The organism is Bradyrhizobium sp. USDA3010, from assembly GCF_056429065.1.
On sequence record NZ_JBWJZD010000021.1, the window covers coordinates 1 to 57,671 of the forward strand.

At 59.0% G+C, this 57,671-nt stretch carries 46 protein-coding genes (1 of these 46 running past the window's edge); 26 read left to right on the forward strand and 20 right to left on the reverse strand.

Annotation, left to right across the window (positions count from 1 at the left end; all coding sequences use genetic code 11):
• Nucleotides 1-132 precede the first annotated feature (132 nt).
• A complete protein-coding gene (locus AC066Y_RS27155; RefSeq protein WP_478276542.1) occupies nt 133-600 on the forward strand; it encodes an FkbM family methyltransferase in 468 nt (155 codons plus the stop codon).
• Nucleotides 601-684: 84 nt separating this feature from the next.
• Here AC066Y_RS27155 and AC066Y_RS27160 read toward each other — a convergent pair whose 3' ends face one another.
• The 4 genes from AC066Y_RS27160 to AC066Y_RS27175 form a co-directional block, all read right to left on the reverse strand.
• Nucleotides 685-1,479 carry a hypothetical protein gene (locus AC066Y_RS27160; RefSeq protein ID WP_478276543.1) on the reverse strand — a complete coding sequence of 265 codons (795 nt, stop codon included), beginning with the start codon at nt 1,477-1,479 and terminating at the stop codon, nt 685-687.
• A gap of 341 nt (nt 1,480-1,820) precedes the next feature.
• A complete protein-coding gene (locus AC066Y_RS27165) occupies nt 1,821-2,375 on the reverse strand; it encodes a hypothetical protein (protein WP_478276544.1) in 555 nt (184 codons plus the stop codon).
• On the reverse strand, nt 2,372-3,544 hold the full coding sequence (locus AC066Y_RS27170) for an ERF family protein (RefSeq protein ID WP_478276545.1): 1,173 nt from the start codon (nt 3,542-3,544) through the stop codon (nt 2,372-2,374). Before AC066Y_RS27170 ends, AC066Y_RS27165 begins: the two co-directional genes overlap by 4 nt.
• Nucleotides 3,528-4,382: a YqaJ viral recombinase family protein gene (locus AC066Y_RS27175; protein ID WP_478276649.1), complete on the reverse strand. Its 855-nt coding sequence runs from the start codon at nt 4,380-4,382 to the stop codon at nt 3,528-3,530. The genes AC066Y_RS27170 and AC066Y_RS27175 overlap by 17 nt, the downstream gene beginning before the upstream one ends.
• A gap of 367 nt (nt 4,383-4,749) precedes the next feature.
• Here AC066Y_RS27175 and AC066Y_RS27180 point away from each other — a divergent pair, with 367 nt between their 5' ends.
• Entirely contained in the window at nt 4,750-5,052 is a 303-nt protein-coding gene (locus tag AC066Y_RS27180; protein ID WP_478276546.1) for a hypothetical protein, read from the forward strand.
• 1,064 nt (nt 5,053-6,116) lie between these two features.
• Here AC066Y_RS27180 and AC066Y_RS27185 read toward each other — a convergent pair.
• The 8 genes from AC066Y_RS27185 to AC066Y_RS27220 form a co-directional block, all read right to left on the reverse strand.
• A complete protein-coding gene (locus AC066Y_RS27185) occupies nt 6,117-6,776 on the reverse strand; it encodes a GDSL-type esterase/lipase family protein (protein ID WP_478276547.1) in 660 nt (219 codons plus the stop codon).
• Nucleotides 6,777-8,578: 1,802 nt separating this feature from the next.
• Nucleotides 8,579-8,908, reverse strand: coding sequence for a DUF5681 domain-containing protein (locus AC066Y_RS27190; RefSeq protein ID WP_456669871.1), 330 nt, complete (start codon nt 8,906-8,908; stop codon nt 8,579-8,581).
• A complete protein-coding gene (locus tag AC066Y_RS27195) occupies nt 8,892-9,296 on the reverse strand; it encodes a DUF5681 domain-containing protein (RefSeq protein WP_478276548.1) in 405 nt (134 codons plus the stop codon). The genes AC066Y_RS27190 and AC066Y_RS27195 overlap by 17 nt, the downstream gene beginning before the upstream one ends.
• A 70-nt stretch (nt 9,297-9,366) precedes the next feature.
• Nucleotides 9,367-9,591 carry a DUF5681 domain-containing protein gene (locus AC066Y_RS27200; RefSeq protein WP_478276549.1) on the reverse strand — a complete coding sequence of 75 codons (225 nt, stop codon included), beginning with the start codon at nt 9,589-9,591 and terminating at the stop codon, nt 9,367-9,369.
• Nucleotides 9,515-10,918 (reverse strand): site-specific DNA-methyltransferase, encoded by a 1,404-nt coding sequence (locus AC066Y_RS27205; RefSeq protein ID WP_478276550.1) that lies wholly within the window; start codon nt 10,916-10,918, stop codon nt 9,515-9,517. Before AC066Y_RS27205 ends, AC066Y_RS27200 begins: the two co-directional genes overlap by 77 nt.
• An 80-nt stretch (nt 10,919-10,998) precedes the next feature.
• Nucleotides 10,999-11,433 carry a hypothetical protein gene (locus tag AC066Y_RS27210; RefSeq protein ID WP_478276551.1) on the reverse strand — a complete coding sequence of 145 codons (435 nt, stop codon included), beginning with the start codon at nt 11,431-11,433 and terminating at the stop codon, nt 10,999-11,001.
• 461 nt (nt 11,434-11,894) lie between these two features.
• Entirely contained in the window at nt 11,895-13,031 is a 1,137-nt protein-coding gene (locus AC066Y_RS27215; protein ID WP_478276552.1) for a hypothetical protein, read from the reverse strand.
• Nucleotides 13,032-13,271: 240 nt separating this feature from the next.
• Entirely contained in the window at nt 13,272-13,538 is a 267-nt protein-coding gene (locus tag AC066Y_RS27220; protein WP_478276553.1) for a hypothetical protein, read from the reverse strand.
• A 343-nt stretch (nt 13,539-13,881) separates the two neighbouring features.
• Between AC066Y_RS27220 and dinB the strand changes: the two genes are divergently transcribed.
• Both dinB and AC066Y_RS27230 read left to right on the forward strand, forming a co-directional pair.
• Nucleotides 13,882-15,129, forward strand: coding sequence for a DNA polymerase IV (dinB, locus tag AC066Y_RS27225; RefSeq protein ID WP_478276554.1), 1,248 nt, complete (start codon nt 13,882-13,884; stop codon nt 15,127-15,129).
• Nucleotides 15,130-15,343: 214 nt separating this feature from the next.
• Entirely contained in the window at nt 15,344-15,553 is a 210-nt protein-coding gene (locus AC066Y_RS27230) for a hypothetical protein (protein WP_092125470.1), read from the forward strand.
• A 184-nt stretch (nt 15,554-15,737) separates the two neighbouring features.
• On the opposite strand, the gene AC066Y_RS27235 is transcribed toward AC066Y_RS27230, so the two are convergent.
• Nucleotides 15,738-16,544 carry an SGNH/GDSL hydrolase family protein gene (locus AC066Y_RS27235; protein ID WP_478276555.1) on the reverse strand — a complete coding sequence of 269 codons (807 nt, stop codon included), beginning with the start codon at nt 16,542-16,544 and terminating at the stop codon, nt 15,738-15,740.
• On the opposite strand from AC066Y_RS27235, the gene AC066Y_RS27240 reads away from it, so the two are divergent.
• The 4 genes from AC066Y_RS27240 to AC066Y_RS27255 all read left to right on the forward strand — a co-directional run bounded on the left by AC066Y_RS27240 (nt 16,531) and on the right by AC066Y_RS27255 (nt 20,282).
• Nucleotides 16,531-17,595, forward strand: coding sequence for a hypothetical protein (locus AC066Y_RS27240; protein WP_478276556.1), 1,065 nt, complete (start codon nt 16,531-16,533; stop codon nt 17,593-17,595). The genes AC066Y_RS27235 and AC066Y_RS27240 overlap by 14 nt on opposite strands.
• A 351-nt stretch (nt 17,596-17,946) precedes the next feature.
• A complete protein-coding gene (locus AC066Y_RS27245; RefSeq protein ID WP_456723855.1) occupies nt 17,947-18,162 on the forward strand; it encodes a hypothetical protein in 216 nt (71 codons plus the stop codon).
• Between the two features lie 509 nt (nt 18,163-18,671).
• Nucleotides 18,672-19,457, forward strand: a complete 786-nt coding sequence (locus AC066Y_RS27250; RefSeq protein WP_478276557.1) for a hypothetical protein — start codon at nt 18,672-18,674, stop codon at nt 19,455-19,457.
• Between the two features lie 612 nt (nt 19,458-20,069).
• Nucleotides 20,070-20,282 (forward strand): hypothetical protein, encoded by a 213-nt coding sequence (locus tag AC066Y_RS27255; RefSeq protein ID WP_478276558.1) that lies wholly within the window; start codon nt 20,070-20,072, stop codon nt 20,280-20,282.
• Between the two features lie 312 nt (nt 20,283-20,594).
• On the opposite strand, the gene AC066Y_RS27260 is transcribed toward AC066Y_RS27255, so the two are convergent.
• Entirely contained in the window at nt 20,595-20,783 is a 189-nt protein-coding gene (locus AC066Y_RS27260; RefSeq protein ID WP_478276559.1) for a hypothetical protein, read from the reverse strand.
• Between the two features lie 1,108 nt (nt 20,784-21,891).
• On the opposite strand from AC066Y_RS27260, the gene AC066Y_RS27265 reads away from it, so the two are divergent.
• Nucleotides 21,892-24,612, forward strand: coding sequence for a coiled-coil domain-containing protein (locus tag AC066Y_RS27265; protein WP_478276560.1), 2,721 nt, complete (start codon nt 21,892-21,894; stop codon nt 24,610-24,612).
• A 65-nt stretch (nt 24,613-24,677) separates the two neighbouring features.
• Here AC066Y_RS27265 and AC066Y_RS27270 read toward each other — a convergent pair whose 3' ends face one another.
• A complete protein-coding gene (locus AC066Y_RS27270) occupies nt 24,678-26,060 on the reverse strand; it encodes a polysaccharide biosynthesis/export family protein (RefSeq protein WP_478276561.1) in 1,383 nt (460 codons plus the stop codon).
• A gap of 765 nt (nt 26,061-26,825) precedes the next feature.
• On the opposite strand from AC066Y_RS27270, the gene AC066Y_RS27275 reads away from it, so the two are divergent.
• The 5 genes from AC066Y_RS27275 (at nt 26,826) to AC066Y_RS27295 (ending at nt 33,950) form a co-directional block, all read left to right on the forward strand.
• Entirely contained in the window at nt 26,826-27,902 is a 1,077-nt protein-coding gene (locus AC066Y_RS27275; protein WP_478276562.1) for a GumC family protein, read from the forward strand.
• A 390-nt stretch (nt 27,903-28,292) separates the two neighbouring features.
• A complete protein-coding gene (locus AC066Y_RS27280) occupies nt 28,293-29,645 on the forward strand; it encodes an O-antigen ligase family protein (protein WP_478276563.1) in 1,353 nt (450 codons plus the stop codon).
• A gap of 288 nt (nt 29,646-29,933) precedes the next feature.
• Nucleotides 29,934-30,698, forward strand: coding sequence for an FkbM family methyltransferase (locus tag AC066Y_RS27285; RefSeq protein ID WP_478276564.1), 765 nt, complete (start codon nt 29,934-29,936; stop codon nt 30,696-30,698).
• Between the two features lie 296 nt (nt 30,699-30,994).
• Nucleotides 30,995-32,218: a glycosyltransferase family 4 protein gene (locus tag AC066Y_RS27290; RefSeq protein ID WP_478276565.1), complete on the forward strand. Its 1,224-nt coding sequence runs from the start codon at nt 30,995-30,997 to the stop codon at nt 32,216-32,218.
• 277 nt (nt 32,219-32,495) lie between these two features.
• Nucleotides 32,496-33,950, forward strand: a complete 1,455-nt coding sequence (locus AC066Y_RS27295) for an oligosaccharide flippase family protein (RefSeq protein ID WP_478276566.1) — start codon at nt 32,496-32,498, stop codon at nt 33,948-33,950.
• 166 nt (nt 33,951-34,116) lie between these two features.
• Here the strand turns inward: AC066Y_RS27295 and AC066Y_RS27300 are convergent, their stop codons facing one another.
• Complete coding sequence (locus AC066Y_RS27300) at nt 34,117-35,382, reverse strand: serine hydrolase domain-containing protein (RefSeq protein ID WP_478276567.1); 1,266 nt, start codon at nt 35,380-35,382, stop codon at nt 34,117-34,119.
• A 374-nt stretch (nt 35,383-35,756) separates the two neighbouring features.
• On the opposite strand from AC066Y_RS27300, the gene AC066Y_RS27305 reads away from it, so the two are divergent.
• The 3 genes from AC066Y_RS27305 to AC066Y_RS27315 all read left to right on the forward strand — a co-directional run bounded on the left by AC066Y_RS27305 (nt 35,757) and on the right by AC066Y_RS27315 (nt 39,209).
• Nucleotides 35,757-36,644 (forward strand): hypothetical protein, encoded by an 888-nt coding sequence (locus tag AC066Y_RS27305; RefSeq protein WP_478276568.1) that lies wholly within the window; start codon nt 35,757-35,759, stop codon nt 36,642-36,644.
• A 141-nt stretch (nt 36,645-36,785) separates the two neighbouring features.
• Nucleotides 36,786-37,943 (forward strand): glycosyltransferase family 4 protein, encoded by a 1,158-nt coding sequence (locus AC066Y_RS27310; RefSeq protein WP_478276569.1) that lies wholly within the window; start codon nt 36,786-36,788, stop codon nt 37,941-37,943.
• Between the two features lie 462 nt (nt 37,944-38,405).
• Nucleotides 38,406-39,209: a heparin lyase I family protein gene (locus AC066Y_RS27315; RefSeq protein WP_478276570.1), complete on the forward strand. Its 804-nt coding sequence runs from the start codon at nt 38,406-38,408 to the stop codon at nt 39,207-39,209.
• Between the two features lie 291 nt (nt 39,210-39,500).
• Here AC066Y_RS27315 and AC066Y_RS27320 read toward each other — a convergent pair whose 3' ends face one another.
• The 3 genes from AC066Y_RS27320 to AC066Y_RS27330 form a co-directional block, all read right to left on the reverse strand.
• Entirely contained in the window at nt 39,501-40,760 is a 1,260-nt protein-coding gene (locus AC066Y_RS27320; RefSeq protein ID WP_478276571.1) for a glycosyltransferase family 4 protein, read from the reverse strand.
• On the reverse strand, nt 40,741-42,003 hold the full coding sequence (locus AC066Y_RS27325; RefSeq protein ID WP_478276572.1) for a nucleotide sugar dehydrogenase: 1,263 nt from the start codon (nt 42,001-42,003) through the stop codon (nt 40,741-40,743). Before AC066Y_RS27325 ends, AC066Y_RS27320 begins: the two co-directional genes overlap by 20 nt.
• 419 nt (nt 42,004-42,422) lie before the next feature.
• Nucleotides 42,423-44,165 carry a hypothetical protein gene (locus AC066Y_RS27330; protein WP_478276573.1) on the reverse strand — a complete coding sequence of 581 codons (1,743 nt, stop codon included), beginning with the start codon at nt 44,163-44,165 and terminating at the stop codon, nt 42,423-42,425.
• A 703-nt stretch (nt 44,166-44,868) separates the two neighbouring features.
• On the opposite strand from AC066Y_RS27330, the gene AC066Y_RS27335 reads away from it, so the two are divergent.
• From AC066Y_RS27335 to AC066Y_RS27365, 7 genes are all read left to right on the forward strand, one after another.
• Complete coding sequence (locus tag AC066Y_RS27335) at nt 44,869-46,029, forward strand: Gfo/Idh/MocA family protein (RefSeq protein WP_478276574.1); 1,161 nt, start codon at nt 44,869-44,871, stop codon at nt 46,027-46,029.
• A 43-nt stretch (nt 46,030-46,072) separates the two neighbouring features.
• Nucleotides 46,073-46,675 carry a sugar transferase gene (locus AC066Y_RS27340; protein ID WP_478276575.1) on the forward strand — a complete coding sequence of 201 codons (603 nt, stop codon included), beginning with the start codon at nt 46,073-46,075 and terminating at the stop codon, nt 46,673-46,675.
• A 42-nt stretch (nt 46,676-46,717) separates the two neighbouring features.
• Nucleotides 46,718-47,881: a DegT/DnrJ/EryC1/StrS family aminotransferase gene (locus tag AC066Y_RS27345; RefSeq protein ID WP_478276576.1), complete on the forward strand. Its 1,164-nt coding sequence runs from the start codon at nt 46,718-46,720 to the stop codon at nt 47,879-47,881.
• Between the two features lie 2 nt (nt 47,882-47,883).
• Nucleotides 47,884-48,645 carry a hypothetical protein gene (locus AC066Y_RS27350; protein WP_478276577.1) on the forward strand — a complete coding sequence of 254 codons (762 nt, stop codon included), beginning with the start codon at nt 47,884-47,886 and terminating at the stop codon, nt 48,643-48,645.
• Nucleotides 48,646-48,647: 2 nt separating this feature from the next.
• Nucleotides 48,648-49,628, forward strand: coding sequence for a glycosyltransferase (locus AC066Y_RS27355; protein ID WP_478276578.1), 981 nt, complete (start codon nt 48,648-48,650; stop codon nt 49,626-49,628).
• An 88-nt stretch (nt 49,629-49,716) separates the two neighbouring features.
• Nucleotides 49,717-50,733, forward strand: a complete 1,017-nt coding sequence (locus AC066Y_RS27360; protein WP_478276579.1) for a polysaccharide deacetylase family protein — start codon at nt 49,717-49,719, stop codon at nt 50,731-50,733.
• Between the two features lie 62 nt (nt 50,734-50,795).
• On the forward strand, nt 50,796-51,947 hold the full coding sequence (locus AC066Y_RS27365) for a glycosyltransferase (protein ID WP_478276580.1): 1,152 nt from the start codon (nt 50,796-50,798) through the stop codon (nt 51,945-51,947).
• Between the two features lie 87 nt (nt 51,948-52,034).
• On the opposite strand, the gene asnB is transcribed toward AC066Y_RS27365, so the two are convergent.
• A complete protein-coding gene (gene asnB, locus AC066Y_RS27370) occupies nt 52,035-53,993 on the reverse strand; it encodes an asparagine synthase (glutamine-hydrolyzing) (RefSeq protein WP_478276581.1) in 1,959 nt (652 codons plus the stop codon).
• An 855-nt stretch (nt 53,994-54,848) separates the two neighbouring features.
• Here asnB and AC066Y_RS27375 point away from each other — a divergent pair.
• Together AC066Y_RS27375 and AC066Y_RS27380 are read left to right on the forward strand one after the other, a co-directional pair.
• Nucleotides 54,849-56,621, forward strand: a complete 1,773-nt coding sequence (locus AC066Y_RS27375; protein ID WP_478276582.1) for a heparin lyase I family protein — start codon at nt 54,849-54,851, stop codon at nt 56,619-56,621.
• A 497-nt stretch (nt 56,622-57,118) separates the two neighbouring features.
• On the forward strand, nt 57,119-57,671 hold the beginning of the coding sequence (locus tag AC066Y_RS27380; RefSeq protein WP_478276583.1) for a type I secretion system permease/ATPase. 2,192 nt of this gene lie beyond the right edge of the window; only the first 553 of its 2,745 coding nucleotides appear in the window; the start codon lies at nt 57,119-57,121; its stop codon lies beyond the right edge, outside the window.

Sequence of the window (57,671 nt, forward strand, 5' to 3'; positions counted from 1 at the left end):
CTCGACACCACCAGCTCAACGGCTTGCCGCTTGTACTCCTCGGTAAACGACCGACGTTGACGTTCCATTCGACACCTCCGCGCTCAATGAGCCTACTACAGGTGTCCACTCATTCGGAGGAGGTTCACAGTATTGGCAGTCGAGCCAGAATTGGAGAACTTCAGGCTTCTCGTACGCAACACGCAGATACTCGGTACCCGCGTTCATCGTTGTCAAGCCGCTGCATGGACACATGATGGACACATCTGTTTGCGGACCGAAGACGAAACAAACTCTCCACTCGATTCATGGGGTGTCCAGGTCACCACCACACCACGACCCAGCGACAAGCAAGTGCCGTGCTACCGCCTCTCCACGCTGATCGAAATTGCCGGTTTCTCGCATGTTGACATTCTCAAGATTGATATTGAGGGCGCTGAACTCGAATTGTTTGCGCAGGCAGCAGATGATTGTCTGGCAAGAATTCAAGCGATCATTATTGAGACGCATGATAGATTTCGGCCCGGCAGTGAAGCCACCGTTCGCCGCGCGTTGGCCCCCTTTTTTGATGAGCGCCAAGGCCGAGGTGAGAACCTTCTTTTTGTACGGAAGGCGGCGTGATGGCTTTCAAAGCGTTCGTGACGCGGTACGTATATAAGCCGCTAATCTCAATAGGCCGCTTTCCTTCACATCGGCAGGTCAAGGTCAGCTTAGAAGCTCTTGAAGCCGATCGGGCAAGGCTGGCGAAGCCTGCAGTTTTTTGCAGCTGTCCTTCCAAGCCTCCAGATATTGCTCGAGGGGGATAGCGCTGCGGCCGTCCCATCGGTTTAGCGCGCCGAGCGCTTCCATGGTGGCCGGGTTGCGCTCGTATTCTTCGAGGATGAATAGCGATGCCGCTTGTGCAAACGCGTTAAGGCAGGGGTCTGCCTCCAACGCGGCACGATGCTGCCTGAACCAGGCGTTGAGATTCTTTGAATTACCTTGTTCAGCCGCCAATTTTCCGTAGCGCTCGACAGCATTTTGTCGATAGACCGCAACGGCGGCGCCAAAACCACTATCATCCTTGAACGGAGGATCGCGAGACCAGTTGTCCGCCAACAGGGAGAGGCCTCGCAACGTAAACGCTTCTACCAGGGCCTCCTCCAGCCATTGGCTGGGTGCTGCAGGCTTTGCGTCCGGCCGCCATGAGTTGGATGTAACGTGTCCCAACTCGTGACCAAACTGATAGGCGAGCCTCGACCAATCCCGTTCCCCAATGTCGACGACAATCCAGGCAAGGTCGGTTGAGTCGTTGTGAAGCCAGACCGCGGGAGGGCCGCTGGTGCGTTCCTCAACGCGAAGGCGGTTGGGTTGGTCGTTTGAAACAAGGCGGAAACCATCAAGGCAAGCAGCACGCATCCGCTCAACGACCTGCAGAGCCGCATGCGGGATCATGCGACCCCAGTCGCCGGCGAGTTCGATTGGAGCGGTGCGGAGATCCGCTAGATAACCCGAAGACATGCAGCATTATCCTTCTGACGATCAAAAATTGAGCCTTGTGCTAATTACACAATGTTATTGTGATCAGAGCAATCCGCATGTCGTCCCATTTTTGCGCGGCGGCTAGCCAGCAGCTGTGCGTGCACATCCCGCCTTAACGAATACTTCGTTGGTTTATTTGCAACGGCTTCTTCGCAAAGGTCAGACGGAGAAGCTATTCCCGTACTTCCCCTAACTATCGTTCTGAAGCTATTGGAGGCTGAGGTTGTACACACGACTTGCTAAGTCCAGCTCTGGCGACAAATGGTGGGACATGATGCCTGAAGGTAGTCTTGGATCCAGAGCCGTGGGTTTCTTGCAAATCACGGCAAGCGACACTTCTTGATCTCCCTTATGAGCAGCAGTCGTCGGGATTGCGCTGCATTGAGCAGGCCCTCGAACAAGACAAAGGCCTCGCGCGCCTGGATGTAGACATCGGTGTTGATGGAATGCTGGTCGAAACCGTACGACGCGAGACGCGCCTCGATTTCGGTTGTGGCAACAGGATCGAGTCGCCAACTCAGCGCGTTTTGTCTGGTGTAGTGTTCGGCCTCGTCTTCGAACTCAGGCGCGATCCCGGTCATGTCGATATGGCGTAAGGCGGCCTCAATCGCCTTTTGCCGATAGGTCGCGAGCAGACGGTGGCGCAGGACGCGGTAACGCTGGATCTCCCAAGAGAGTTCGACGACGTCGATCGCGAGCAGCCACTCGACGGCAGAACGTGGCGCCAAATCAGCGAAGATCGCTGCGCGGAGCGCGTGGTAATGGTCTAGGCGTTCACCAGGGAGCAGAAGGGGAGGTGGGGCAAACACCTCAAGCGCGACCGGCAACGTTGTTGTTGCGGGCAACTCATGCGCAGTTTGAAATGGTCCATTCATCGGGAGGGAACCTCCGGCTCAAAGCGGGAGGGAGCGGCCGTGCCGACCATGGCCGCGCTGAGCGGGCTGTGGATCGGGCTTGCCGTCCACAAGTCATGGGCCAGCCGCAAGGGATCAATCTTCAAGTTCGCCCACCAGGCCCGTTCGTTGCCGTGTCGATGCAGCTCGTGGTGATGGGCGCGACACAATGGAACGGTGTACTCGTCGCTGACCTTGCGGCCGAGAGCCGTGGGTTGGGCGAACTTCAAATGGTGGGCATCGGTAGGCGATTGCCGGCAAATGAGGCAGCGTTGTTCTCGGACAAACATGAGGTGCGCCTTGCTGCGCCTGCGGGGCAACTCCTTGGGATGCGCCAATCCGGCCGCAGGCGCATCTGTCAGGGGGGCCGGTACCGCGGCATCCGTGGCTGCGTAAGGCTGCGGGGGCTGCTCTGGCGCTTGGTCTAAGGCGCGTGCCTGTTCGACCATCCCGGCTTCGTCGGATTCCTGAAGCTTGGTCAGATAGGCGACCTCGACGAGCTGGGCGTCCGGCTCCAAGAGGGTGTTCTTGAGCGGAAGGCTGACCTTTGCCCAGGCGAGGAGGTCATCGCCGGGAGGCAGGACCGCGAGCTGGCTCAACAGCCGCACCCGAAGCTCGGCCGACCGTGTTGGATCCAGCATCGGCGCGCGGTTGAGAACGCCCTTGGCGGGGGTGGCCTTCGCGCCAGCTGGTGCTAGCGGCGCCGCGGCCGGCGGGCCCGCCACCGCGTCGGGGGCGTCGAGATCATCCTCGCCGGCAATTCCGACCAAAGCAAAGAGGGCATAGCGGCGCGCATAAGTGAGCGCCGCTCCCATGCGGTGCGGCGCCTCGACGTCTTTGACGGCGCAGACCGGCAAGTCCGAGGAAATCCATTCCCCGGAGGCATGAGCGAGAAGGGTGGTGAGGTGGATGTGGCCCGTGGTAATCTCGATTCGGGTGGTCTGTATGGTCGCGATCTCCTGCCGGCTTAAGGTCTTGCGCACGATGTCGAGGCCTGCGGCGAGCGACGCATAGCGGAAGGTCCGATCGTCATCGCGCAGGAAGGGCGAGCGGATTATGGCGGTCAGGGTCTTTTCCGGGTTGGTCAGTTCGGCCTGCGCTCTGGCGAGCGCGGCTGCGATCGTGCCGATATGCTCACTTGCCTGATGCATCGACGATCTCCACCTCGAGCGAGCCAAAGCTGATGGCGCCGGATTTCGCCCGCTTGGCACGAATGCCGCAGCCGAACGCTTCCTTGGCATCCTCCGGCACTAGCTTTTTCAATTCGGCCTTCGCCCGTTCGTGGTCGCCGTGTGCGACGAGGGTGCGGAGGTAACTCGCTGCACATTCGGCCCACAGGTTGGAGGCGGTCATGTCCACGACCTTGACGGCCGCTAGCCGCGGGCGCGGCGCCTCGCTCCCGAAAAGGACCGGCGGCTCGCCGGTTCGTACGCAGCGCCAGAACTTCTTCTCCGCGGTCAGCAGAAGGTGCTGGTAGAGCGGGTCGGCATGCACGATAATCTCGATCCATTTGCCGCCTCCGGTGATCACCGAGAGCACCGCCGACCTTGCCGCGATCACCCACATGTTGTGCTGCAGCTGCGCCATGTGCTTTTCGGCTGCTGCTTCCTCACTAAAGGCCCATGGCAGCATGAACTTTGCTTCGAACACCGCGCCGGTCTGTTCGACGATACCGTCGAGCGTTGCCGCCATCCATGCATGGACGGGGTGACGCACGCGCTTCTGGATGTCTTTGATGGTTTGGCCACTGTTGCGCTGATACCAGCCGCGATTGAGTTCTTCCGTGGCGGTGCCGAGCTGGACGATAAGATTGTTGGACAAGTCTTCCGGCTCGCTCTCGCCGCGTTTTTGGCGCCATAGGCGGATCAGATCCGCCTCATCATTGCCCATGATGACACGGGCATCCGAGCCGCCAATGAAATGACGACGATCAGCAGGGTTGAACTTGACGAGCTGAAATCGTGGCTCTGTTGCGCCACCGGTCGGAATAGCACTCACCGGTATCTCCCGTTATGAACAGCGCGGCGATGGTTGCCGCACTGCGCAAACCCCGCGGGATGCGAGGTGAGATAACGGGGCCGTTTCTGCGCCCGGTCGACTCAGTAACGCTCCGTTTGCCGCGGAACGCCAGTCCTTTCTGCAGCAACAATCTTGCTCTTTTGCCAGCCAGAGCTTGATGCAGATAGCGAACGGAGCAAGGTGGCGAGCGTGATGGCAACGCGGAGAATAGGGCATGGCGTCAGTTCGACAAATCGAAGCCAATCGGAGAAATGCCAAGCACAGCACGGGCCCGAAGACAGTCCAGGGAAAGGCCCGATCATGCGGGAATGCGCTCCGTCACGGGTTGTCGCGCTCGATGGCGTCTGAGAGCACGGGGACTGACGCGTTAACGAACGGTCTTCTCAATCGCTTGGAGCAGGAAGCGCTGGCGTTCGAGCCGGCCGTCATCGTGAGCCAGCAGGAGCTCGCCCGCGTCCGCTTGGCTCGCTACGAATTGCTCGCCGCATTCCTGATGTGCCCGAACGCGGCGCTAGCAAAACGGATTCGCGGCCTTGCGCGTTACGAATGCACGGCCTTTACAAAGCAGAAGCGGGTCATCCGGGCCAGCAGGATCAGCAGAGCGCGCGCTGAAACAGAGCGTTCTTGCAGCGAGGCATAAAGGGCCTCGACATTGAACTCTTTTAACGACTAACCGCGGGTTTCATGTAAACACGTAATCGTGGTGTCCATCAAATCGGAAGCAGCTCAAAGTGGTACGTCGAGACGAAGGCATCGACAAGATCCGCGTCTACCTCAACGGCGTAAAAAAGGGTTCTACGCTTCGCCAGGATCAACGGTTTTTTTCAATGCCTCGCAGGTTCTCAACGTTGGCTTCAGTCAAGCATCAAGCCTCGGATGAATTGATCACGTCCGATTCTCGCGGTGGTCGGGTTGTGTTGATTCAGTCAATTCAAGGATATAGTAAATCTGCAAATACTCGCGGAAGTTACCGTTCCGGACTAGCTCCAATCAACAGAGCGGCCGCCAGCCCTCATGGCGCAGAAGTAGTAGCGCGCCGCGGCAATTTGCGAATCCCAGTGACGAAATTCCGGAAAAAGTCGTAACCTGCTCAGTACTGGAGGTTGGCCGCCCCAGCCTCCAGCTTAGTCCCGGTGGCCCCAACTCACCCCCCGAGCTGGGGCACGCCGAGCTGAGGGCAAAACGATGCAAGAAGTATTCAAACCCTACGTGGTTTTCCGGCGTCGATACCTCAGGCGTTGCGCGTGCGGCCTATTTTATTTGCGTCGATGGCGGAGAGGCAATGCAGCGAGCCGAACGCTATCTTCAAGTAGGTCGTCGCGGCCCGGCCCCTGCGGAAGCTTGCTAGCGGTGGCTTCTAGCTTCACCGCCATTTCTTCTAGCTCCCGAAGGATGGTCGGGGTGTACGGTTGGGTCGGCCAATCCGCAGCGGGGAATGCAAAAAGATGGGATCCTCCGGACGAAAATTTTAACCGTATCCGTCCGCTCAAATTCTCGTGCGCGCATGATCCCGTGGGGCGATCACTTTCTTACAGGAGCGAAGCGCGTCCGGCGGCACCTGTTGCATATCCGGTGCCGTCGTAGGCGTTGCCGGATGATGACCAAAGTGAAAACTCGGCTCTGGCATGTTCGCTGGGGCGTTTTTTTAATCAGTGACGTCCGGCGGGATCTCGATGGGCTTCCGGGTGATGGGCGTTGTCGCCGCTATGCGCCTGCCTGTTCAAAGGCTTGGTTCAGTGCTCGGAGCGCGACAGGCCGCATCAAAGCATAACCCGCGACATTGGGATGGACACCATCAGGCATGATCGCCGCCTTTCTGGCGTCATCGATCGTTCCGAATGCCGCTCGATAGTCGGCGAAGACATACGACCGCATTCTTGCGGTATCCTCGATCCAGGCGTTCATGCGCCGGATCCAAGGTTTCGGATCGATATCTGGTGCCCATGCGAACTGGTCGTAATCGGCATAGTTGCCGAGAATCACACGCAGGCCATGCGCATCGGCAAGTGTCAGCATAGCCAGCACGTTGTTCTGATAGTCGCCGAATGTCGTCGGGCCGGTATTGCCAGCGATGTCATTGCAGCCGCACAGAATGTGAACCACCTCAGGCCTGAGTGCGACGACGTCTGCCATGAAGCGCAGCAATATCTGAGGCGTGGTCTGCCCAGCGATGCCACGCCCGACGATCCCGTTCGAGAACAACTCGGGATCGACGTGAGGCCATGCTTCGGTCAGAGAATCCCCGATGAACACCGCGCGCAGTGGGGCCATTATCGCAGCATTGCTGTCTCGGTATTGACCGAGATTCGGCCAGTCGCTGCCCATTCCTCCAGTTAGATTCTCGACCATTCCGACTGTGCTCATTGCCAACCTTCCGCCCGACGTGGAAGCAAATTCGCATGGGTTATTTTCATCAGTAGCAGAGTTGCGGTGGGCGACAATTAAACCTCACGACAACAACGCCTTCCGCTTAAAATAGCGGACGGCGCTGACTCTAGCCCCAGGAAGGAAATTGCAAAATCCTGACGGCTATGAGGATGCAGAATCAAGCTGCGCGGCGGATGCAAATTATCAATCCCTTGAGTTTCGGAACTGGCGCAGCTACCGCGCGTCGCGGGTGTCGAACAGGGGCCCGTCGCTTCTGGCCATTGTTGGCCTTCGCATACGTACCTGCTCAGGCAAGGTAAACGTGTAACGCAAACAGTGAACGTTCTCGCCATAGTGAGGTCCTCGCAGGAAACCTCGTCTGCTTGTGCGGCATTATTTCCGATCAGTCTGATAGCGTCGGACCAATCCCAAAACTTTCGTAAGTACTCCGGTTTCTATAGTTTCTTTGTTCGCTCCGCTAGAGTGCCCTTCAAGTCTGGATATTTGACGGCGAGGCCCACCTCCGGCGAGCGACGGTACATACTGCCGGCCGCTTCTTCGTGGCCTACGAGAGGCAAAATTCGCTTGGGTAAGAAATGCCTTCGACTTGAACCGGGACATGTTCGGTCACGACGGGTTCAGCCGCCTTTGGCCAGTAATCGACGACGCCAAGTTTGAAATCTTCGACGGAGCCGGTCCCAAGCAGCAGCGAACTGCCCCCTTGCGATAGCTGCTTAACAAATGGTCGTAGACCCGAACATTACCTATCGCGGCATTGCTTCGAGCGAGAATCGCCACCGGCTTATGACACCCGGGGTAAAGCGCGCCGAGAGATAGACCCACCTCTGAACCATTTGACACAGTGTACGAAGACGCCGAAAACCACGAAGACGTGGTGCTGAGACATAGAGTGGCAGTGAGGGCACTGTCAGAAAAACAGCTATCTTGCGATCTCGAGTGGGGGCGGTCCAGCAGCGAAGCCTGCACCATTCCTCCGGGGATTTCTTTTATCGCAAATCAATGGAGGTTAGAGACGGAGCGTAATAACTCCTGCCTTGAATTAAATGAACCGCGTTCTGTGGCGGATCGTTGAACACGCTCGAGCAATCCGCGAGCGCGAAAAGCTAAGCTCAATGAACAGGGCAAGTCGCTACGGCTGGCGAGAGTTCGGTAATTCCCAACCGTGCCAGGAAAAGACGCCGCCGGTCTCACAAATATATGCCCGCGTCGCTTTCTTCATGAACTGGATATTGAAATCCCCAGTCTCACACAGACTGCATGGCTACGCCAGACGGCTTCATCGTCTACTGGCGACATGCATAGGCGAATTTGTGCTTGGTTGCGGCGTTCCCATCGTGGCCCACGGGTTCGGCCGGTCTGTTCGTGCCTTCGCCTCCGTCACACGGCTCGTCGCGGTGGCGGGGTGCTCTGACCTTAGGCCAATGCGGGCACCGGCCGCCGCGGTGGGAGCAATCTGAGCGCTTTGACAACAGCCCCTCGAAGCCAAAAGCGCAGGGGACCGCTCTACGCGAGCGCACACGGGACTTGGCGACTGATTCCCCACGAGGCGGCAATCCGGACATGCCGGACACGGCGATATGCTTCGGGGACTTCACCTTGATCCAGTCCTCCGGCCATCGGCTGAATAGACGCTCTCAGCGTCTCTCGCGTGCCGCTCGAAGACCAACTCCCGTGAATGATCGAAAGCCGTCATGGTCGCGTTGTCGCTCACTGAGTAGCAGCAAAATGCGCCTTGGTGCTCCCTGGTTGTTCACTTATGAGCCTGGCATCGGCTCGTTTCAAAGCCTCTCGTCGGCTTCGGTGATGCTGAACGTTATTTTATCACCAGGCAGCGGGTCGCCAGGAAACTGCCTACGGAGCTGGTCTAACAAACGCGCCGCGCCGATATTCTTGTTGAGGGCCATGGTGTAGATCTGATTTACGTAGGCGATCCAACGCAACATCGTGACGGCCTCTCCGTCGATCTCAAGTCGGACCTGTTCCTGTGCAACTTTGCGAAACAGAAACCCGAGAGACTTCGGTCGCTTTGGTTGTTTTGGACGACCTCTTGGATTTCCGGAGCGACCTTTCTTAAATTGTGTGTTCTTCGATCTAGCTTGCGCGCTCATAGATTCTTCCGACTTCGGCTTCATTGGTGCGATCGCTTCCTCCGGGCACCACAACGAATTCTATCTCAGATGGGCCCTCGGCGTCTGGACCGAAATATTGCTTTGCCATTGTTGCTATGATCCTTGCCGCATCGATATCTCCTCTCATCGCCTTGTTGAACAACTGCCGAAGGTGGATCTCAGCCTTTGGCATTCGCTTGCGCTTGCCGTCGATGTTGACGACAAGCTCCTCGTTATCGATCGATTGCAGGATCCGTCCGGGGTGAAATTCCTGAGTATTCTTTTTGGGTCGCCCGCGTGGATTCCCGGACTGACCTTTTTTGAAGCGCGAACCCAACGGCGGCTTTCGGTAGCCCACCTTATAGCCTTCCGCGTTATCCTTGCTCACCGCTCTCTTCCCTTTCGCATTCGATCTCATTCGCGGGACCGGCCTGACGGTCGGATGAAGTTCCCGAGCATTATTGCCTGTTCGAGCCTGGTCGCTGGCGACCGGCGTGAATTGCCCGAGTGTTCTGTTTGGGCCGCCCGCTCGGATTCCCGGACTGGCCTTTTTTGAAGCGCGCAACTACCGGCGGCTTTCGATAGCCTACCTCATAGCCTTCAGCACTATTCCTGCTCACCAGTCTCTTCCCTTTCAGATTCGATCTCTCGGAAGGGCTTTCCATCCGATGACCGAACGGCATCCTGCCCCGTCAGATTCTGCCAGCGTCGGATCGCCGTATCGATATAGAGAGGATCGAGTTCGACCCCGCGGCAGATGCGGCCCGTTCGTTCTGCGGCAAGCAGCGTAGTTCCGCTGCCCAGGAAGGAGTCGATGACGATTTCACCCCGGTGCGAGCAGTCCAGGAGGGCGTCCATCACCAGCGGGATCGGCTTGACCGTCGGATGCAGCTCCAGCAAGTTATTGCCCTTTCGAGCCTGGGTGCTGGCGCTGTCGTACTTCCAAATGTTGCTGCGATTTCGGCCATTCTTGCCGAGCTCGATATTGTTCGTGTGTCGCGCCGTGCCGGACTTGAAGACACATACCAATTCATGCTGGGAGCGATACAGCGATCCCATGCCGGCCGCGCTTTTGACCCAGACGGCAATGTTCTTCAATTCGCTATAGACCTCGCGGCCGGCGGCAAGAAGCTCGTCGAGATGCGCCCAGTCCATGAAGACAAAATGGATTGCTCCGCTCTTGCTGTACTTCGCAAGCAGCATGCAGCTATCCTTTAGGAAGCGAATGAATTCGTCCCTGCTAAGCTCTCCAACACCCTGGGCAAACTCACGATGGATAATCTTTCCTTTGCCAGAGACGTGGCCGCCGATGGGGACGTTATAGGGCGGATCGATGACGACGACATCGCCGTGTTTGTTCTGCATGAGCTCGTCGAAGGTGGACTCCGATCCGGCGTCGCCACACAAAATGCGATGGCAGCCCAGCTGCCACAGATCACCGGCTTGGCAGACCGGAACCCCCGTAACTGAGCCGGTATCTTCGGTGTCTTCGATGGGCGGCTCGCTAAGTTTTAGGATCGTCAAATCGATTTCAGGCAGGGTGAAGCCCGTCACCGACAAATCAAAATCCTGGTCGAGGGCCTTCAGCTCCAGGAAGCTTTCGCCCAGAAGGCGCTCGTCCCAATGCGCATTCAGTGCCAGTTTGTTGTCCGCAATCCTGAGCGCCTTCAGCTGGGCGGACGACAGGTGCCGGATCTCGACCACGGGTATTTTCGTCATTCCAAGCTTCTTGGCGGCAAGGACCCGCCCGTGGCCGACGATGACGTTCCCCTTGTCATCGATGACAATGGGCATCACGAAGCCGAACTCTCGGATGCTATCCGCAAGCTGGGTAACTTGACGCTGGGAGTGCTGGCGCGGATTGCGCGCGTCCAACAGGAGATCCGCAAGCGCGCGATATTGAATCTGGATTTCTACCAGGCCAGCGTTCGTTGCCGTGCTGCTAGCTGCTGCGCCGGCGGCCTGCTGAGGGGCCGCCGGGTTAGGGGAAGTCTGCTTCTTTTGGGTCAAATCCCGTACTCCGATGTTGTCGGAGCACTTCAATAATCCTGATTCGACGGGTAATGTGGCGCGGAAAATGCGAAATAAAATTACCCGGTCAAGGAATGCATAACGATCGCCCTACGATTTTTGGGCGGCACGCCGAGGTGCTCCCGGCACAGGTTCATCCACACGAGTCGCAGAGGCCGGTCACGCTTGGCCATTTCATCAGCGTCTCCATAACAAGTTCTCAAGGTTTCAGCATTCGTGACGCTATGGCACGAAAAGATGGTTCCCTTGGCGCTCGGCGTCAGCGTTGACCTTGTCGAGCCGATTTTAAATCGATGCCATCGTTTCGTTCCTTTGGCGGACATGTCGGCGACAGCCTCGACGTTTCCGCCCACAATGGAATGAATGCCACCCTGTGCCGACAATTCATCACAGACTCGGCGGATCGAGGGGGTCTTTCTGGTCTCGGCGAAAATGCGAATACGCAGCAGCCGGACGGCAACCCAAACTTGAGCGTAAAAATCAGCATTTCTCAACGTGGGTCCACGCGGGCGCCCCCGGCGGCGTTTAGATATTGTTAACATCTTCCCTCTTGCAAAAAGCGGCCTGCAAACGCCTCCGCGGGGGCGCGCACTCCAAAAAGGGCGAGGTTCTGACCGCCCTGTTACTGCGAATCCGTTCCCCTGTTATCGTAGCATATTCCCCTGTTAACTTCCGTTCTCGATCCATCGAAAGATCGTCATTCATTGGACTTTTGTCGCGGAGTGGCCATTGGGAGGCAATGAAAAGTAGCGAAGTCCCTGTTGTTGCCCTGATATGCAGGGAATTGGGTGCTCCAGATCGGTTGGGTTAGACTAGGTCCACCGCCCGGACCCCGTTGTAACGCTCAGTGGCAGAGTTGGGCCGTTGGTGACGATGCCCTGGGCCGGCAGCCCACTTGCCGTCCCCCTCGCATTCTTTCTGTCCGCGCGCGACAATCGATGCCTTCTGCGCAGATTTAGTTCGCCGTCAGCACTGCATCGACGCGGCGGCTGTTTCGCGTGCTGATGATGATGGCGCCGTTGCGGGTCGCAAACCTCGCACCGACGAGGCGCGGAACCTTCTCCGTCAGCGGTGATGGCAGCGGAATCATTCCGCCGGTGACGGGATCGCCGACGTTGATCGGCGGTCCGCCGGCACCGGCCGAAGGGGCAGCCTTGATGTATTCCCTTATGATCTGAATCTCCTCGCGCGAGAGGTTGAGCGCGGCCTGTTCCCTCCCGGCGTCAGCGGCTTTCTTGTCCGCCTCAAGCTTGTCTTGCGCTTCGTCCTGCTGGGCGGCCTCGCGTTTCGCGGCGTCCTGTTCGAGTCGTACGAGACGTTCCCTCAACGGGATCAGCTCGCGCCGCAGCGTGGCGTTGTCCGACTTCAGCGAGGTGATCTGGCCGAGTGCAATCGCTGCGGCAACGCACGCAACGACCGAGATCAGGCTGAGGCACGCAACGGCCAGCCCCGGCATTCCGACGCCCTTGGCCGTTTTCCGATCCGGCACGTCGCTCTCGGAGCGCCGCCGCCGCGCCCGGGCAAATCCCGGCATGCCGGTGCCGAGGAGTTTGACAAGGCGCGAGAGCCGAGAAACGTTTCGGTCCGGCTCGTGAATGGAGCCAAATGCCGGCTCGGGGATGATCGGCGCGCGCGCGGGTGGGGCGGGCGTTGCCATTGCGCGGCTTGCGCCCAAGGTCGTGCGATCGGCAAGGCCTCCTTCCATCACGCGAAGGATTTGCGGATCAATCGCGTCGGGCCGTTCGACAACAGCATCGCTGATCGCATCGCGCGGGTCGCCAGCAACGGTCTCCACGGGCTCCGCTTGCCGTTCGCTGGGCTCCTGCTCGCTGAGTTCCTGTTCGATGCGGGACGCTTCAAGCGAGCGCCATAGCGCCAGACCAGAGTCCGTGATCTGAAGCCCGGCCTCATTGATCGAAGCCCATCCGGACTGGAAGACGTCGGCGTCGCCAAGCTCCGACGATCGCTTCAGCTTCGTGGCTGCATCGCCCGCGGCGATCATGCGCTTGACTTCGCGGCTGACCTCCTCAAGCGGAATCCGTTGCTCGGGTCTTGCGGCCAGGACGCTCAAGATCGCCAGATTGAACCTCATGTGGCGCCTCTCGATGCCCCGGCAACCGGTCGTGCAGCCGCTTCGCTCCCGTGCCGGCGATGTGCGAACCGCAGACGAGGCCGAAGCGGATCAATCATGCCGGCGCGGACGTCCGTCACTCGGAGAGTCAGGCAAGTGTAGCGGCTCCCTCTGAGGCAAACAATGCGCCTTCCGGCGCACGACAGATGGATAAGTCTGCCTGCGAACGAGACGCGCCACGATCACGTCCGCTGAAGCGCCTCAGAGGAACTCGCGAAGCCTGGAGAGCTCGATCACGTGCTCGGGCGACAGCACCTCCGGCACGAGGGGAGGCTGCGACTTGGTCCGGATCTCGTAGAGATGCCGGGTCTTCTCGGGCTTGCCCATGAAGTCCCGAATGCATTGGTCGAGCGTTCCGTTGACGATCATATAGGGCGCGCGATCCTCTCGCCGGGAATTGCCGAGAGAAGGCCATTTGTAAAGCGAGGCCGCGGCCTGGAAGTCCACCTGATGAGAGTGGTCGGTCATGCCTTGATCTCTACCCGAAAAAGCCTGTTCGTCAAACAACGCCGGCTCATGAGCGAGCTGGCGCAGCGGGACGCGAGAGCCGCGCGCGATCGCGCTCGTCCTCGGCGGAGAATGTGCCCGTGGACGTCGAGCGACCCGCCAACCGCCTCGCGGTGATTGCTTCGAGAGCGATCGGCAGCCGGCTTCGATGCTTGGCGCGGCAGCGCGCGCCCAGTTCGCCGGGAGACCGCCAGCGTCGGCGGCCATTCCTGGTCGACTGGAATTTGTTCTTGTTTCGTTCTGGTGTCTATCGTAGCCTCCAGGGACGAGCAGTTTTGGTCAGGTCAGGAATGAACGGGTTGAGATGGCAACCGCAGCCACCATCCTTCACGCGGACCTGGATGCGTTTTACGCGTCGGTCGAGCAGCTGCTTGAACCGTCGCTGCGAGGCAAACCGATCGCCGTCGGAGGCGGGGTTGTGCTTGCCGCGTCCTATGAGGCCAAGGCCTTCGGGGTGTTTGGCGGCATGTCGGGACGGGAAGCTCGCCGGCTCTGCCCGCAACTGATCTTCGTCGGCGGCCATTTCAGCGATTACCAACGGCTGGGTGACGCAGCCATCAAGGTGATCGGCGACTTCACCCCGCTCGTCGAGCGCATTTCGATCGACGAGGCGTTTGCCGATGTTGCCGGCTGCACGCATCTGTTCGGAACGCCCGCCGAAATAGCCGCGGCGATCCGGTGGCGCGTGCGCACGGAGCTCGGCCTTGCGATCTCGGTGGGCGTCGCGCGCACCAAGCATCTGGCGAAGATCGCCTCGCAGGTCGCAAAGCCCGATGGACTCGTGGTCGTTGATCCCGACGCCGAGCTCGGATTCCTGCACGAACTACCGGTTGAATTGATGTGGGGAGTAGGGCCGGTCACCAGGACACGGCTGGACGCGATCGGCGTCTCGACGATCGGTCAACTCGCCAAATTGTCGGAGCGGTCGCTGACGCGGTTGCTCGGTCTGGCGGCGGGCGAGAAACTCGCAGCGCTGGCCTGGAATCGCGATCCGCGACAGCTCACGCCGCATCGGCGCGTGCGATCGGCAGGAGCGCAATCGGCGCTTGGCCGAAAGCCCGCGATCGAGCAGGTCATTCGGCCGACGCTGCTTCATCTCGCCGACCGCGTCGCCACGCGGCTTCGGGCGAAATCCCGGCCTGGACGAACCGTGACGGTGCGCGTTCGCTTCGCGGACCTGAAATCGGTGACACGCTCGATGACGCTCGATGCGCCCGTGTGCACGACGGTGATCCTCGCCAGCCTTGCCGAGAGACTGGTGCGCGCCACGCTTGCTGATCACCCAAGCGAGAAATTCATTTCGCTGCTGGCAATCTCGGTGTCGCATCTCGAGGAGCATTGGGATCTTGCGCTCGAGCTTCCGCTCGGACTGGCCGATCAAGCGCTTCGCCCTGGAAGTCCGATCGGGATGGCGCGCTGGGCCGCAGACTGTGCCATCGACAAGGTCCGCGATCGCTTTGGCTGGGATGCGATCGGATACGGTTCGGCAGCGCTGGAGGTCGTTCGTTCGGTGCCCGACGATTTCCGGAAGCTGGCCGAGAAAGAGCTCTAAAGCGCGATGAGATCAGATCGAATCGTCATCGCGCTTTAGCTTCTTATTTGCGCATGATCTTTCGGAAAACCGCTTCGCACTTTTCCGGATCATGCTCTAGCTCTTCGCCGATTCACCGGCTTGCCGTTGCATTAAGAAAACGCAATCCGGAATCGCGGGCTTGTGAGTGGTGGCGTGGCGCGCCCGGTCTATCCTGAGCATGCGGAGGACAGCCATGAAATTCAGCTCCGAACTGATCCAGACGATGCGCGACGCGCTGGAGACGGTGATGGCAAGCGTGCCGGCCGATCAATCGGTGTTCGGTCTCAAGGCGGCGGTTGCCGAATGCATCTTGCGGGCGGCGGCGCACGGCCAGACGTCGTTCGATGGCCTCGTGGCGTCGGCATCCGATCAGCTGCAATCGATCATCTCGATGCTGACGTAAAGCATGATCCGGAAAAAGTGCGAAGCGGTTTTCCCTCGCGACCGACGCAAGGCGTTTGCGCGGCGATCATGCTCAAACAATGAACTAAACGCGATGACGGTCTCAACCCAATCTCATCGCGCTTTGGCAAGCCAGATCGCGCCCAAGCGTCATTGACGGCTCCCGCGCGGCTTTCGTTGGACGCCTACGATGAACCAATGCCTTCCTTGGCGATCCTGGTCAGCGCTTCGTATCCGGATGGGGTCAGGTGCAGGAGATCGCTCTTGTAATTGGCACACGGCGTTGTTCGTCCGCATGCGATGTCGGAGGCATCGATCGTCCTGATTCCGAGCTCCCTGCTTCGTCTGCTGAGCTCGGCATTGACAGATCCAATATTCTCGGCCGCACCTTTCATCTGCTCGCCTCGCGGAAGAATCTGGATGGAGAAAATCCTGCCGTTCGGCCAAAGCGATCTGATCTCCTCAAACAGTTTTTGATAGGATTCCATCACTCCGCACGGCTTGTCGAGATAGATGTTGTTGGTCCCGACCAGCACGATGATGGACTTCGGCCTGATTTTGCGCAGCCGCTCGCGTTCGTGTTCGATGAACCAGAGCGTGTTCTGAATCCTGTCGCGTCCGACGCCGAGGTTGGCCACCGGCCCGGCGCCGAGCGAGGCAGATAGTTCCCTCGGCCACGCCTCAACGAGCGAGTCACCAAGCAACACTGTCGAGACATCGCCGGACAGGCCCGACACATTTCTCTCATATTTGCGCAGGGCATCGGCATTGTCCGGCATGGCGGCCGTTACGGCGAATTGCGTGTCGGTCTTGTCGCATGCAACTCTCGAACTTTGCGCGCGTCCCTCCGATGGTAGACAGAGTGCTGCGACAATTGATAACGTCGCCGCGACATAGACGATTGACGCGATGTTGCGGGGGTCTTCATCGTGCGTTTTCGATGTCATTGCGCGGTTCCATCTGAGGGCAGTCAATCTGATGTCGCTGAGCATTTCGATCCTGGGACAGTCAAACAGCATCCTGAAGGCAGGCTTTTTCCAGAAGTTTCTGGACGCCGATGACACAATTGAAGTGACATCGGCAGGAAGGATCGGTGCATCTCCGTCCTTGCTCGGTCCGTACTTCGCCCAGGGCGATTTCTTCAAAGGCTCGGAGTTTTGCATTGTCGACACGTGCGTGATCGATTTCTCGCTGCTTTCCGCCAATGCGATCGATTACTACGATGTTGTAAGGTGGGTCGAGTGGATCGGGCATTCCGCCAAACGCGCCAATTGCGAGCCGGTTTTTGTCTGCATCCCGGTGAGCGACATCAACGCATCAAGAACGATCATCTCCGCCTGTATTTCCGTCTGCCAGAAGCAGGACTGGTACTATCTTGATGTAAGGGATGTCATTGCCGCGGTCGTCAAGTCCAAGAACGTAGAAGCGAAGGAACTCTATGCAGACGGCAGTCATCCGGCCGAGTTCTTGTCGGGCTTGATAGCAACGCACCTTGGCAATTTCTTGACTAAGATAAGGACGGCCAAGACTGCAAAGTGCAAACGCACGTTTGCCTTCACGGCTTACGAACGCGTGCCGCTCAAAGATCAAATTGCGGGCACACCGGTGGAGTATTCGTCGAGGCTGATCGCGTTTTCGGGCGTCCGGCTGGAACGCGGCGAGACGTACCCGATCCACATCGGGTCGGATTCATCCATCCGCGGCCTCATGGTGAACTCGGCAGCCTGCAAGAGCGTGCTGTCGATCGAGGGAGACAGAACCTTCCACAAGAACCTGCGTCTCAAGCCCTATCACCCGACAAATTTCGAGGCGCGGCTCATTCCGATCTGCAGGCCAATTCGAGACCATCAGGGAATGGTCAGGCTCTCGCTGACGAACCAGAATGTCTCCATGAGCGATGTGACGCTTCATAGCTCGAAGGACGAGAACAACGAAGGCTTCATCGAAGTTGCCGATCTCGTCGTCGAGCAAGGATACGACCTGGTGACTTACACGACCACGCGGCCGGCCGATCCGGCTTCCATCAAATGGGTGCCTGATTGATGGTGGCAGTTTGATGAGCCGGTCGACCGCGACGCGCCTGTCCAACACGCGGGAAAGCTTATGCACTATGTCACAAGCTCCCGCGGTCAGCCCAGGACCTGCACTGCTCCCGTAATATTCCGCGCTTCAATCGATTGACGATTTGTCGCGCTGTTAGACGTCCGCTCTGAAAGTCGATGGATAAGTCGGTCGGCGCTTTGGCTGACAATGTCTTTCCGCTGTAGAATCAGCCCGATTCGAAGGCGCTCCTCATATGACATTCAAAGGCTTCCACATTGGCCATGACGTTAGGTTGATCGTTTGCACGCTCGAGGCCGCAAGGACCGGTCGTCGGCGCGTCTGGCGGCGGCAATGACGTCAGGCTATTGGGAATTCCGCTCCAAGGGCGGCACGTTTCGCATCGTGCCGCTGAACGGGCGATTTCACTTCTTCTTCGAAGAGGAGGATTTTGGGTCCTATCACTCGGCAGTGGCCGCGCTCGATCTCCTCGGAGGTTATTCCCATTATCCGTCGGCCCGTGGCCTACCGTTTGAAGTTCCCGAGTGGACGTTTGTTAGGGTCGGCTGAAGATGGTTATGGCCACGTGCCTCTCAGCTATTTTGCTTGCGCACTGTGTTTGACGAGCAGCGATCCCGCTCGGAAACGACCACGACAGTCGCGTGCCAGCGGAGCCTGGCACCGGTGCGGCGGAGCTCCCTAGCATGGGACGATCGGCAGACATCGCGTCCGAACCGGTTCGGGAACGATTCCCGTAGAATAGCGGCACCGGGCCCTAAGACGTTCCATTGTGTTGCTGGGGCGCGAGCGGTAGTTTGCCGGAGACAGTTCGTGGCCTGGCATGGAAACCTTGCCAGGGAGGGTTTCCAGCCGGGGCCACTGACCGAGGCAGCAAGCCGTTCAGCGTCGGACCAATGCCCTTGCAGTCCGAGCGAGCTCAAGCGCGTCGAGCCGCTTCCCTGCTCGCCTAGGCTGCGGTACGCTACCCGCTTTCCCATTTGCGCACTTGAATGGACCGTTCAGTCGGCCATTGGTTCTGCTCTCGGTCGGATTGCATTTTGTTTGTTGCGGAGCACCAAATGGACTCCACGCGGGATAACAAGGTTGCGGAAGGGCGGCTCACGAGCTTGGAGGAGCAGCTTTCGAACTTCGCGCGTGAGGCGGGAGTCAGTCCGTTGAGTCCAACGACCAGCACGAAAGTGCCTCGAGCGTTGCGAGCAATGATTCATCGATTGGAAGATTGGCGCTATCCGGCCTCCATCGGCTTTGTTGTGCTGACATCCATTGTTGGGGGTACTTGGTGGTGGTCCTCCATTGGTACGGCGGTCGTGTCCCCCTCAAACCCCACACCTCTGACACAAGCCCGGCCGAAAGACATTGCACCGACTGCCGTCGTACCTTCCCCGGATATTGCACAACAGCTCCAACCGATGGCGCGTGATCTCGCCTCCCTAAGGCAAGCGGTCGAACAACTACAACTGAGGCAAGAACAGCTGGCCCGCGACAATGAAAGCGTGGCAAGCCAACTCAAGGCGAGTCAGGTGGAAACAGCACGCAACAACGATGTCATCGGCCAGATCAAGGCTGCCCAGATTCAGATGGCGCAGGACAGCAAGACGATGACCGAGCGGCTCAACGCAAGCCAGGAACAACTGGCCAGTCTGGTCGCCAACGCTTCGGCGCCAAAGGCAGAGCCTGACGAGCCTAAGCCGCCGTCAGAACAACCAAAGGTAACCTCCGAAATACCAGTGCCGCGTCCGCGGCCGCCGACCAATGTCACCCAGACGCACAAGCGGGCGCCGAATGCGGCGCGCCCGCAAGCCAACAAGCCGCAACCGTCGGCATGGCCGTGGTCAGCGCGCTAATCTGCGAATCCACCTTCATGACAGGCAGTAACGGATAGGCCGCTGGCGCTGGGACGGCGGCCTCTTGAACCTGATCTCAAGGAATGACTTGGAATCAGCGGCGGTCGGTGAGCGGCACCTCGCCCAGTGCGCGAAGCGATGCGGGACGATGTAGCGGCCTCCAGAACCACGCCGCGCAATCGGGTGGCTCGGCTAACCCGCGGCCTTTATTCTGATCGGGTCGCGCGCATGGCGCATCGCGAGCTCTCTTCGTCGGCATCGAGGGTTCCCTTCGCAAAGTCGAAGAGACGGCTCCATACGAGCGAAGTGGGCTTCGTCACCCGCACGATGCCTCGGACTAGCGAGTGACATCGAGCGGAACCCGCAGAGTAGAAGGCCGAGCTGTGAGAACTGTCTGGCTCTACGTCATGCAAGGGGCAGCGCCGGAGATCAACTACCTCAGGGTCATTGCCATACTACACGCCGCGGCATGGTTCCGCGGAAACGGGGGTGTATCGGCATAGGCCTTGCAGTCTAGGCGATGCTGGGAATTTCAGTGTCCCGGTTTAGGAATAGACCGTCCCCGGCTGTGTATTTTTGAGATCGGCGGACTGAATTGATTGGGAGGCATCGTTGAACTTCACCGCACTTGAGCAGGCTAGATTCCTCGTTCGGAAAGGAAGCACCGACTGGATGGTTTATGATCGAGAACTCAAGGGGCCGGCGCAACTCGAAAAAGGTGGCCGCTTTGCCGAGAAGCTGACGAAGGAGCAGGCCGAACGCATAAAGCAGGCTTTGACCGACGCCCTACCGGCAACTGCGGGCAATGCTCGGGTTGGGCCGTGATCGAATGCATCGCGAAGCATCGGCGAAACAGACAGCGAACAAATGACGCCTGTGTTACCTAGTAAGATATACGAACAGAATGAGACATCGGGGAACGAGGCGGGGCAAAATGGCGACACCTTCGTGGAACAAAGTTAGGCCCTTGCGGAATTCGACTGCGATTGCTGAGCGTTAAGGAACCGCCATTGCTGTGCGAGCCTTTAGAACAAGCCGGGAACTTCTTGAGAGCGTGTTCTTCATTTACATGCTGCCGCCCGGCGCTGTCGTCAAAAATCAGCGTGACGCCATGGTCTTGCGGAGGAAATAACCCGTTCACACTATCTCCGACGGGCCATGTACGAGGCCATTTGTCCTTAGCCTCTGGATCGCCAACTGCTCTTCAGTGAGGCGCCTTTCGACGAATTCCCTCTCTTGTTCGGTTAGGTTGCCCTTGAGCAATCGGCGATAGCGCTGGACATTGTTCCCGTAGACTTTCAGGCGCATCAACTGCTCGTCGGTCATCTTCCTCTCCATGCGAGACCGGCAATAGGCGGACGCCTCCCGGCCATTCCCAACAAAATTGCAGAGAGCCGGGAAAAATCTCGCCACTGTCTCTGCGCCGCTTCAATGATTTCGGTTGTAACTTTGCGCAACCTTTCCTGGCAGTGTGGAAGGCGACGATGCGCACCGAATGGCGTCCCTGCACGGCCACGGAGCAGGGTCTCGCGATGTGTGCTCGCATCATCACCGGTATCGCGCGAGGCGCGACCTATCCAGGACCACAAGGCCTCCCGCAATTACAAGATCGAGGCCTTGCTCCGCATCTTGCGAACGATCGAAGGCGCGCAACGCACGATTTGCTCCCGCTGCAATGAAGCGAGTGTAGATTAGTTACCCTTCTTTGCAGAGCGTTGGCCGGAAATTCCGAGGTATTCCGTCAAACTGTCGCGGAGCCATCCGGAGTCACGATCAATTTGGGCAATTACGATGCTACTCGCTAGGGGGATTATTCGCCGGTCCATCGATGCCTCAAGTCCGGCCGTGTCCGTGATCAAGGACCAGTTGAGCGAAGGCTGCCGCGATCGACGGTGCCGACGACTGCCAAGACACCGGCACGGCGAATCCGTACCTCGGTAAATATTCCCGTGCGCAATTGATCGGTGTTTCGAACTCCTGCCATCCCGGCGGTCAGGCGATGTTCCCGGTGCGCGGTAATGCACTGGTCAATCGATTCCTCGTTGCTGCGCCAGGTCAGGTGGCAGAGCGCATAATCCGGAAGGGTTAGGCGGGCTCCTCCAAGGGGAAATAGCGCGCGAGGGCGAACTGCACGAAACTACGATGAAAATTCGGATCGGCGAAGGCAGGGTCCCATGGGAAGATAAATGCAGCAGTGCCACGAACCGCAAACGGCGGATTGCCGTGCTCGTGCTCGTGGTGCTCACGAACAATCCGCTCCTTAACAATGCGACCAACGTCGCACAATGTTACAGCGATCTCGGTGAGAAGGTGAGAATCGAGGTGGTCACATTGGGAGCGGGGCCTCAATCCGGATCACGGGCTTCGCGCCGAGGGTAGGGCGCTTAACGCCGCACCTCGATAGATCGTGTCGCCAAACGAAAGGTGATTGCGGATGGACCGCACGGTTCTCCTCGACAATGAAGTAGGCCGCGCCGGCGACATCGCAGGCGCGCCGCCGCGACGCCTGCTCAGCGTTGCACAGCCTGTACTCCTGTGGTCGACGGCCGTCGCTATCCTCGCAACCGCGTGGGCACCCGAAACAACACGGGCGTCGCCCGATCCTGTGCGTCTCGCGGCAGATGCGCAGCAAACGATGGCCCTTCGCATTGTCGATTCGGCTGTCGCGGCGGAGGACGGCAATTCCGAGGCTACGCCGCGGGACGAAGGCGGTACCAAGCGGCCGATGCTGATCGTACAGGGAGCGCACGACCAGAGCGGGCCTCCCTCGGACCAGGAGCCCAATTTGGGTGGCAGCCTGTCCTGCGAACTCTCCACTGCAAGGCTTGACATTGGCTTGCTGCAGCGCCTCGAGCACGAGCGTGAGAGGGCAGAGACGTTGGAGCAGGGTCTCGCCGCGGCTCGACGCGACCTCGAAGTCCAGACTGCCCTGGCCAACAAGGCCGTCGAAGATGCTGCCCGGGTGAAACAAGCCGTGCAGGGTGGTGCGGGGGTGCAGGATGCGCTGCAACAAGCGCTTGAGAGGGCAGGAAGGCTGGAACAGGATCTCGTGGCGGCGCGACACGATGTCGAGACCCAGACCGCGCTGGCAGCACAAGCAGGCGAGGAAGTTTCACGGCTGAAGCGGGCGGGGGAGATCGGCACGGCCGAGACAAGGCAACCGCCTGCAAAGGCCGGAGTGCCGGCGGGCGGCTCTTCTTTGACGCGGAGCGCAATCCAGGCCTACGAAGCTCAAGCCCGTGCGGCTGGAGGAGAACTGGCCGACCTCGGACAGGCTACTGCGAGCGATACCGGGTCGCTTCGCTACCCGGAACAGTTCGCACGTCTTGAGCAGGATCTCGCCGTCGCGCGAGGGGAGCTGGAGAGACAGACTTCAATTGCGACGAAAGCGAGCGAGGAGGCGTCCCGCCTCAGGCAGTCGGGGGAGAGAGACGCAGCCGACCTGCAGCAGGAACGCGAGCAATCTGCGCGGCTGGAGCGGGATCTCGCGGCGGCGCGGCGTGATCTGGAGACCCAGGCTGCGCTTGCGGCGAAGGCAGCCGAAGAGACCTCCCGGCTGAAGGCCGCAGAGGCGAGCGGAACGCCGGACCTGAAAAAGGAGGATGAGCGGTCCGCGCAGCTGGAGCAGGATCTCGCGGCGGCACGGCGTGATCTGGAGGCCCAAACTGCTCTGGCGGCAAAGGCGGGCGAGGAAGTCTCGCGTCAGAAGCTGTCCGTGGAAGCCGTGGTTGTCGATCTGAGGCAATCGCGCGCGAAGGCCGACGCGCTTGCACAGGAACTCTCGCAGGCGCGCAGCTCGATCTACGCATATGAGGCGCAGGCGCTCAAGGCTGGCGAAGAAGTGACGGAGCTCAGGCGGGCGGCTGAACGCGGCGCGGCTTCAGCTCAGAAAGCCGCACCCATCGAACTTGGACAATTGGCCCGGCTGGAGCAGGATCTTGCGGCGGCTCGCAGTGAAGTCGAGGTCCAGGCCGCACTGGCGGCGAAAGCAAGCGATGAAACAGCCCGATTGAAACGGGAGCGGGAGAACGGCGCGGCAGAGTCGCAGAACCTGCTGCAGGCGGCACGTCAACGGGCTGACAGGCTGGAGCAGGATCTGGTGGCGGCGCGGCGTGATGCCGAGAGCAAGACTGCGCTGGTGTCGAAAGCAGGCGACGAAACCACACGGCTGCAAGTCGTGGTCAAGAGCGCCGCTGCGGACCTGCAAAAGGAACGCGAGCGATCCGCGCGGCTGGAGCAGGATCTGGCGGCGGCACGACGTGATGTTGAGAGTAGGACCGCGCTGGTGACGCAAGCAGGCGAGCAAACATCGCGACTGCAAGCAGCGGGCAAGAGCGCCGCTGCGGACCTGCAAAAGGAGCGCGAGCGGTCCGCACAGCTGGAGCAGGATCTGACGACGGCGCGGCGCGATGTCGAGTCCAAGACTGCACTGGCAGCCAAGGCGGCCGAGGATTTGTCCCGGCTGACATTGGCGGGGAAGAGCGGCGCGGCGGATCTGCAAAAGGAGCGTGAGCGGTCCGCACGCCTGGAACGGGACCTGGCAGCAGTTCGTCGCGAAATTGAGGTCCAGGCGGCGAGGGCCGCAAAGGCAAACGAGGACGTCTTGCTGCAGAAGACAGCAGCAGAAGCCGATGCTGCCGAGTTGAAGCAATTGCGCGGCGAAAGCGCCAGCGTGAGGGCGCAGAACTTCTTCCTGTCGCGGAGCGCGATCCATGCCTATGAGGCCCAGGGTCGCAAAGGGCTCGGCGGTGCGTCAGACGTTGTGACGACCGGTTCGCGTGGCCCAGACAAGTCCGGCTACATCGGAGCGGCCGCCAATCCGATCGCCGAGCAGGCACCCCCGGCACCTGCTCGCGCTGTTGTTCAGCCCGCTTCCGAGCAGGTTGCGGAAGCTGCAGGGTTGGTGGCGCGTGCCAGTTCCCTGCTTCGGCAGGGCGATGTAGGGGCGGCGCGGCTTGTGCTTGAGCGCGCCGTCGAGATGGGCAGTGCCCAGGCGAGCTTTGCGCTGGCAGAAACTTACGATCCGTTGGTTCTGGCGAAATGGGGAACTTACGGCACACGCAGCGATGCGACCAAAGCAAAGGCGCTGTATGCCAGGGCCGATGCAGCAGGAATCAAGGAGGCGAAAGCTCGGCTGGACGCGCTGCATCGCTAACATTTCGGGGCACGTGCCGTCCCAGGCCCCTTAGCTCGCAACCGTGACCGATCGGGCCGACCTCATCATCTGAGACCGACTGAAGGCGCATCAGCTTCCGTCACCGCAGTTCGGCCCGTCGCCGGTGACGGGCCTAAACCGCTCAGCTTTCGGGATGGTACGTCCGGAAGATCCTGGTATCGCAAGGATACCTCGACCGTGTCGCCTGGTTGCAATTCGGTATCTTCGCTTGCGGCAATCTGTTCCGGCCCGTTCTTACCCTTCCTGACGATGGTAATGTCGGGCTTGCTTCCGCTCCCTCGCACGAGCTGTGATCGAACCATAGCGGTGTACTGAATCTTCTCACCCACCGCCTGCAGTCTCTCGCGAACCTGGTTAAGCTTCAGGCTCGTTTCCTGCAGCTCGCGTAGCAGGTCAAGCCGCCGCTGATCATCGAGCTTTGTCAGCCTTCTGGAGAGTTCATCCTGCTGCTTCTTGACCTGCAGCAGCTGCGCAGAGGTCTGCAACCTCCTGGTCGACGACAGTAGAACCGCCCGACGCGCATCAGTAACGCGCGGGCTGGTCAGGGTGCCTTTGGCGAACATTTCTTGCGCTTTTTGCAACTCGTCCTGGTCGGACTGAAATCCCTCCTCTTCCCTTTTTTGCTGCTCGGACAGCACGCGCACTTCCTCGTCTCCCTGCCGAACACCGCGCTGGAGGAACTCCTTCTCCTGCTGATAGTCACTCTGCTTCGCCTTCAAATACTCCGTTTCAGCATTGAAGATTTCTGAAATCGCCGATCGAGCTATCGGTGCCTCCTTCGTAGCGTTTGGAGCGATCTGGGTCGCCTCTCCGAGCTCCATCTTGATGCGCCAGGAGCGCGCCTGCTCTTTGGCGAATTCTGTCCAAAGCGATCCGTACTCGGCTCTCAGGTCCGCCAGATCAAGATACGGATTGTTCATTCTCACATGCATGATGTCGTAACCGCTCGCCACCGCTATGAGTTGACGTGCGGTGATCGACGGAAGGTAAGGATACTGACCCGGCTTGGAGACATCTCCATTGATGTATATTGGCCGGTAGTCTGCCACGGTTGCAGTGATTTCATCTGCATCTATCACGATGACGCTTTCACGCCCTTCCGGACTTCTCTGTCGAAACACCTTGTTCGCTAGTGCAGCGCCGACCTTGGCTCGGATCTGCGGCAAGCTCAGGCCCGCTACCTGAAGCACTCCGACGAGCGGCAACGATATGTTCCCGTCCGTCTGGACGGCTGCACGAGATCGCAGCTCCGGCACGCCCGCGGCCGCGACCTCCAGCACATCTCCGACATTGACGAGATATTCGGCTTTCGCTTGTGCCACTGAGATCGCTAAGCAGAGGGCGGCCAAGCCCCATTTGATATAACCGCCGCGGCCGTTGCCCGTGATACCGAGTCTGAAACGCTTGCGCGGTGTGAAGTTCGGCATGACGGCAACTTTCTCTGCGACGTGGTCACCAGGATGAAACCCGCGGAATCTGTCGGCGTGCCGACACGTCAACACTGCTGACGCTCCGGTAGCCAGACGGACGATCGGCAAAACCGAGGTTCGTTCCCACATCTGTCGGGGGGGGGGCAGGATGTGCCGCCCACATGCTCGATTGATCGGCCTTGTTGATCGTCAATTCGAAGTTGCATCAGACCCATGGAGATGTGCGAGCGAGCGGATCGCCACTCGAATTTAGTCCGGTCGTGCCGCGGCTCAATGGACCATCGTAATTACCCATTTATTGCCTTTCCCAACCTGTGACCCGGAATGTACTGATTCAGCAGGAAATGAGCCGTTGGGCCGTAGAGTGCCATGAACGTTGCGTTCTTCACCAGCTTGCCGGCCTCCGCCAACCTTCCGGCGCATCCGGTCCATGGCAGCAGGGTGAATTCAGCAGGTGCCGTCAGGCCGGTTAATGGCCGCACTGGCTATGACCGCTGCCGAATTCCTCGCCAGCGTGATTTCGGCTCGTTTCGCGGTCGTCGTCTATCACAGGTTGATGCGGTGACCGCTCGCCGGTTTTGGCCAGCTACCCTCGTCTCGAAAGGCGCATGAATGCCCATTGATGTGACTCAGCCGGCCGCACCTTCCGCTAGCCTTGCTTCCTTGAGTGAGCCCACTTGCGCTGTTTGACCTGGCTGCCGCAACGGAACTCCAATTATCAGCGCTGGTATGAAAATGTTACAGAATACAACGGATAGTTGGATGAACAGGGACGATCCGCCGCCGCCGGAGTTTCATCCGACGTCGGTCATTTCCCCGCGAGCGGTGGTTGCCTTCATAAGGCGACGGCTGTTGACCATATCACTGGCGTGCTGCGCAGCGCTTGGCGTTGCCATGCTCTACCTCATCATGGCGGCTCCAACGTTTGTTTCCAAGGCGCAACTTATCGTAGATTCGAAAGCGACCCCCAGCGACGTCGCGGCAGTCGCAACCATTGTCGAGAGCCAGATCGGCATCATCAGGTCCGAGAGCATCGCTAGTGCCGTGATCGAGAAGCTCGGTCTTGCGCAGGATCCGGAATTTGCGGGCGGCCAGGGTAGTAGCGTGCTGTCCGTATCGCGTCTGCTCGGCTGGACTAGACCGGAAGGCAAAGGTAGCGCCATGCGCTACGCCGTGGAATCCTTCGGACAAAGGCTTACCGCCAAGCGTGTCGGTCCCACATACCTTGTCGAACTCACCTTCAGTTCCAAGGATCCTGATCGAGCAGCGCAGATTCTGAACGCCGTCGCGGAAAAGTACATTACTCACCAAATGGACCAGGGCGGCTCGTTGCAAGATGAGACGTGGGTCCGGGAGCGACTGAATGGCTTGAGCACTCAAGCGTCAGCTGCGCAGAAGGCACTCGAGGACTTCAACAGAAACAAGAAGGATGAGCCGGATTCCGCTGCCAATATGGATAAGTTGGCAGCCGCTGCGGAATCATCCAAAAGTGCCTATGACAATTTTCGTCACATGCTGCGCAGGCTGGAGGCTACGCGACAACAGTCCTCGCCGGTGTTTGCTGCGAGTCTGATTACTCAGGCGTTGCCTCCGCTGAGGGCCGCTTCGCCGAAGCCTAAGAGTGTGCTTGGAATAGCGCTCCTTGGCGGACTGCTTCTTGGCCTCGCCGTCGCTGTGCTGCAGGATCTAATGGATGGCAACATGCACTTCGGTGCGTGGGACATCTTGCGCGGACACGACGATAGAGCCGAGTGGCCTGTCCCGGACCCAGTTCGACCGGATCATCAATCTGAAGCATCGACAAAGGCGAGGCCAGTACGCCTTACGGGTTCGGGGTGAGAGCGGAGCAAACATTTTCAGCAACGCCTGGGATCCATTGTGTTGGACGGCGGGCGGGCAGGCGCCATCGGATGATCAGTATCAGGCACGATGGCGCCTTGGCCCGGCGAGCACGGCGCGGACATCGTGGCGTGAGCCGCATCCCAGGCGCAACCTTTGAGACGACAGTGGCCGGGGGCCATCTGGATGGCCGATGGAATTCGCGTTCGGAAGACGTCACGCTTGTGGCTGGGATGATGAAGACAGGGTGCGGATTCGACGCGGTGTGGCCATGTCGATAGAACCGCTCAAGCTCGCTCGAGGTGAGCTTCAGGGGCTTCCGAGCCGCTGCGCACCGAGAAGCCGTGCGTTCGAGTTCGGTCGCGCTGGAAGGCAAGGAGCCGGCCCGTCATGACCGTTGCGCTAAGGTATGGTGGCGGAACTCCCTATCATCGCGCGTCTGCGTATTCGCTCGGCCAAAGTGCAAAATGGCTCTTTCTGGCGATCGTTTTCATACTGCCCTTTCAGCGAGTGCCGTTTGTCAATACGAACCTACTCGGCATCCAGGGCTGCAAGCCCTTCAACCTGTTGTCGGCGGGAGTCCTGGTCTATTTGTTATTCCGAGTTTCGCTCTTATCAGCGACCGACAAAATTGAACGGACGTCCATCCGCGTTCTCCTACTCTATTTCGTAACCTTTGCCATTGCTTTCGCTAGATCAATCGCTAATGCCCCTCTGCTTCACGAGCGGCTCCCGGATGTATTTCCAGAGTCTTATCTGGATTACATCATGTCATACGGCATGGTTCCGGCGTTCTACATAGTGCCGTTTCTGTTCATTCTGAAGCGATGTCGCTCATTTTCGGAGATTGAGACAGTCGTCAACGCAATCTGCGTTTCGATTCTACTCCTGTCGGCCAGCTTCATCTTCGTCGCTCTCATGAATCCGTCGGCCGCACTTTCAGGGCGGGCAGCCGTTAACGATTTGTGTGAAGCCTACTTCGGCATCCATTACAATACGATGGGCACGATATACATCTGCACGGCGCCTTTGTTGCTGTACAAGGCACTTACTCGTAGTTCACTCTGGATAGTTCCCGTCGCCTTGTCGCTTTTGGGGCTCCTTCTACTCTCATCGCGCAGCGCGCTTCTAACCGTCGCGGGCTCCTATGTTCTGCTTCTGATTTACAAGCGTAAATTCGCTGTCCTGGCTGCCGGCGCCGCGATGGTGGCCATCGCATCCGTTCTCTGGATCGCGCCAACTATGGACGCCATCCTTTCCATTGGTTTCGACGGGACTTCGGACGTGTCGGCCGATGAATTGCTTACTGGCCGTGTAGATTTCATCTGGATCCCGCTGCTCAATGAATGGACGAGTGATCTCGGCCTGTTTCTGTTCGGCGCGGGTCGGTCCGGAATCATAACCAGCGAAGCTTGGTACACGGGAACGCTTATACAGGCCACTCATGCACACAACGCAATCATCGATTTCTTTCTCGACTGTGGGGCGATCGCGACCGGCATTCTTCTCGTTCTTATGTGCGTCGGGGTATCAACCGCGTGGCGTGTCGGCCGACGGTTGCATAGCGACCTGTATTGGGCCTTGTTTGCCTGCATCGTCGGCTATGGAATAAGCATGTTTACAGAGCGAGAGGTATTTCCATCGTTCGAGAACATGTACCTGTTCCTTCTCATCGCGATGATGGTCAACCTGGCACGCCTGTCTTCGCGCGCCAGACCTCAGCATGAGCCGCGCCCCGCTTGATGCGGGTGACGCGGGCGCCGCAAACGCAACGACAAGCCGGTGGAGGTAACTCCAGTTCTCCGTCTCTGAACGGAGTGACCTCCTTGCAACGAAGCAATCGAGCCCGCTTAATGGTGGCATTTCACTTCGCATCGTTTCAATTGTGGTGCATTCCAGCATGACGCTGTTCGGGCAAGAGATAGTGGTTCGCAAAAGCCCGATCGAAATCTGGGGCCTGGTCCGGCGGTACAGAATATGCCCCAAGCCGGCCGGAACGATTTGTCGTTGTGCCTCGCAGGGAGCGCTCCAATGATTGGCCCGCTCAAGCGTCTCACGCAGCGCCTGCTCATCGGCGCTCTCGGATTTGACAACTATCTCTTCTTCGTCGCTCAAGCGCGTATCGCTACGATAAAGGCGTTTCGTTATGAAGCCGACTTTCTGTACTTTCTTAACATGGTGCCGAACGACGGCGTGATCCTCGACATCGGCGCCAATATCGGAGTGACCGCCTATTTCCTGGCGGCCACGAAGCCCGGCTCCCGAGTCCATGCGTTCGAGCCGGGGCCCGAGAACTTCAGGAGCCTGACGCGCGTGGTCGCCCAGCATACGCTCGCGAACGTGACGGTTCATGAATGCGGCCTGGGCCGTCAGGCCGCAGCGCTTCCGATGATCATGCCCGTGATAGGCGGCATTAAGCGACACGCCCTGTGCCAGGTCGACGACGGGCACTCCGAATACAAGGAAGGCATCCGCTTCCAGATCAAGATCGAGACGCTCGACGATGTTCCGGACCTCAAGACACGCACGGACGTGCACGCGATCAAGATCGATGTCGAGGAGTTCGAAGCCGAGGTGCTGAAAGGAGGTATGGAACTGATAAGGCGCTGCCGTCCGCTCATCTTCTGCGAGATATGGAAGCCGGAGAACCGCAACGAGATCCGTGCAATGTTCGAACGCGAGCGCTACCGTATGTACGGCTATGAGCATGGCATGCTCGAGCCTGCCGGATCTGGCCTCAAGAACTTCACAGGGAATTTCTTCATTATTCCCGATGAATGTCCGCTGCCGCAGTAGAGATCGCACCGGTGTCCCGATTCCCCTCGCGGGCACGACACGGCGTGTGCGCGAGGGGGAAGCCAGGCGCGCGTCGCAGCTCTTCGGTGCCAAGGTACTACTCACGAAGAGCGACGCAGCGACACGCAGCGCGCCATCAGGAGTGCCACCCGCCGTTGCGCCGGAGGGCCAAATGAGTTCAAATCGACTTGGGAAGCTCGGCTCCACTGGATAGACGAAGGGGCCGAGGCCAAGGGCTAGTCGCATCATGCTGTGCCTGATGCTGCTCTACCGCAGTCGAAAACAAACGAATTGTCGTGACGCGCATCCTGATTGTAACGCATAAGCCGCTCGCAAGCCTGACCAACGGGCATGACCTCCGCGTGTGGCACATGTGCCGCGAATTGGCGAAGCGGCATGAACTGTACCTTTTGACGGTCAACCTCGGTTCAACAGATCAACCTGGCGACGGCCTAGTTGGCTTGTCCGATGTCTTCAAAAAGATTGCGGAAACGCCGAAGTTTCCGGCTCACAGGCCGTCATTGAAGAGGCACTTCCGTCGAAATGATTCCGACTATTTCTCGCTCTCCTATCCGGATCACTTTTCAACGGTTACCAAAGCGATAGCTGGCTTCTGCGAAGAGAACAGTATCGATCACATGATTGTCTTCTGCCTCGTGCTTGCAGAGTTCGTCCGACCGTTTTCGAGCGATAAGAAGATACTCTTTGATCTCATCGACAGTGAAGTTCTAACGCTGACCAGACAAATACAGTTCTTTCCGCCGTGGCCCGCGCAGCTGAGAACGCGTCTCGACGCGCGCCTGATGCTCGCGCGCCGCGCAAGGGCGGAGGCGTGTTTGCCGCTTTGGTTCAACCACGTCACAACAGTCAACGATGCCGATTCTGATACTGTTTGCAGGCTGTCTGGCAGAACTGCGAACGTCAGCACGGTACCGAACGGAGTCTCGCCCGACCTGATGGACGCATTTGACGCAAATGCGCGTGTCGCCAAGCGGAGGGGAGTGGCATTTTGGGGCAACCTTGCCTTCAAACCAAACAGCGATGCGGTTCGGTTCTTTTACCAGTACGTCTATCGACCGTACTTGGCTCCGGCCGGAATTGAGTGGTGCGTGGTGGGCAAGGATGCGGAGAGTTGGCTTCTGGAGGAAGCAAAGCGAGACGACGGCATTCGCCTTACTGGATTCGTCGACGACATCTGCCCGGTGCTCGCTGAGTATCCGATAATGGTAAACCCAATGCGAATTGGCAGCGGATTAAAGAACAAGGTACTTGAGGCGTTTGCCATGGGGCTGGCCGTGGTTTCAACGGGAGTAGGCATCGAAGCGCTTGGCATGGCGCGAGAAGGCGTCGATTATCTGCGAGCTGACGAGCCCGAGAAGGTTGCGGCTGCGATCAAGCTGCTCATCGAAGACGAAAGACTTCGGTATTCCATGATCCAGAGTGCTCGAAAAATCATGCTGGAGCACTACACCTGGAAAAGGGTCGCTCGCGACATGGATGCACTCCTGGCCTCGGTGTGAGTGCCGCGAGAGGTTCGGTCGTGGCGGCCTTCGGCTTGACGCCCGTGGTCTGACAGGATGATGCATCGATCGATCCTACGAGGTTGACGAGGAGTGGCTCGAGAAAGGTGAGGCAAGAGTGATCCAACTGCCATCAAATCGTTGTTCGCTTCGTGCGATTGTCGTTCCGTCCCGTGTGTCTGGAAGTCCATCAGGGAGTTCTGATCGCTTTCCTGGACGGTGCGGCGACCCCGATTCGCGCCTTTGGTCGCCGACGCCGTCGCGAGGTCGCTGACCAATGGCATCCATATTGCGTCAAGGAATTGCACTCTCGGCTGCACAATACACCGAGCAGGTCATCATGTTGTTGACGCCGATCGTTCTGGTGCGAACGATCGGCGCCACGGCGTTTGGCGAATATCGGCTGTTCTGGCTACTCGTAACCACGGTGGCCCTGCTGTTCTCCTTCAACATGCCCCGGAGCTTGCTTTTCTTCTTTGTCCGGCTGGATGCGGAGGGGCGGCGGGTCTACGTCGGGCAGACGGTCTTATTCCTGCTCGCCGCAACGACGGTTGCGGTGCTTCTGGTTTTTGCCTTTCGTCCTGTCCTTCCATCGGGCATGAAGGATCTGCTGCACGACCACGGGTTGTTGCTGGCGATGTTCCTGTTCGTGTGGAATCTGGGCTTATTGCTGGATGTGTTACCCAACGCCGTGGGGCGAATTCGTTGGCAAGCGCAAGCAATCCTGGCTTCGTCCGTGCTGCGAGCCGCGCTGATAATTTCCGCAGCCGTCGTTTTTCATCGATTTGAAGAGGTGCTAATCGCGGCGTTGATTGCAGCCAGCGTGCGCGTAGTACTTTTGGCCGTCTTCATTGCACGCTATTGCGGCATTCGATTGTTCCCAATTGAGAAGGAGCAGTTTCGCGAGCAGCTTCGCTACGCTCTTCCTTTCGGTGTGGCCGGCTTGCTGTGGAGTGTACGGAAACAGGCAGAACTGTGGATTGTCGCGACGATGTTCTCGTCGGGCATGTTCGGCATTTTTTCAATTGCAACCATGCTCTTGATGCCGTTCGAAGTCTTGAGAGGCGGGCTGGGGAACTTGCTCCTGCCGAAGATGAGTCATTTCCATTCGTTGGGCCGCCACGAAGAACTGTTGCGGCTGAACAATCAGGGCAACGTTATCATTAGTGCGGTCATGTTCCCCGCCATCGCGGCATTGTTCGTCTTTGCGGAAGAAGTCATTCAGTTTCTGTTCACGAAGGAGTACGTGAGTGGCGCTCCGGTACTGCGCATTTACCTGATTCAAACGTTGATCTCGACCGAGATTACCACCCTGCTCAATGTATTTGGACAGGGTTCGGCCAACATGCGTTATGAAGCTGCGATCCTTCCGTTTGCCGTGTTAACAAGCCTGGCCGGCGTCTGGTACTACGGCTTGCCGGGGGCGGCGATCGGGTCGGTACTCACAACGTTCGTTGTGTATATCTTGTTTCTCAGAAGACTTTCAAAGGTGATGAGCATTCCGATCGCAAGGTTGCAGGATTGGAAGAACCTTGGACTAATTCTGATCGCGTCGGTGTTGGCGGCAGTGCTGGTCCGGCTTTCGTTTGATCTGCTGCAGGCGCCGGTTCCGGTCGCCGCGCTGGTTGGTCCGGCTGCGGTTCTGGTGTGTTATGTGGCGATGTTGTTTGTGACCGGATACTATCGAACACTGGCTGAGGTTCGGAGAGAATGGGGAGTTCTCGGGGCGTGATGGAAGGTGACCCGCATTGCGCGGTTGCCTGAATATCAGCGCGAGGACGCGACGGCCATCGAGAGAGGGGCAGCCCTCATCCGGATCCTGGTGGATGCTCCTCCCAGGCGCGATCGACGAAGGCCGGGCGTGATCAGGAGAGGCGCCACGGCGGGACGTTCACTCGTCAGTGGGCCTTCGGCTGGCCATCTGGCCAATCGTATTCGGTTGCGATACCGCGCATGATTTCGTTGGCCAACTCTCCGCCTTGATCCCCGTTCGTCATGATAACAGCGCCATCTCCATTTTCGAACATCGTCATCACGCTGACGAACCCGTCGTTGACGCCGGCATGTAGAATTCGTCGATCCGGCGCGACCCCCAGTACAATCGGACCAAGTCCGTAGTTGCCAAGGCCGGGTGTGAGCATCTGGAGAGCCGTAGCCTGCGACAGCACGGAAGCATCCCGACCGGTCCAGGCGCGGACCACACCCAGCGCAAAATGTGCAACGTCAGTAGGTGTCGTCCACAAACCTGCGGCAGCCAACTCGGGATAGACATGCGGACCGCCCGGCACGGGCTCTCCGGTCGCTCGGTAGGGTGTTGCGGCCATTGGAGCGTCACTTTTGGGCAGCGGCTGTAGGAAACTGCTGTGGGTCATCCCGAACGGCTTGAGGACGACCTCATCAAGCAATTTCGGAAACGGTTTGCCAGTCACGTCGATGAGCAGTTGCTGCACAATGGTATAGCCGCCGCTGGAGTACTCGAACCGTGTGCCGGGCTCATGATCGACAACGACAGGCGCGGTATTTGCAGAACCGCATAGTGCAAACCAATCATGCGCTGAAGGCTGGAACCGGGTTAGGTCACGACACAACGGCGACGCGCCATTGAGAACGTCGCCCAGTGACGGAATGGGGGCACCTGCGGGATATCCAGGAAAATAGGGAACGGTTATACCAGCCGAATGATTCAGCAGTCTTCGAAGGGTAACCTTCGATTGATCGGTGAACGAGTTAGCAGGGAGCTTCCAGGTCTTGAGGGATAGGTTGACGTCGCCATCGAGATCGAGCTTGGCGGCCTGAACCAATGCGAGCGCCGCTACAGCAGTAACCGGTTTGCTGATCGATGCTGCCTGGAATAAAGTGTCAGGCGTTACAGGCGGACCACCGATGCTCGCGTATCCGAAGCCGCGAGCCTGGATTACGCCGCCGCGCACCACCGCAATGCTGACGCCGGGAACGTGCAGTTCGTTCATCCTATCAGCAAGCTTCATCGGAGGTGCGGCTGCGGTGTCAGCCCGCAGTCCATTCACGATGCGTTGCATGCGCTGTTCGAAGTCGCCGTTGCTGCCTGCGAGCGCGCCGTCCTGTGCAAGCGAAGCCTGGAGGGTTGCGATGCTTCCTATGATGGCGAGCAAGGCGATGCGGCCGACGTTGAGAAACATCGACATGGAGCTCCGCGGGCGGCCAGTGAATTGGACCATGCGAGCATTTCTAGCAAGACGACGGCAGTTCCGGTAGGGACGTCGTCAACCGTTGAAACCGCCGCCTCCGCCGGTGCAATCCGCCGCCGCACGCGCCTGCAATCTGCAGCGAGACAAATCCCTTCCAGACGACTGCAGAGCTCTCCTTGGTCGGCGCACAATCCGAGCCGGCTGGCCCGGCTTTTCCTGTGATCGAGAATGGGTAATCCGAAAGGGTCGAGCCGCGTATCGACCCAAAAGATTATGCTTGTGAGAGGAGCAGGGCGCACCAGGAGCAGTGTGCCTTCAGGCGATAGAGTTCGAGCGAACCCGAGAGACGAGCCGAGCAGAGGGTGCAGTATATGACGGTCCTGATGCGCTTCTCCGGAGGTTTTGGGGGCGGCGTGGTTTTGAATGCAAGGAATTTCCTGACTGAAGGCGATGCGTTTACGCAAACACAGGAGGCGGCGTTCTTTGCCTCAATCCGCCTGCGGAACGGTACCTATAAGACCACCGATCATCATCGCCTCGACGATCTCAATAGGCTCGTTATCGATGAGTGGAAGAAACTCGGCAGCCAGCCGAGCCAGATCATGGACGTCGGCGTATCATCAGGGATTTCCTCAGTCGAATGGGCGGATGCCCTGACGCGCGCTGGCATCGAGGCGAAGATCCTGGCGACAGATCTGTGCATGCGCGGGAGCCTCGTGCGCCTGTTGCCAGGATATGAGGTCCTTCTCGATCGCGATGGCAAGGTGCTTCAGCACATCGTTGCCGACCGTCCGGTGCGCTGGTACCTGAATGGTCCCCGAGATTTTCTCAAGGGGACCGGATTCGTGGTCGCCGCGCTGAACACACTTGCAGGCGTGCTGCTGCCCCTGACGAACATGCGGGAAGGGGGGAAGGATGTACTTCTGGTGAACCCGCATGCCCGCGACGACGCTCGGTTGAGCTTTGCCGAGGATGACATTCTGGCGCCTAACCCTGCTCACCTGCGCGGCCGGTTCAACGCAATCCGCGTGTCGAATCTGCTCAATCATGGCTATTTCAACGAAGCGCAGTTGCGTGGCGCGGTCGGCAACCTGAGGGATCGCCTGGTCGGTGCCGGTTCGTTCCTCATCGTGAATCGAACGCTTGCGAACGGCACCAATCACGGCACGCTCTTCCGGCTTGATGGCGCAAACAGATTTGAGACGGTGGCCAAGCTTCGGGAGGGGAGTGAGATTGAGAGTATCGTACTGTCGGCTTGACGCGGGACGATCGAGCTTCTCGATGAAGGCAAGGCTTGCTCTTTCGCTACACGAACCGAGAAGCCGTACACCTCGAGTTCGCGGGCAGAGCGTTGCAGAGCTTCTTTTGATGGTGCGGTCCTATTAGGAACGAGGTGTCGGGTGCGTATTCTCTCGATGGATTTTTCCATCCCTTATCTGATGAAGGATGAGAACTACCCGATCGGCGGGTGGGCGATCGAGCTCGCGGTGTGGCTTCGTGCGCTTGAGAATGCCGGACACGAAACCGCCGTTCTCACCTGGAAGGGTGCGCTGGAGCACGTAGGTTCGGGACAGCAAATCAAACTCATAGAGACCTACGATCCCGCGCGTGGTATTCGGGTCGCGAAGTATTTCTATTCGTACATTCCGAAAGTATTGGCGGCCGCCCGCGGCTATCGCCCGGATATTATGATCCAGGGAGTATGTGGAATACACACCGCCATCATGGCGTTCGTCGCCGATCAGCTGAAGGTTCCATTCGTCTATCGCGTTGTGAGTGACATAGATGTCGATGAGCGATGCAAAGAGCTTCTGCCATCCCATGAATGGATATCCTATTCGTGGGCCCGGCATCGCACCGCCGGGTTTCTCTGTCAGAATGAGTATCAGCGCGGAAAGTTGGCCGCGCTTTTTCCGGACAAGCCAATCCACGTTCTGCATAATCCTTTTGCGATAGCAGAGGACGCGGCCGCTCCTTTGCCGCGCGCAAAACGCGGATACGTTGCCTGGCTCGGTGTCTTCCGCTATCCGAAAAATCTGCCCTTGCTGTTTCGGATTGCCCAGGCATTGCCGGCCGTCAAGTTTCGCGTGGCGGGGATGACGTCGCCCAATACCGATCAATCGACGCTGGACGCCTTGAATGGCTTGCGTCAGTTGTCAAACGTGGAACTGGTCGGCTATGTGCGGCGGGCGGACGTTCAGAAATTTCTATCGGAAGCGACAATGCTTCTCTGTACGTCGGATTTCGAAGGCTTCTCAAATGCATTTCTGGAGGCGCTGGCCGTCGGCGCACCCATCGTGACGCGCCGGCATGTTGATCCGGATGCGATTGTCGAACGTCATGTTCTCGGCGCTTCAGTTGAAGACGAGTTGGCGCTTTCAAGATCCGTGAGTGAGATTTGGAACATGGATGCGGGTGAGTACGACGCACTCAGTCGGCGATGCCAGATCTATGTCAAGGCAAATCACTCCCCGATGGTGAAGACCCACGAGTTGATGTCGGCTTTAACACCCCTTGTCGCTAGGTCGAGGCACTCGGGTGCAGCTGTTATGCACTGAGCCGCTCGGTCGTTGTCCATCGAGACCGGCGACGAGCAACGCGGGGCGCGCGTGGTGAGGCGCTTGATCGGATTCGCCCGTTGATTTTGCGTCCGGCGTCGACAAGCGAGACAAGGGTCCGATCGGCACGACCGCCATCGACGCTCTGGTGGCGTGAACCGCCGGCGAGGCAGCCGCGCCGGCCGCAAGGCTCCGCATCGCGACGCAACCGATGATGCATTCCAGGAGCTGATCCCTGGCGGTAGTCCTTATTTTCCCCCGATTGAGCCCCTCGATAAATTGCATCGAGATTTGAATGGGTTACCCTTGGTGTGACTGCGCATTTTGCGACGGTCGCGGGACCGAACAAGGATGGCAATGAGAGTAGTTTTACCCCTCATCTTCGCGCTGGCTGGGAGCGTGGCGGAAACCTCCAATGGATCGACATCGAGCATTGCCAATGCGGGTGGTCGGAGAACGCTGTTGGCTGAGGGCCCGTCCGCCGGGGCCTACAATGCTGCTGGCACCGATGGGAATACAGCAACCAGCGGAACGGCTGTTTCGTCGGTCACATCATTCTCCGGTAAGCCGCGAACCCGCTTTCGGATCGGCGACGTTAGCTACGGCGTTCACGTTGCAGACCAGGGCTATAGTCTGACCAATCCCGATCCCCAAACCCTGCGCTTCGAGGTCCGCAAGGGCGACCATGCGTGGTACGACAGCTCGTCCGTGGATCGTTCCGAGATCAATTCCACGGTGACCTATCCCGCCGCCACGCCCATCACGCTCAGCTATCAGTTCATGGTGGAGGCGAACGGCAGCAACGGGGCGCTCGTCAACAGCGCGACGGGCTGGTTCATCGTCGGACAGTGGCACAACGACGATGACGCCTCGGGCGTCGGAACCTCGCCTCCGGTCGCGCTGAACATGCAGGGCGATCACCTTCAGGTGCTTGTGCGCTACTGCCCGCCGGGCAAGAACCCGAGCAACGGCGCAGGCTTCGTCGTCACCAAGACACTCTGGACCGACCCCAACCCGATCGTGACCGACAAGTATCACGACGTGAAAGTGCAGGCCCAATTCTCGAACGACACGACCGGCTACCTGAAGGTCTGGATCGATGGGGCACCGGTGGTGAATTACAGCGGGCCGCTGGGCTTTGGGGTCGGCACCAATTGGGAATTCGGAATCTATCGGTCGTCGGCGCCCGAGACCGTTGCCGTCAACTACCGAAACCTGATGATAACGACCGGATCGCTGACGCCTGTATCGTCAGAGCGACCGTGACCCAGGGTGCGCGGCGTCGCCGGCGGCACCGCTTCCCTGGTCCGATGGATGCGGCCGCGATGAAGCAAAACGATCTGCCGCTGGGCTTTTGTTCAGTGCACGATGATCCGCCTGGCGTTCTCGATTGGCGGATTAGGCGTGCAACGCTGAGCCGCTTGGGATCAGTAGCCATGAACTGGCAGCGCATTGCGTACGGTCAATGGCCGGGTCTGCCGCAGTCTGGTGGTCTGCGCTGATGGGCTTTCTGCAACGGGAACCTCTGCTGACATGCAAAAGAACAGGTTCCTGTCCTCATTCATCCCTTAGCTTGAACACTTTTTCATAGGCCGCCAAGAGCTTCGTCGATGCATGATGCCAGGCGAGTTCGCCATTGATTCTCTTCTGACCGAATGCGCCCATAGCTTCGCGCCTCGCCGGATCTTCCAAGAGCTCCAGTATTTTATCGCCGAACTCGGCGGTGTCCGCATTCTGCACGTACAACGATGCATCTCCCGCCGAAAAGCGGCCTTCTGTGAGGTCAAATTGGACGATGGGCTTGCCCAGCGCCATGTACTCCATGATCTTGTGCATCGTCGACATGTCGTTCATCGAACTGGGGCGGTCCGGATTTACACAGACGTCCGCCGTCGACAGAATCGTGAATAGGGTGTCGTCATCGACACGGCCGGTGAATGTGACCACGTCATCCAGTTCGAGCGCCATCGCAAGCTTCTTGAGGTCCTCCAATTCCCGTCCGCCTCCGACGATCACGAACTGGATATCATCGCGGTTCCGTGTGCTGCGGATGTGCTTGATTGAATCCAGCAACAGGTCGAGCCCCTCCTGTCTCGCGATAAGACCGACATATCCGACGAGATACTGTCGTCCCTTTTTCCAGGCGGGGTCCGGTGGAAGCGAGCGAACGCGGGACACATTCGGAGCGGAGCGCACAACGAACACACGATCCGGGCGCATTCGGCCCCGATCAATCGCAATGGCGCGATAGGACTGGTTGGTCGCAATCGATACGTCCGACAAGGCGAATGTGACGCGTTCGAGCAGAACCATGACGCGCCAAAGAAGGCCACGACGTCCGAATTTCGCCTCGTAGAGCTCCGGATTGACGTCATGCTGATCGAAGACAAAAGATTTCCCGAACAGAAATTTATGAAACGCACCGACCAGGAAAATCAGATCGGGCGGATTACACGCGTGGATTACGTCAAATCCGCGTGTCGCCAGAACTTTCACGCTCAACACGAATTCCCAGAACAGCGCCACGCTGTACTCTATTGCATAACCCAGCAACCCGCGACCTTCCGCAGGCATCCAATGGCGATAGACTGCTACTCCCTCGAGCATCTCGAATGAGTCCGTTGCGCCTGGTCCCTTGGGACAGATCACAGACACCTCGTAGCCATGCCGCGCCAACGTCGTCGCTTCCGACCACACCCGACCGTCGAACGGAACTGGAAGATTCTCGACGATAATCAGGACCCGGCCACGAACCGAGCCGACGCCCGCTTGCCCGGATTTGCGCACAACGGTGTCGTCATGAGAGAGTGTTGACATCAATTACCCGTTTTGCGTTCAGCGCCATTTGCTTCGCCCACCCTCGGGTATCGATGACAAGGTCGAATAGCTCCGACTCGGCGGCGGACTTTGCGATCAGCAACTTGCGAAGGGCGGGCAAATTGGCGAAGGCATAGCCAAGGTTCTGCCCCAGCAGTTTCGACGGCTCGACGTGTGGATCGTAGATCGACAGGCCGATGTGCAAACGGAGGAATTTGCGAGCCAGGTCGATATTGGGACTTTCGCGAAGATCGTCGCTGTTCTCCTTGAAGGCAAGCCCCAGCATGAGTACCCGTCCGCCGGGCGGGACTGCCTTCAGGCAATTCTCAAACAGGAAATTCTTGTGCTCGTCGTTGGATCTGAGCACCGAATCCACGAGCCAGGTATGCGCCCCGACATCGCTTGCGATGTATTGGAGCGCACGAACGTCCTTGGGCAGGCAGGAACCGCCGAATGCGCCGCCCGGCCTCAAATAGTAGGGTGAGATGTTGAGCTTGGTGTCGGAAACGAAAATCTTGTGCACGGTTGTCGCGCTAATGCCGAGCTTGTCGCAAACGCGACCGACTTCGTTGGCAAAGGCAATCTTCAGTGCGTGGAACGAGTTGTCGACGAATTTGGTCATCTCCGCCGTACGATAGGTGGTGTAGAAGACGGGCACCGCGATGCCCGCGTTCAACTCGTCAAGGACCGGGCACCGTTCCCCGTCCTTTGTTCCGACCACGATCTTCGGCGGATTGAAGAAGTCTTCGATCGCTACCGACTCGCGCAAGAACTCGGGATTATAGACGACGTCGACGAGCTCCATCCTGCCGTTCAATGCGCTTTCGAAAATCGGGAGAACCAGATCCTCGATGGTGCCGGGCCGCATCGTGGAACGAAATACGACAGTTAGCGCTGTCGTGCGAGTGGGGCCGATGAGGTCTGCGATCTGATGGGAAACTTCAGCGACGAAGCTCATGTTGTGAGATCCGTCCGGCGCGCTGGGTGTTCCTACGCACACGATTGCCAACGTGCAGTCGTCGAGATGCCCGCTCGCGTCCTTGGTTGCGCTCAGCAGGCGCTTTCGGACGGCGGATTCGACAAGTTGATCGAGGCCGGGTTCCGTAATTGGAGATCTGCCCGCATTGACGATCGCGACTTTTTCATCGCTGATGTCGACGCCGATGACTTCGTGCCCTTGCCTTGCGAGGCAAGCCGCTGCCGTCATGCCTACGTAACCGAGTCCGAACACCGCTATTTTCATCTGGATCCATCACGCGCATCAGGTTGCGCCGGCAACGCTGGCGGCTGTTTAGGGGTTGTCTGCAAGGTCGACGGCTTCATTCAGAGACAGTCTTCGGGCAGGTATTCTGAGAGCGCAACGCCTTCGAAAGTGCAGCCCGATTGTATTCGTTCAGGCTTGCGGAGCCTGAACTTTTTCGGGCTACCTATTCCGGTTTCGGCAGGCGAAGGCGGACTTAAACGGCGCTAGAAGCAGGAGATCGAATGCTCGAGACGGTGTCCACTTCAGCCGCCTTTGGAAACACGTGGTAGCCGCTGCCGGGAGGCTGACAAGTTGGAGGAGCGAGCTGCGGGGGGGGCGCCCACGCTCGAAGCCTCGCGATAGAGGCAATGTGTCTGGGCCCGAAGCGGCTTGATCGCGTCGCTTTGTTTCGTCTGCGGCTACGCCCGAGAACGAAGCAGGTGACCGTAATTGTCACGAAGTTCCGATAGATATCGCCGGATGGCCACCCCGAACCGGTATCGGATCGATTCCGAGGCGGGCGAACCATGCAACTGTTCGCGATAGATGCACCGTATATCTGCCGCGCCGCCCGGCGGGACATCGACCATCACTCGAACATGTCCGTCCGTGTATTCGTACGCGACCATGTCTTGGTTGACTTCAATACCCTTTAAGGAAGCGGCCTGCGGCTCGCGCTTCATGACGCAAATTCGTCGTGTCGTGGGCCCGCCGTTCTCGAAGAGAAGCCGCTCGGCAAGCATCCTTACCAGGATTGTTTCGCCGTCGGATCGAATGCCGTAGCTGCGGCGAACGGCGTGCTCGAGAGGTCGCCAGCAGAGTTTCCACTGCAAGGATGCGAGAAGCCGGAGAAATGTCGCCAGTTCGCTACCCCGGCCGCGGAGAAGGTCGTGATGTCCGGCAATGAAGCACGGCTTGCCGAGGAGTCCGTCAAACGCGAAGTTTTCGATGCCGTGGTCAATGTATCGCCGGGTAAAGATCGGGAAGCTCCCATACCGGACAATGGCGACACTCCAGAGATCAGCGAGTGTCGTTTCGTTCAGCGCATCATTGGCGGGTGCGACCTCGGTGTTGACGGCCGCGATGAAGCCGTTTCGCTTGAGCGCCGAGGCGGCCTCGGGCGAGAATGCCCCTTGCGGGAAAACCATCACGTTTTCGTGGTCAAGCGCGGTGTTCTGGCGAAGGGCCTGCATCCGCGTTCTGGCGGTTTTCAGCTTTCTGTCGAGCAGCTCAGGTGAGCGGGCTGCGAACTCACCTCCTGTGTGATCGCAGCCGTGTACGCAGACGGACAATTTCCCGCTGCTTTCTCGAAAGGCGGCAACCGTGCCGCGGTTTGTTCGTCTCCAGTTCCACGGAATGAAGGCAATGGTCGTTGCGAATGTCAGCTTGTCCGCAAGCTGCAACAGGTCATCAAAATCGAGGAGACCGTACCGCGGCCACAAGGGTGGATCGTCAATGATCAGGCAAGCGCTTGCTTCAACGCTCGTCAAGCAAACGTCGCGGAACGCCCACTTCAGATACATCACGATCGGCACCGCGCCGGCGAAACACTTCTTCACATCAAAGTAGCTTGCTGCGCGTTGGCGAACGTCCACGATCGTCAGTGACGAGTCAGCAAAAAAGCGGACGCCGGAATAAGTGAATTCGGCGAACAGATGTCCCTCGCGGACTTCGACGATGCTCCGAAGGTTGCTATTGCGGACGACGAGCGTGGTATCGGCGCCCCGCTCCAGTTGGATTTGCAGTCCCGACATCGGGCCGCACATTTCCGGAAAAGAATCGGTGACTGATACGGTCGTTGGACACTGACCGGAGCCGCGGATTTCCGCCTCGGGATCTCCGGTGATCTGGCGCAGGAGGGACTTGCAGGGGTCGGTTACTTGAAATCCATAGACGAAAACTGAAGTGGCTGCCGCCAACCACGTCGGAAGTGCCTCAGTCTTGTTGCACTGTAGGACTTCGCCGAGACAGGCCGCGGAGGTCAGGACGGAGAATTGCTGATGACCTGCGGTTAGCGCGGCTATACTGTCCCCGCGCACTTCGTCGACCGTCAGCGCAGTCCAGGGAATTTCGAAGAGATCAAGAATCTCGGTCAGGTTGCGATCATTGGTCGATGGAGCGTTACCGCGGAGCAGGAGTGCGATCGAAGTGCCTTTGGCCATGGCGTCGGCGTTTCATCCGTGGGTTATGCCTCATCTGTTGGTAAGGCCACCAGGCCTCCTGCAGATTGTTCGTGACCTCGCGCTTGTGCGCCTCTTTTGAGGAATCCTATACGACAGATGGCGAAGTTTCCACTATGGGACGGATGCGCAATGGTGGTCCCGCCTAACTAATCTGCGGTATGCGATACCGCAGGCCTATCGAGATCAGATCAGGCCTTTCGCAGTCAGGGATTTGTGAATCCCTCGGCCGGCGTGAAGCTAGATTGGCGGCAGTAACATTCTGCGAGAGCGCTGCGTCGGGCACCATGCGACGCGTCGGGTTGCCGCAAGCGAATTGCCGACGTGAGGCATTCGCGGGGCCGTGATGCGGAGACGACCGCGTGCTGTTGTCCGTCCGAGCGCGCTGACCAGTGTTGCAAGTAAAAAAAGTGATTGATTCCAACATGGTGCCAAGCTCTTGGACGCACCAGGTCCGGCTGTTGCACTGCGTGCGAAGCTCCTGGTTTGCCCACGCAAGGGCGGGGGTACCCCCGATGGGCGTGGGTCATAATCCGTGTTCTACAGCGGCGCGCGTGCCCAACCGGCTATCCTAATTCGACGCACGCTAAGGCCTTCAATTAGGGAGCCAACATGGCGAGATAACCGTGCTCGTGAGGATACTGATATTTCACCATTGCATTCCTCTGGCGTGATTGTGGCAAACATGTCGAAACAATTATATTCCAAGTTCGTTCCTGGCTTGATTGATACTGAGAACAAGACCGGCGGCGCGGAAATTGAGACCGCAAAGGCCGGTCCATCGCTCGGCGTCGTCGGTTGCGGCTATTGGGGCGCAAAACATATCCGTGTTGGCCACGATATCGGCGCAAGGGTGTCGATGGCCGCCGACATGCGGTCTGACCGACTGGAATACGTGAAATCACAGTATCCCTCTGTCGCTGTTTCGCGTGACTTCGATGCGATCCTGAACAGCTCGTCCGTCGACGGGGTGATTATCGCCACCCCCGCCGTGACGCACTTTGAGCTGGCGCGGGCAGCGCTCCAGGCCGGAAAGCACGCGCTCGTCGAGAAGCCGTTGGCCATGACGAGCGCGCATTGCCGCGAACTGATTGCGATAGCCGAAGAACGGAAGCGCGTGCTGATGGTCGGGCACACGTTCGAGTACCATCCGGCGGTGGGTGTCATGCGCCAGATGATCCGAAGCGGCTCTCTCGGCGAGCTCTACTACATCGATTCGCGGCGCCTGAATCTTGGCCTCTACCGGCCCGATGCCAATGTCCTGTGGGACTTGGCGCCGCATGATCTCTCGATCATCTTCTTCCTGCTCGAGGAGGTCGCGCACAACATCGGCGCTTGGGGTTGCGCGCACGTTCTGCCGGATGTCGAGGATGTCGTTTACGCCAAGTTGGGCTTCAAGAGCGGGCCGACCGCCCATGTGCATGTTTCATGGTTGGACCCCGTCAAGGTGCGCCAGATCACGGTCGTCGGCAGCGATGCGATGCTGGTGTTCGACGACGTGGAGCCCTCCGAGAAGGTTCGCGTTTACCAGAAGCGCTTCAGGCCGCGGATCAACGGCGATTCATACGCCGACTTCCAGTCGGCCTATCATCATGGCGATGTTCATATCCCCGCGCTATCCAGCAGCGAGCCGCTGAAGCTCGAGTTGCTCGACTTCGTCAACGCAATCAAGACCGGGACGCAGCCCGTTGCGAACGGCGCGCATGGCCTGCGCGTCGTCGAAGCGCTCGAAGCTGCATCGGACTGTCTGCGGCTCAACCAGGAGCACCGTGGCAACGGAACACATCAACCGGCGTTTCTGCGGCGAAACGCGTCGGCCGGGGCTGCCGAAATTGTCGTTAGATGAAGCCTTGCGATGGAAGGCGAGCCCGCGGGAATTGGTTAAGCGGGTGCTTGACATCGCTGTGAGCGTCACCGCGATCCTCTTACTGGCCCCGTTCCTTGTAGCGGTGTGGGTCGCGATCCGCCTCGACAGTCCCGGGCCGGCGATCTTTTGCCAGCGCCGGGTCGGACGAGACGAGAAGCCATTCAATTGCTTCAAGTTCCGGACGCTTCGTCACAAGGCCGACGAAAACGTCCATCGCGACGCTATTCGCAGGGTTTGGGCGAAGGAGGTTCTCTCGAACGACCCTGATGCCCCATACAAGCTGACAGATGATCCTCGCGTGACGCGCGTGGGGCGGGTGCTGCGGAGAACCAGTGTCGACGAGCTGCCGCAACTGCTCAACGTATTGCGAGGCGAAATGAGCATCGTCGGTCCGCGGCCCGCGATACCTTACGAACTCGAGTACTTTCGCGACTGGCATCATCAACGTCATATCGTGAAGCCCGGCATCACCGGACTTTGTCAGGTTCGCGGCCGTGGTCGTCTGGGTCCGGATGCGATGCTCGAGATGGACGTCGAGTATGCAATGAACTGGACCTTGTGGACCGATCTGAAGCTGATTGCCCTAACGGTTCCCGCGGTGCTGCGGGGCCACGGTGCTCGATGAGGTTCTCGGGCAATGGACATGGAATCTGGTGAGGTTTGAAAAATGAAAATTCCGTTCGTAGATCTCAAGGCACAATATGCGACGCTAAAGGATGAGGTGGCCGAGGCGATTCGAGGCGTTCTCGAATCCACGCAGTTCATCGGCGGCGAGGCAGTTGCTTCGTTCGAACGAGATTTTGCCGCCTATTGCCAGGTGCCCTATGCACGCGGTGTGGCGAGCGGCACGGACGCGATTCATCTGGCGCTGCGGGCGTTGGGTGTTGGCCATGGTGACGAGGTGATTACAACCGCCCATACTTTCATCGCCACGGCCGCGGCGATCGTAGCGGCGGGAGCGCAGCCGGTATTCGTCGATATCGATCCCGATACCCACACGATCGATCCGCGGATGATCGAGCGGGCGCTGACAAGCCGCACGAAGGCGATCGTTGCGGTCCATCTGTTTGGTCAGCCGGCTGACATGGGCCCAATCAAGGACATTGCACGACGGCGCGGCCTCTTCGTAATTGAAGACGCGGCTCAGGCGCATGGAGCGGAGTATCAGGGGATCCGAACCGGGGCGCTCGGCGATGTAGCCTGCTTTTCGTTTTATCCGGGGAAGAACCTCGGTGCATATGGCGATGGAGGAGCGGTCACCACCAACAGTGCAGCGATCGCCGAGCGGATCGAACGGTTGCGCGACCACGGTCGAACCACCCATTACAACCACGCCGAAGTCGGGTTCAACAGCAGGCTCGATGCTCTCCAGGCCGCAGTTCTCCAAGTCAAGCTCCGACGCCTGGATGAGTGGAACGACCATCGGCGGCGTGCCGCGGAGTGGTACACCGCGGAGTTGGGACACTCGGGCATCAAGACGCCTTTCGTCCGAACGGGATCTACGCACGTCTACCACTTGTACGTGATCACCACGGGCGAACGGGACGCAATGCGCAAGAGGCTCGACGAGGTCGGCGTGGCGAGCGGAATCCACTATCCGTTGCCGTTGCATCTCCAGCCTGCGTTCGCCTATCTCGGCTACAAGCAGGGCGATTTGCCGTGCTGCGAAGCGATGGCCGCTCGATCATTGTCACTTCCCATGTTCCCGGAGCTCACGCGCGACCAGGTGCGCGGTATCGCCGCGATTGTGCGTGCTGTTGCGGAGCGCGAAAGCCACCAGGAACTGCAGCGGAAGCCCGTCGCGATGCACGCCGACGGCGGGAAGGTGTGACGATGAACCGAATTAGTGCACGGGCGGTGGTCGAGACCGAGGCAATCGGTGCGGACGTGACGATCGCCGAGTTCGCCGTGGTGCGGTCAGGTGTCACGATCGGCAACAGGGTGGTCATTCACCCGCATGTCGTGATCGAGAGTGGCGCGAGAATAGGGGACAACGTCGAGATCTTCCCGGGAGCCTATATCGGGAAGGTACCCAAGGGTGCCGGCGCGTTGTCGCGGGCTCCGCATTTTGAGGCATGGATCGATATCGGCCCCGATTGTTCGATCGGACCGCATGCGGTCATTTTCTACGACGTCTCGCTCGGCGCGGGTACCTTGATCGGTGATGGCGCCTCGATCCGTGAACAATCGCGGATCGGCTCGAAGACGGTTGTCGGACGTTACGTCACGGTCAATTACAATACGCGTATTGGCGATCGCGTTCGTGTGCAGGATCATACCTGGCTGGCCGGCAATATGACGATCGAGGACGACGTATTCATATCGGGCTGCGTCGGCACTTCGAACGACAACGCGATCGGCCGGAACGGCTACGATGGCTCGCCGATGCGCGGGCCCACTATCGCGCGCGGCGCGGCGATCGGCGTCGGAGCCAACCTCCTGCCGGGTGTCAGAATCGGTATTGGCGCTATCGTCGGCGCCGGCGCGGTGGTGACGAAGGACGTGCCGGACAACACGCTCGTGACGGGCGTCCCTGCGGAAATTCGACGGAAGCTCAACGGCGCCGGCGGCACTGCCGAAGCCTCAAGGGAATAATCGTGAGGATCCTCTGTGTCACCAATATGTACCCGAGCCCGGAGCGACCCGGGTCCGGAGCCTTCGTGTACCAGCAGGTAGAGCAGCTGCGTCGGTTCGGCCATACGGTCGACGTGATCAATATTGTCGGGTCCCAGTCGAAGCTGAACTATCTGAAGGGCAGCTTTGATGTCATGCGAATGACTGGCGTGACGACATACGACATCGTCCATGCGCACTACGGATATTCGGCCTATCCCGCCATGCTTCGGTTGCGGGCGCCGCTCGTCATCACGCTGCACGGAACCGATGTACTCGGGAATATCCTTGAAAGGCTGTCGACGCGGCTTGTCTCGCATTTCGCCGATGCCGTTATCGTCGTGTCAGAGGAGATGCGGAAGTGGATTCACGGAACTGTGATTCCCTGTGGGGTCAACCTCGACGTGTTCAGGCCATACGACCGCAGCGAAGCGCGAGCGCGGCTGCAATGGCCCAACGATAGATTCGTCGTTCTGTTTCCGTTCGATCCGACACGCCCTGAGAAGCGATATGATCTGGCCAGAGCGTCAGTCGACCGACTGGTGCAAGAGGGGGTCGACGCGCAGTTGATGACGGTCACCAATGTGCCGAACGAGGATATGCCCTGGTATTACAGCGCGGCAAACGCCCTGCTTCTCAGCTCGGATTATGAGGGGTCACCGACCTCCATCAAGGAAGCTCTCGCGTGCAATCTTCCGGTGGTGTCGACCAATGTCGGCGACGTCCGTGAACAGCTAAATGGCATCGCTGGGACGTGGATATGTCCGCCGGACGCCGGCACGATTGCGCGCAGCCTTCGAGAAGCCTTTGATTGGTCGCTGAACGGCGAATTTCAGGGGCGGGCGGCAGTGGCGAGATACGACCAGGCGCTCACCGTGGAAAGAATCGTCGGAGTATATGCCGACGTCCTGTCGAACTTCAGGGCAAGTACGGTAGGCAGGCGTTTGCTACGGAGCGGACGATAGCAATGCGCTTCGTGGAGAAAACGTCGTCGCCGGGATCATCGCTTCGGCCGGCGGAGGCGTGCGGTCATGGTTCTTACGGTGAGCTAGAGTGAAGCAGCTTCTCACGAACAGCGTAATCGAAATTGCCCGTTGGTCTGGCCTGATGCCGGCCGTCCGCAAGATCCTTGCTGGCCGGGCGGCGATCCTGATGTTCCATGAGATCCAGCAGGATGGCCGCTCGGAATTGATGACCGGGACTTCAGTCGGCCTCTTTGAATATTCGCTCAATTGGCTACGGCAAGAAGGCTGGGAGATTGTGAGTCTGGCGACATCTCTCGAGCGATTGGCGTCGGATTCCAGGGCGGGCGGCCACTATGCGGCGCTCACCTTTGACGACGGCTACCGGGACAATGTCGCGACCGCGCTTCCAATCCTCGAGCGATACAACGCGCCCTTCACGATCTACGTTCCCACTGGTGCGCCAAAACGGACATTGCAGGCGTGGTGGCTGGGCTTGCGCGAAATGTTTCGCTCTGGCGACACGGTAACGATCGATGCGATGGACAGGCGATTTCATTGCCCCCGGCTACGCGAAAAGATGGCGGGCTTGAACGAGGTAACCGAGTGGGTTCATCAGGATTATCACCGGATCGCAACGCTTGCTCCAACGTTCGACAAGGCAGGTCTGTCATTGTCGGCCTTGAATGAGGCATACTTTATGGATGAGCGCGAGCTTCAGGGCTTGGCGCGGCATCCTCTCGTGTCAATCGGCGGGCACACCGACTCGCATGCCGCCTTATCGTGCCTTGATAGTGAGACCGCACGGGCCGAAATGGCAGATAACCGCCGCTATCTGGAGCAGTTGCTGCAGGTTCCGGTTCAGCACTTTGCTTACCCTTACGGTGACTCCAAAGCATGCGGCCCCAGGGAAGCGGGCCTTGCAAAGGAGGTCGGCTTTTCGACCGCAGTGACGACCCGGCATGGGCAACTGTCTGATCTCAGATCGGATCACTTTGCGCTTCCTCGTATCGGCGTTGGGGGGCCATTCGATACGACAGCCAGATTCGAGGCGCGCATCAGCGGCATTCAGTCGGCGGCTCACATGCTGTTGGGGTCCCAACGTTGAATGTAACACCAAACCACTCACTGCGAGGTGGACTGAATCAGGTCACTCGCGAGGGCGTTGAGATGCGCATATTGCACGTTATCGAACGTCTTGGCCCGGGAGGAAAGGAACGACAAATCGTCGAATTGCTGAAAGGGCTTGCCGTTTACAGTGACATAAGGTCATTCGTCGCTGTTATGGACAAGGACGAGGTTCGCCTCGAGATTGACCGCGAACACGCGCAAGTCATTCAGCTCAATCGCAAAGGCAGAAAGGATTTGCGCCTTTTCAAGAGCCTGTACGAACTGGTCACCGACCTGAAGATAGACATCATCCACTCGTGGGGCTCGATGTGCTCCATCTATGCAGCGCCGGTTGCGAAAGTGTGCGGTACGGCTTTCGTAAATGGGTTCGTGCGGGATGCGCCCGCGCATATGACGCTGTGGACTGAGGGGTACGTGAGAGGCAAGCTGACGATCCCGTTTTCGGACGTTGTCGTTGCCAACTCGCATGCGGGCCTGGCTGCCTACGGTATTCCCGAGCGCAAAGGTCTCTGCATCTACAACGGGTTCAGTCCTGAAAGGGTCTCCAACCTGAAGGATAAGACCGAGCTTCGCAGCAATCTGGGGATTGTGACGCCCCACATTGTCGGGATGATCGCTAACTTTACGCCGAGAAAGGACTATGAAACCTTCGTCGAGATGGCATGCCGCATCTGCCGTCTAAGGGACGACGTCACTTTTTTGGCTATCGGTAGCGGTGGAACGCTGGAGCAGGTGCGCGACAGCATCCCGACTGAACATTCGCATCGCATGAAGCTTTTGGGGCGACGGAACGACATAGAGAGCATTGCCAATCTCTTCACCGTCGGCGTTCTCACCACCAATAGCCAATTGCACGGGGAGGGGATTTCCAACGCAATAACCGAGTGCATGGCATTGGGTAAGCCGGTTGTGGCAACAGACGATGGTGGCACTTCCGAATTGGTTCTCGAGGGCCAGACCGGATTTCTTGTGCCGAGCCATGACGCCGGCGCCTTGACCGATCGCGTGCTCAAGCTGCTCGACAATGCTGAGCTCGCCGATCGTTTTGGTGCCGCAGGACGTCGGCGCGTTGAAACGGCATTCTCACTGGATGCGATGTGCGATGCATATCTTCGCCTTTATCGGAAAGTGGCGCGCAAGGGGTCGCGCGCGACATGGCAAGGCGCGACCACGAGCGATATGGTCGATTGATCGTTTGGTCGTTCGATCTCGTTCCTGGCAACATGACGTGCGATTGGAGTTTGCTGAAAGGGAAGGGGATTGGTTGCGGCAGGGCGTTCAAATCGGTTCCGGAACGGAATGCCTCGCTGGAGTTTCCAGACTTGACGGCTTGAAGGCTCGCAGGAACAGCTCCAGGTTGGCCAGCGACCAAAGCACCTTTTCGTGGTTTTGACGGCGGGCGAGATGCTCGTTGACCAATTGCCTCAAGACGTCCCTGTCGCAGAAGGATGCCACACGTGCACCGTCGCAAACCAACAAATCGGAGATAAATTCGCGATGGGGACCGCGAAACCACTCCTCGATTGGCACGCGAAATCCGATTTTCTTGCGCGTCAGAGTCCCCGGTGGAAGAGTGTGCTGCATCGCTGCTCGCAATACCGACTTGCCGCCGCTCCGACCGACCAGGAAATTGTCCGGAAACCGCGCCACAAGCTTGGCGAGACTGGTGTCCATGAATGGCATCCTGCCCTCAATTGAACCCGCCATCATCATTCGGTCGGCGCGTTCAAGGAGGTTGTCGGGTAGCCACGACGTCTGATCGAAGAACAGCGTGCGCCGGACATTCGACCCGACGGCCATCGAGAATGGATGGGAATCCGGCGGCGTTACGGGCAGGGGGCGTCCGATAATGCGATCCCGTTCGTTAAGGGAAACTCCGCCAAACCAGAGTTGCATCCGGCTCGGCCAATCCCGCTCGCCCGCTGCAGTGGTCACGATCTTGGCGCGACGCATATCGTAGGGGAGTGCACGCATTGCGGGTGATATGATGCGATCATGAATGGTCTGCGGAACCAGTCGTTGGTAGAGCTCGATCCACAACTCGGCTCGATGCTTGGGATAGCCGCCCAGAAGTTCGTCTGCTCCTTCTCCAGTAAGGACCATTTTCACCTTGCTCGCCGCCATATGCGACAGCATCATAACCGGAATATCGGCCGGTTCGGCCGCTGGGGCGCCGCGACGCAGCACAGCGGTCGGCCAGCTTTTCAAGAAGTCGTGCGGCTCCAGCACGATCTCCTCGTGATTGGTGTCGAATTGGCGAGCTATGGCGCGGGCGTGATCGAGCTCGGAGTAGCCGGCTTCACGAAAGCCAACCGAGAACGTGCGCACGCGCTCAGAGCTATGGCGGACCATGGCGGCCACAACCGCGGACGAATCGATGCCGCCAGACAAGTAGGCTCCAAACGCAACGTCACTCCGCATGCGAATCCGTACGGCATCATCGAATGTCGCCTTGAACATCCGAACTGCTTCGCCAAAGTCCGTAATGTCAGGCTCTGCCGATGCCAACGGTGGTACGAAATACCGGGTGATGTTTGTGCGTCCTTCGCGCCACACCAGGTGGCAGCCCGGGGGAAGCTTGCGCACGGCTTGAAAGAACGTCTTGGGGCCGGGGACATACCGATTGAGCAGATAATGCTCGATGGCGTGCGGGTCGATCCGGGTATCCATGCCCGGGAACTTGAGCAGGGGCTCGATTTCCGACGCGAACAAAAGGCCTGAGTTCTCGGCGATGAAGAGCGGCTTCTTGCCGAACGGGTCGCGCGCGAGAACAAGCTGTTGGGTCCTCGCATCCCATAGCCCGAACGCGAACATGCCACGGAACCGCCTGATCGAGTCCAGTCCCCAAGCCCGATAGGCTTCGATCAGCACTTCCGTATCGGAGGACGTGCGAAAAGCATGTCCCAGAGAGACGAGTTCCTCGCGCAACTCAACGTAGTTATAGATCTCTCCGTTGAAAACGAGCCCGATCGAGCCATCAGCGCTCCACATCGGCTGGGCTCCGCCCTCGAGATCGATGATCGAGAGACGCCTATGCCCCAAGCTGACCTGATGGTGCCCGCCGGCAGTGTCGCCTTGCCAGTAGCCTGCGCCGTCGGGGCCCCTGTGCTTCATGAGGTTGGTGAGGCGGACAAGGGTCTCGTAATCTTGCCGGTGCTTTCCCCGAAGTGCCCAGCCCAAAATCCCGCACATGGCCCCTGCCAGCTTCTTCTTGTTTCCGAACAATGCTGTGGCCACGGATGTCCCTCAATGGGGCAAGCGGGTTAATCCTTGGAGATTGCGTCATCATGTCCTCTCGACTTGCTCGCGAGCACGGCGCGCGCATCACGCGCCGTCGCAACTGCGGCGTTCAACCAGCAGGGGGAGTCGAGCTGCTGAAGTTCAGCACTCGGGCCGGTAAGCGGCCCCGGCGGCATGCGTGCCCGGACTACTTGGCCGTTGCCTTCATGGCTGTCTTTCCTGTGACGATGCGGAGCATTGCCGTGCGAGAGGCGGTTGACTGCGGCGGGCTGCTCGAGCGCCCGACCATTCGGATCTGGTCACCAATCGTCAATTGCTTGATGTGAGCGACCCGTGTCTCGGCCTTCACCAGCTTCGGAATTGACGGCTTACTCATCCGAAGAGAATCCAAAGCTGCGCAGGACGCTGACACTTTGGATCGGCAAGCTTGGTCACCTGCGGCTATGTGCAAGAAGGGCTGCATTCAGCCGAATCTGGGATCGCTCACGATGGCGAGCGCCTCATTGGCAATATCAGTGGAGAACTTTTTTGCTCCTGCTGTGACGATCACGCTGAATTTAGCTGCAACGGCAAGCACATATCGCAGGCGACGGCGAGTTGGCCGCTTCAAACTATCGCCATGCTAAATAACTTTTTTTGCCATACTCCCTAATTAACCACCGACTCAGCAGTTGGGGATGGGCGATTCGCACTGCATTGGAATGTGCACGCAGTTGATCCTGTGATGCATCGGAAATCCGCTCGTGGCGTAGGCGTTGCGAGTGCGTGGTATGTCGCGCGCCTTCGCGCTGCGGCCGTAAATTCCCTTGTAAGCGTCAAAGAGAAGCATCTCTTGACCCATGGAGGCCTGAATTGGATACGACCGGGACAATCACATCATTTTCGTCCACACCGATGACGAGGTTTTCGATCGGTGGCGACGTCTACGGAGTGCAGGATGCGAGCACAAGCTACAGCCTGACCAATCCGGACCCACAAACTCTGCGCTTCGAAGTCAAGCAGGGTGATTATGCCTGGTACGATAGCTCATCTGTCGATCGCTCGGAGGTTTCAGGCGTTAACAACATTCCCGGCGGCACTCCCATCGCCCTGAACTATCAGTTCATGGTGGAGCCGAATGGCCCAAACGGGTCATTTGTGAATACGGCAGATGGCTGGTTCATCGTCGGACAGATGCACAATGATGACTGGTCGAGCGGAGTGGGCACCTCACCGCCGTTCGCGATCCAGCTTGTTGGCGATCACCTGCAGGTTGTCGCCAGATATGTCCAGCCGGGTCAGGATCCGAGCAACGGGGCCGGTAACGTGCAGATGCTCACGCTCTGGACCGACCCCAATCCAATCCAGACGGGCGTCTACAACAACATTCAAATACAGGCCGACGTTTCGAACACCGGTGGCGGCTATTTGAAGGTCTCGATCAACGGGACACAGGTCGTGAACTACAGCGGCCCCTTGGGTTATGGGCAGGCGACCAACTGGGAATACGGGATCTACCGGTCGACGGCGCCCGAGACCGTCGCCGTCGATTACCGAAACATGACGTTGTTGACCGGGACGGCGGCGACGTCGACTCAGCCGACCACACCGACGCAGCCGACCACCCCGAATGTCGCGCCGACGGTCACACAGGTCGCCGCTTCGCCGGGGACCGGAACCGAGCATGTCGGCGATGTCGTCACGTTGACCCTCACCTTGAGCGAGGCCGTGACCGTCACAGGTAAGCCGACGCTGTCGCTCAATGATGGTGCCAGCGCCACCTATGTTGGTGGCTCCGGGACAAATACCCTCACCTTCCAGACGACGGTCGCGTCGACTGATACGAACACCTCGGCGCTCGCCATCACCGGGGTCAATCTCGCGAGCGGCGTGAGCATCACCGATTCCGGGGGGCTTGCCGCCAATCTCTCGGGCGCGGTGAAGACATTCTCCGGTCTTCAGATCTCGAACACGCCCATCATGCCGACGCAGCCAACCACACCGACGACGCCGACGGTGACTACGCCGGTGCTCTCCGTCGCGGACAACTCGCTATGGGTCGCCGGCAGAGGCGGTCATGTCGACCTGGGGACAACGCTGTCCACGACCGATCCCAACGATCAAGTCAGCCTGAACATCAAAGGCCTGCCGAAATATGAGACGATCACGACCGGCGATGGCACGACGTTCAGGGGCAGCGACATCACTCTGAGCTCCGCGCAGGTCGCGAGCGGATTGACCCTGACATCGTACTACAAGGGCAATGCTCATCCAGTCGCGACTCTCACCCTGACCGCGAGCGCGACCGACCCGGTGACGGGCGCTGTGACGTCGGCGACGCCACAGACCATCACCGTCACGGATCCTCGGCCCTCCGCAACCTCAGGGAGCACGACAAACCAGGACCATGGGCTGCACCATCACCTTGGCTCGGGCAGCAGCACGCTGGCAGCTACCGCGCCGCAGACCACGTCTTTGGCGAATTACGATACGGCCAAAGGGTCCCATGCGAGCCATAGCTTCGCGCTGCTGAACCAGTATCTGGCGGGTGGCTCTGGTCGGGTCGACGGGGGCCAGATCGCGGCAGCCATCTCGAATGGCGCCGCCTGGATGCAGAACTCGTTCCTGACGAAGCCGCACCACTAACGCTCTGCCGCACCCGGGCACCTTGCGCCCGGGTGCGGCACCGTCAATTTTTGGGACGTCACGCGGCAAAGTGGTCGGACGGCAGCCGCGAAGGGGAGGTTGAAAAACCAATCCACAACGGAGGGTTGCCGGCTGCCGCCGTTTGACGGACAATCGCCGTAAGAATTCCGATTCGATACTTCGTTGTGAGCGTAAAACGCCTGAGTTTAGGTCAGTTTCCGGGCACAACTTGCGTGTGCATAAATCACAATTCGAAAGTTTTTTCGCCATTTTTGCTCGTTAACCAGCCTGCTCAGCCAGTCGGGGGGGCAATTTCAAATATCCCGTCGCGCTGAAATCTCCTCGCGGTTCGAGGCCCTAACGCTCTGATGACTGCTTGCGCCGTTTTGGCTGCAAGCACGCGTATGTCGCGTATCCTCGGATAGGCGTCATTGGAATTCCATGTGCATGCAAAGGACACAAACGCAGGCGGTAGCCGCGAAGGGTAGAGTAACGAAATGGCGATCCAGAACGGAAATGCCCACGCAACTCCAGATCTAGGGTTTCGAGCGCTGGCTCTGTTCCTGCGCCTTCATGGCGTGAACACCGAACCCGATCAGCTCCGCGATCGTTGCGGAGACAATGGGATAGGCATCCGCGGAATGCTTCGTTGCGCGCGCGAATTCGGGGTCAAAGTCCGTGCGACGACAATGGATTGGCCGCGGCTGGCGGGCATCCAGCTGCCTGGAATCGCTTCGCTGCATGACGGCGGATTCTTGCTTCTGGGAAAAATCGAGGACCAGGTAGCGCTTGTGCTGCACCCGACCTCGTCGCATCCGCGGCGGATGACGCGTGCGGAATTTGAGGCGATCTGGGATGGCGGCTTGATCTCGCCCGGCTCACAGAGCCTCACACACGGCGCACGTCATGCGATTGCCGACATCCGCGCCCGGGCAGTCGGCCTGGGCGCCGGCCTGATGCGCCACGCCGGTGGCCTGCTGATGCTTGTCCGCGACGGCTTGACCAAGGCGCGCGATACCTTGTTGACGAAGACGTCCGGCCTGCGGGCGC

What these genes read in the sequence shown, in the direction of transcription:
- AC066Y_RS27185 (WP_478276547.1), bottom strand. Translation starts at nt 6,776, where the DNA reads ATGAGCACAGTCGGAATGGTCGAGAATCTAACTGGAGGAATGGGCAGC.
- AC066Y_RS27215 (WP_478276552.1), bottom strand. Translation starts at nt 13,031, where the DNA reads ATGAGGTTCAATCTGGCGATCTTGAGCGTCCTGGCCGCAAGACCCGAG.
- AC066Y_RS27190 (WP_456669871.1), bottom strand. Translation starts at nt 8,908, where the DNA reads ATGAGCGCGCAAGCTAGATCGAAGAACACACAATTTAAGAAAGGTCGC.
- AC066Y_RS27265 (WP_478276560.1), top strand. Translation starts at nt 21,892, where the DNA reads ATGGACCGCACGGTTCTCCTCGACAATGAAGTAGGCCGCGCCGGCGAC.
- AC066Y_RS27260 (WP_478276559.1), bottom strand. Translation starts at nt 20,783, where the DNA reads ATGACCGACGAGCAGTTGATGCGCCTGAAAGTCTACGGGAACAATGTC.
- AC066Y_RS27345 (WP_478276576.1), top strand. Translation starts at nt 46,718, where the DNA reads ATGAAAATTCCGTTCGTAGATCTCAAGGCACAATATGCGACGCTAAAG.
- AC066Y_RS27275 (WP_478276562.1), top strand. Translation starts at nt 26,826, where the DNA reads ATGAACAGGGACGATCCGCCGCCGCCGGAGTTTCATCCGACGTCGGTC.
- AC066Y_RS27335 (WP_478276574.1), top strand. Translation starts at nt 44,869, where the DNA reads ATGTCGAAACAATTATATTCCAAGTTCGTTCCTGGCTTGATTGATACT.
- AC066Y_RS27230 (WP_092125470.1), top strand. Translation starts at nt 15,344, where the DNA reads ATGAAATTCAGCTCCGAACTGATCCAGACGATGCGCGACGCGCTGGAG.
- AC066Y_RS27350 (WP_478276577.1), top strand. Translation starts at nt 47,884, where the DNA reads ATGAACCGAATTAGTGCACGGGCGGTGGTCGAGACCGAGGCAATCGGT.
- AC066Y_RS27280 (WP_478276563.1), top strand. Translation starts at nt 28,293, where the DNA reads ATGACCGTTGCGCTAAGGTATGGTGGCGGAACTCCCTATCATCGCGCG.
- AC066Y_RS27240 (WP_478276556.1), top strand. Translation starts at nt 16,531, where the DNA reads ATGTCGCTGAGCATTTCGATCCTGGGACAGTCAAACAGCATCCTGAAG.
- AC066Y_RS27365 (WP_478276580.1), top strand. Translation starts at nt 50,796, where the DNA reads ATGCGCATATTGCACGTTATCGAACGTCTTGGCCCGGGAGGAAAGGAA.
- AC066Y_RS27235 (WP_478276555.1), bottom strand. Translation starts at nt 16,544, where the DNA reads ATGCTCAGCGACATCAGATTGACTGCCCTCAGATGGAACCGCGCAATG.
- dinB (WP_478276554.1), top strand. Translation starts at nt 13,882, where the DNA reads ATGGCAACCGCAGCCACCATCCTTCACGCGGACCTGGATGCGTTTTAC.
- AC066Y_RS27300 (WP_478276567.1), bottom strand. Translation starts at nt 35,382, where the DNA reads ATGTCGATGTTTCTCAACGTCGGCCGCATCGCCTTGCTCGCCATCATA.
- AC066Y_RS27170 (WP_478276545.1), bottom strand. Translation starts at nt 3,544, where the DNA reads ATGCATCAGGCAAGTGAGCATATCGGCACGATCGCAGCCGCGCTCGCC.
- AC066Y_RS27200 (WP_478276549.1), bottom strand. Translation starts at nt 9,591, where the DNA reads ATGCCGTTCGGTCATCGGATGGAAAGCCCTTCCGAGAGATCGAATCTG.
- AC066Y_RS27330 (WP_478276573.1), bottom strand. Translation starts at nt 44,165, where the DNA reads ATGGCCAAAGGCACTTCGATCGCACTCCTGCTCCGCGGTAACGCTCCA.
- AC066Y_RS27285 (WP_478276564.1), top strand. Translation starts at nt 29,934, where the DNA reads ATGATTGGCCCGCTCAAGCGTCTCACGCAGCGCCTGCTCATCGGCGCT.
- AC066Y_RS27325 (WP_478276572.1), bottom strand. Translation starts at nt 42,003, where the DNA reads ATGAAAATAGCGGTGTTCGGACTCGGTTACGTAGGCATGACGGCAGCG.
- AC066Y_RS27250 (WP_478276557.1), top strand. Translation starts at nt 18,672, where the DNA reads ATGGACTCCACGCGGGATAACAAGGTTGCGGAAGGGCGGCTCACGAGC.
- AC066Y_RS27220 (WP_478276553.1), bottom strand. Translation starts at nt 13,538, where the DNA reads ATGACCGACCACTCTCATCAGGTGGACTTCCAGGCCGCGGCCTCGCTT.
- AC066Y_RS27245 (WP_456723855.1), top strand. Translation starts at nt 17,947, where the DNA reads ATGACGTCAGGCTATTGGGAATTCCGCTCCAAGGGCGGCACGTTTCGC.
- AC066Y_RS27305 (WP_478276568.1), top strand. Translation starts at nt 35,757, where the DNA reads ATGACGGTCCTGATGCGCTTCTCCGGAGGTTTTGGGGGCGGCGTGGTT.
- AC066Y_RS27320 (WP_478276571.1), bottom strand. Translation starts at nt 40,760, where the DNA reads ATGTCAACACTCTCTCATGACGACACCGTTGTGCGCAAATCCGGGCAA.
- AC066Y_RS27295 (WP_478276566.1), top strand. Translation starts at nt 32,496, where the DNA reads ATGGCATCCATATTGCGTCAAGGAATTGCACTCTCGGCTGCACAATAC.
- AC066Y_RS27270 (WP_478276561.1), bottom strand. Translation starts at nt 26,060, where the DNA reads ATGCCGAACTTCACACCGCGCAAGCGTTTCAGACTCGGTATCACGGGC.
- AC066Y_RS27180 (WP_478276546.1), top strand. Translation starts at nt 4,750, where the DNA reads ATGGCGTCTGAGAGCACGGGGACTGACGCGTTAACGAACGGTCTTCTC.
- AC066Y_RS27165 (WP_478276544.1), bottom strand. Translation starts at nt 2,375, where the DNA reads ATGAATGGACCATTTCAAACTGCGCATGAGTTGCCCGCAACAACAACG.
- AC066Y_RS27160 (WP_478276543.1), bottom strand. Translation starts at nt 1,479, where the DNA reads ATGTCTTCGGGTTATCTAGCGGATCTCCGCACCGCTCCAATCGAACTC.